At 53.2% G+C, this 56,799-nt stretch carries 58 protein-coding genes and 1 other annotated feature (2 of these 59 cut by a window edge); of the genes, 5 read left to right on the forward strand and 53 right to left on the reverse strand.

Translation table 11 applies throughout. From position 1 onward, the window contains the following. From flgG to ACKGJP_RS22255, 22 genes are all read right to left on the reverse strand, one after another. On the reverse strand, positions 1-209 hold the beginning of the coding sequence (flgG, locus tag ACKGJP_RS22150; protein WP_409340970.1) for a flagellar basal body rod protein FlgG. The gene continues 619 nt to the left of window position 1, outside the view; the window shows 209 of its 828 coding nt (coding positions 1-209); its start codon is at positions 207-209; its stop codon lies off the left edge, out of view. A gap of 96 nt (positions 210-305) precedes the next feature. Then, positions 306-686 (reverse strand): TIGR02530 family flagellar biosynthesis protein, encoded by a 381-nt coding sequence (locus tag ACKGJP_RS22155; RefSeq protein ID WP_409340971.1) that lies wholly within the window; start codon positions 684-686, stop codon positions 306-308. Next, positions 686-1,141, reverse strand: a complete 456-nt coding sequence (locus ACKGJP_RS22160) for a flagellar hook capping FlgD N-terminal domain-containing protein (protein WP_409340972.1) — start codon at positions 1,139-1,141, stop codon at positions 686-688. The genes ACKGJP_RS22155 and ACKGJP_RS22160 overlap by 1 nt, the downstream gene beginning before the upstream one ends. 47 nt (positions 1,142-1,188) lie before the next feature. Then, positions 1,189-2,646, reverse strand: a complete 1,458-nt coding sequence (locus tag ACKGJP_RS22165) for a flagellar hook-length control protein FliK (protein WP_409340973.1) — start codon at positions 2,644-2,646, stop codon at positions 1,189-1,191. Positions 2,647-2,668: 22 nt separating this feature from the next. Beyond that, positions 2,669-3,577 (reverse strand): MotE family protein, encoded by a 909-nt coding sequence (locus tag ACKGJP_RS22170; protein ID WP_409340974.1) that lies wholly within the window; start codon positions 3,575-3,577, stop codon positions 2,669-2,671. Positions 3,578-3,606: 29 nt separating this feature from the next. Next, positions 3,607-4,047, reverse strand: a complete 441-nt coding sequence (gene fliJ / locus ACKGJP_RS22175; protein WP_409340975.1) for a flagellar export protein FliJ — start codon at positions 4,045-4,047, stop codon at positions 3,607-3,609. A 7-nt stretch (positions 4,048-4,054) separates the two neighbouring features. Beyond that, the gene (fliI, locus tag ACKGJP_RS22180; protein ID WP_409340976.1) at positions 4,055-5,377 is read right to left on the reverse strand and encodes a flagellar protein export ATPase FliI; all 1,323 of its coding nucleotides are present in this window, start codon (positions 5,375-5,377) and stop codon (positions 4,055-4,057) included. Further along, a complete protein-coding gene (locus ACKGJP_RS22185) occupies positions 5,370-6,209 on the reverse strand; it encodes a FliH/SctL family protein (protein WP_409340977.1) in 840 nt (279 codons plus the stop codon). The genes fliI and ACKGJP_RS22185 overlap by 8 nt, the downstream gene beginning before the upstream one ends. Beyond that, positions 6,202-7,218 (reverse strand): flagellar motor switch protein FliG, encoded by a 1,017-nt coding sequence (gene fliG, locus ACKGJP_RS22190; protein ID WP_409340978.1) that lies wholly within the window; start codon positions 7,216-7,218, stop codon positions 6,202-6,204. Before fliG ends, ACKGJP_RS22185 begins: the two co-directional genes overlap by 8 nt. A gap of 12 nt (positions 7,219-7,230) precedes the next feature. Continuing rightward, entirely contained in the window at positions 7,231-8,814 is a 1,584-nt protein-coding gene (gene fliF, locus ACKGJP_RS22195; protein ID WP_409340979.1) for a flagellar basal-body MS-ring/collar protein FliF, read from the reverse strand. 59 nt (positions 8,815-8,873) lie between these two features. Continuing rightward, the gene (gene fliE, locus ACKGJP_RS22200; protein ID WP_409340980.1) at positions 8,874-9,179 is read right to left on the reverse strand and encodes a flagellar hook-basal body complex protein FliE; all 306 of its coding nucleotides are present in this window, start codon (positions 9,177-9,179) and stop codon (positions 8,874-8,876) included. Between the two features lie 30 nt (positions 9,180-9,209). Beyond that, complete coding sequence (gene flgC / locus ACKGJP_RS22205) at positions 9,210-9,659, reverse strand: flagellar basal body rod protein FlgC (RefSeq protein WP_409340981.1); 450 nt, start codon at positions 9,657-9,659, stop codon at positions 9,210-9,212. A 3-nt stretch (positions 9,660-9,662) separates the two neighbouring features. Beyond that, positions 9,663-10,064 (reverse strand): flagellar basal body rod protein FlgB, encoded by a 402-nt coding sequence (flgB, locus tag ACKGJP_RS22210; protein WP_409340982.1) that lies wholly within the window; start codon positions 10,062-10,064, stop codon positions 9,663-9,665. 280 nt (positions 10,065-10,344) lie between these two features. Then, positions 10,345-11,115, reverse strand: a complete 771-nt coding sequence (gene codY, locus ACKGJP_RS22215; protein ID WP_409340983.1) for a GTP-sensing pleiotropic transcriptional regulator CodY — start codon at positions 11,113-11,115, stop codon at positions 10,345-10,347. 40 nt (positions 11,116-11,155) lie between these two features. Then, positions 11,156-12,553: an ATP-dependent protease ATPase subunit HslU gene (gene hslU, locus ACKGJP_RS22220; protein WP_409340984.1), complete on the reverse strand. Its 1,398-nt coding sequence runs from the start codon at positions 12,551-12,553 to the stop codon at positions 11,156-11,158. 120 nt (positions 12,554-12,673) lie between these two features. Then, positions 12,674-13,219 (reverse strand): ATP-dependent protease subunit HslV, encoded by a 546-nt coding sequence (gene hslV, locus ACKGJP_RS22225; protein WP_409340985.1) that lies wholly within the window; start codon positions 13,217-13,219, stop codon positions 12,674-12,676. A 174-nt stretch (positions 13,220-13,393) separates the two neighbouring features. Next, the gene (gene trmFO / locus ACKGJP_RS22230) at positions 13,394-14,719 is read right to left on the reverse strand and encodes an FADH(2)-oxidizing methylenetetrahydrofolate--tRNA-(uracil(54)-C(5))-methyltransferase TrmFO (protein ID WP_409340986.1); all 1,326 of its coding nucleotides are present in this window, start codon (positions 14,717-14,719) and stop codon (positions 13,394-13,396) included. 173 nt (positions 14,720-14,892) lie between these two features. Next, positions 14,893-16,974 carry a type I DNA topoisomerase gene (gene topA, locus ACKGJP_RS22235; protein WP_409340987.1) on the reverse strand — a complete coding sequence of 694 codons (2,082 nt, stop codon included), beginning with the start codon at positions 16,972-16,974 and terminating at the stop codon, positions 14,893-14,895. A 36-nt stretch (positions 16,975-17,010) separates the two neighbouring features. Then, positions 17,011-18,111 carry a DNA-processing protein DprA gene (dprA, locus tag ACKGJP_RS22240; protein WP_409340988.1) on the reverse strand — a complete coding sequence of 367 codons (1,101 nt, stop codon included), beginning with the start codon at positions 18,109-18,111 and terminating at the stop codon, positions 17,011-17,013. Positions 18,112-18,533: 422 nt separating this feature from the next. Continuing rightward, complete coding sequence (gene sucD / locus ACKGJP_RS22245; protein ID WP_409340989.1) at positions 18,534-19,466, reverse strand: succinate--CoA ligase subunit alpha; 933 nt, start codon at positions 19,464-19,466, stop codon at positions 18,534-18,536. 38 nt (positions 19,467-19,504) lie between these two features. After that, complete coding sequence (sucC, locus tag ACKGJP_RS22250) at positions 19,505-20,665, reverse strand: ADP-forming succinate--CoA ligase subunit beta (RefSeq protein ID WP_409340990.1); 1,161 nt, start codon at positions 20,663-20,665, stop codon at positions 19,505-19,507. Positions 20,666-21,247: 582 nt separating this feature from the next. Further along, a complete protein-coding gene (locus tag ACKGJP_RS22255; RefSeq protein ID WP_409340991.1) occupies positions 21,248-21,517 on the reverse strand; it encodes a hypothetical protein in 270 nt (89 codons plus the stop codon). A 241-nt stretch (positions 21,518-21,758) separates the two neighbouring features. On the opposite strand from ACKGJP_RS22255, the gene ACKGJP_RS22260 reads away from it, so the two are divergent. After that, on the forward strand, positions 21,759-23,336 hold the full coding sequence (locus ACKGJP_RS22260; RefSeq protein ID WP_409347231.1) for a YifB family Mg chelatase-like AAA ATPase: 1,578 nt from the start codon (positions 21,759-21,761) through the stop codon (positions 23,334-23,336). 163 nt (positions 23,337-23,499) lie between these two features. Here the strand turns inward: ACKGJP_RS22260 and ACKGJP_RS22265 are convergent, their stop codons facing one another. From ACKGJP_RS22265 to rimM, 9 genes are all read right to left on the reverse strand, one after another. After that, positions 23,500-23,922: a YraN family protein gene (locus ACKGJP_RS22265; protein WP_409340992.1), complete on the reverse strand. Its 423-nt coding sequence runs from the start codon at positions 23,920-23,922 to the stop codon at positions 23,500-23,502. 42 nt (positions 23,923-23,964) lie between these two features. After that, a complete protein-coding gene (locus tag ACKGJP_RS22270) occupies positions 23,965-24,258 on the reverse strand; it encodes an EscU/YscU/HrcU family type III secretion system export apparatus switch protein (protein WP_409340993.1) in 294 nt (97 codons plus the stop codon). Next, complete coding sequence (locus tag ACKGJP_RS22275) at positions 24,255-26,099, reverse strand: hypothetical protein (RefSeq protein ID WP_409340994.1); 1,845 nt, start codon at positions 26,097-26,099, stop codon at positions 24,255-24,257. Before ACKGJP_RS22275 ends, ACKGJP_RS22270 begins: the two co-directional genes overlap by 4 nt. A 157-nt stretch (positions 26,100-26,256) precedes the next feature. Then, a complete protein-coding gene (locus ACKGJP_RS22280) occupies positions 26,257-27,018 on the reverse strand; it encodes a ribonuclease HII (RefSeq protein WP_409340995.1) in 762 nt (253 codons plus the stop codon). A gap of 204 nt (positions 27,019-27,222) precedes the next feature. Next, entirely contained in the window at positions 27,223-28,083 is an 861-nt protein-coding gene (ylqF, locus tag ACKGJP_RS22285; protein ID WP_409340996.1) for a ribosome biogenesis GTPase YlqF, read from the reverse strand. 43 nt (positions 28,084-28,126) lie between these two features. Then, on the reverse strand, positions 28,127-28,696 hold the full coding sequence (gene lepB / locus ACKGJP_RS22290) for a signal peptidase I (protein WP_409340997.1): 570 nt from the start codon (positions 28,694-28,696) through the stop codon (positions 28,127-28,129). 99 nt (positions 28,697-28,795) lie between these two features. Continuing rightward, entirely contained in the window at positions 28,796-29,137 is a 342-nt protein-coding gene (gene rplS, locus ACKGJP_RS22295; RefSeq protein ID WP_113032430.1) for a 50S ribosomal protein L19, read from the reverse strand. Positions 29,138-29,298: 161 nt separating this feature from the next. Beyond that, positions 29,299-30,246 carry a tRNA (guanosine(37)-N1)-methyltransferase TrmD gene (gene trmD / locus ACKGJP_RS22300; protein ID WP_409340998.1) on the reverse strand — a complete coding sequence of 316 codons (948 nt, stop codon included), beginning with the start codon at positions 30,244-30,246 and terminating at the stop codon, positions 29,299-29,301. Next, positions 30,243-30,767, reverse strand: coding sequence for a ribosome maturation factor RimM (rimM, locus tag ACKGJP_RS22305; RefSeq protein ID WP_409340999.1), 525 nt, complete (start codon positions 30,765-30,767; stop codon positions 30,243-30,245). The genes trmD and rimM overlap by 4 nt, the downstream gene beginning before the upstream one ends. A gap of 56 nt (positions 30,768-30,823) precedes the next feature. Here rimM and ACKGJP_RS22310 point away from each other — a divergent pair, with 56 nt between their 5' ends. Further along, entirely contained in the window at positions 30,824-30,949 is a 126-nt protein-coding gene (locus ACKGJP_RS22310) for a hypothetical protein (RefSeq protein ID WP_409341000.1), read from the forward strand. Here ACKGJP_RS22310 and ACKGJP_RS22315 read toward each other — a convergent pair. The 16 genes from ACKGJP_RS22315 to ACKGJP_RS22390 form a co-directional block, all read right to left on the reverse strand. Then, positions 30,946-31,176 carry a KH domain-containing protein gene (locus tag ACKGJP_RS22315; RefSeq protein WP_409341001.1) on the reverse strand — a complete coding sequence of 77 codons (231 nt, stop codon included), beginning with the start codon at positions 31,174-31,176 and terminating at the stop codon, positions 30,946-30,948. The two genes, ACKGJP_RS22310 and ACKGJP_RS22315, sit on opposite strands and share 4 nt — an antisense overlap. A 106-nt stretch (positions 31,177-31,282) precedes the next feature. After that, positions 31,283-31,555 (reverse strand): 30S ribosomal protein S16, encoded by a 273-nt coding sequence (rpsP, locus tag ACKGJP_RS22320; protein WP_409341002.1) that lies wholly within the window; start codon positions 31,553-31,555, stop codon positions 31,283-31,285. A gap of 51 nt (positions 31,556-31,606) precedes the next feature. Then, the gene (gene ffh, locus ACKGJP_RS22325) at positions 31,607-32,989 is read right to left on the reverse strand and encodes a signal recognition particle protein (protein ID WP_409341003.1); all 1,383 of its coding nucleotides are present in this window, start codon (positions 32,987-32,989) and stop codon (positions 31,607-31,609) included. A 28-nt stretch (positions 32,990-33,017) separates the two neighbouring features. Further along, positions 33,018-33,386 carry a YlxM family DNA-binding protein gene (ylxM, locus tag ACKGJP_RS22330; protein ID WP_409341004.1) on the reverse strand — a complete coding sequence of 123 codons (369 nt, stop codon included), beginning with the start codon at positions 33,384-33,386 and terminating at the stop codon, positions 33,018-33,020. Between the two features lie 207 nt (positions 33,387-33,593). After that, positions 33,594-34,583 carry a signal recognition particle-docking protein FtsY gene (gene ftsY, locus ACKGJP_RS22335; protein WP_409341005.1) on the reverse strand — a complete coding sequence of 330 codons (990 nt, stop codon included), beginning with the start codon at positions 34,581-34,583 and terminating at the stop codon, positions 33,594-33,596. 434 nt (positions 34,584-35,017) lie between these two features. Next, positions 35,018-38,593 carry a chromosome segregation protein SMC gene (gene smc / locus ACKGJP_RS22340; RefSeq protein ID WP_409341006.1) on the reverse strand — a complete coding sequence of 1,192 codons (3,576 nt, stop codon included), beginning with the start codon at positions 38,591-38,593 and terminating at the stop codon, positions 35,018-35,020. A gap of 281 nt (positions 38,594-38,874) precedes the next feature. Beyond that, a complete protein-coding gene (gene rnc, locus ACKGJP_RS22345; protein ID WP_409341007.1) occupies positions 38,875-39,570 on the reverse strand; it encodes a ribonuclease III in 696 nt (231 codons plus the stop codon). 5 nt (positions 39,571-39,575) lie between these two features. Beyond that, complete coding sequence (gene fabF / locus ACKGJP_RS22350) at positions 39,576-40,817, reverse strand: beta-ketoacyl-ACP synthase II (protein ID WP_409341008.1); 1,242 nt, start codon at positions 40,815-40,817, stop codon at positions 39,576-39,578. A 155-nt stretch (positions 40,818-40,972) separates the two neighbouring features. Continuing rightward, positions 40,973-41,206, reverse strand: a complete 234-nt coding sequence (acpP, locus tag ACKGJP_RS22355) for an acyl carrier protein (protein ID WP_409341009.1) — start codon at positions 41,204-41,206, stop codon at positions 40,973-40,975. A 60-nt stretch (positions 41,207-41,266) separates the two neighbouring features. Beyond that, on the reverse strand, positions 41,267-42,016 hold the full coding sequence (fabG, locus tag ACKGJP_RS22360; protein ID WP_409341010.1) for a 3-oxoacyl-[acyl-carrier-protein] reductase: 750 nt from the start codon (positions 42,014-42,016) through the stop codon (positions 41,267-41,269). 72 nt (positions 42,017-42,088) lie between these two features. Beyond that, positions 42,089-43,033: an ACP S-malonyltransferase gene (fabD, locus tag ACKGJP_RS22365; protein WP_409341011.1), complete on the reverse strand. Its 945-nt coding sequence runs from the start codon at positions 43,031-43,033 to the stop codon at positions 42,089-42,091. A 78-nt stretch (positions 43,034-43,111) separates the two neighbouring features. Then, positions 43,112-44,098 carry a beta-ketoacyl-ACP synthase III gene (locus ACKGJP_RS22370; RefSeq protein ID WP_409341012.1) on the reverse strand — a complete coding sequence of 329 codons (987 nt, stop codon included), beginning with the start codon at positions 44,096-44,098 and terminating at the stop codon, positions 43,112-43,114. Between the two features lie 10 nt (positions 44,099-44,108). Next, on the reverse strand, positions 44,109-45,098 hold the full coding sequence (gene plsX, locus ACKGJP_RS22375) for a phosphate acyltransferase PlsX (RefSeq protein WP_409341013.1): 990 nt from the start codon (positions 45,096-45,098) through the stop codon (positions 44,109-44,111). Beyond that, positions 45,082-45,690: a transcription factor FapR gene (gene fapR, locus ACKGJP_RS22380; protein WP_409341014.1), complete on the reverse strand. Its 609-nt coding sequence runs from the start codon at positions 45,688-45,690 to the stop codon at positions 45,082-45,084. The genes plsX and fapR overlap by 17 nt, the downstream gene beginning before the upstream one ends. 307 nt (positions 45,691-45,997) lie before the next feature. Then, positions 45,998-46,171 carry a 50S ribosomal protein L32 gene (rpmF, locus tag ACKGJP_RS22385; RefSeq protein ID WP_113032413.1) on the reverse strand — a complete coding sequence of 58 codons (174 nt, stop codon included), beginning with the start codon at positions 46,169-46,171 and terminating at the stop codon, positions 45,998-46,000. Positions 46,172-46,208: 37 nt separating this feature from the next. Continuing rightward, positions 46,209-46,715: a YceD family protein gene (locus ACKGJP_RS22390; RefSeq protein WP_409341015.1), complete on the reverse strand. Its 507-nt coding sequence runs from the start codon at positions 46,713-46,715 to the stop codon at positions 46,209-46,211. A 282-nt stretch (positions 46,716-46,997) separates the two neighbouring features. Between ACKGJP_RS22390 and ACKGJP_RS22395 the strand changes: the two genes are divergently transcribed. Continuing rightward, entirely contained in the window at positions 46,998-48,287 is a 1,290-nt protein-coding gene (locus ACKGJP_RS22395; RefSeq protein WP_409341016.1) for a nucleotidyltransferase, read from the forward strand. Between the two features lie 23 nt (positions 48,288-48,310). Here ACKGJP_RS22395 and ACKGJP_RS22400 read toward each other — a convergent pair whose 3' ends face one another. Continuing rightward, positions 48,311-49,474, reverse strand: coding sequence for a SepM family pheromone-processing serine protease (locus ACKGJP_RS22400; protein ID WP_409341017.1), 1,164 nt, complete (start codon positions 49,472-49,474; stop codon positions 48,311-48,313). A 155-nt stretch (positions 49,475-49,629) separates the two neighbouring features. Between ACKGJP_RS22400 and ACKGJP_RS22405 the strand changes: the two genes are divergently transcribed. Continuing rightward, positions 49,630-50,898, forward strand: coding sequence for a nucleoside recognition domain-containing protein (locus ACKGJP_RS22405; protein WP_409341018.1), 1,269 nt, complete (start codon positions 49,630-49,632; stop codon positions 50,896-50,898). A 7-nt stretch (positions 50,899-50,905) separates the two neighbouring features. Here the strand turns inward: ACKGJP_RS22405 and coaD are convergent, their stop codons facing one another. The 4 genes from coaD to ACKGJP_RS22425 form a co-directional block, all read right to left on the reverse strand. Continuing rightward, a complete protein-coding gene (coaD, locus tag ACKGJP_RS22410) occupies positions 50,906-51,418 on the reverse strand; it encodes a pantetheine-phosphate adenylyltransferase (RefSeq protein WP_409341019.1) in 513 nt (170 codons plus the stop codon). Beyond that, complete coding sequence (rsmD, locus tag ACKGJP_RS22415; protein WP_409341020.1) at positions 51,415-52,020, reverse strand: 16S rRNA (guanine(966)-N(2))-methyltransferase RsmD; 606 nt, start codon at positions 52,018-52,020, stop codon at positions 51,415-51,417. The genes coaD and rsmD overlap by 4 nt, the downstream gene beginning before the upstream one ends. A gap of 362 nt (positions 52,021-52,382) precedes the next feature. Continuing rightward, on the reverse strand, positions 52,383-52,931 hold the full coding sequence (locus ACKGJP_RS22420; RefSeq protein ID WP_409341021.1) for a hypothetical protein: 549 nt from the start codon (positions 52,929-52,931) through the stop codon (positions 52,383-52,385). Between the two features lie 701 nt (positions 52,932-53,632). After that, positions 53,633-54,427, reverse strand: a complete 795-nt coding sequence (locus tag ACKGJP_RS22425) for a hypothetical protein (RefSeq protein WP_409341022.1) — start codon at positions 54,425-54,427, stop codon at positions 53,633-53,635. Between the two features lie 270 nt (positions 54,428-54,697). Here ACKGJP_RS22425 and ACKGJP_RS22430 point away from each other — a divergent pair, with 270 nt between their 5' ends. Continuing rightward, positions 54,698-55,465, forward strand: coding sequence for an ATP-dependent DNA ligase (locus tag ACKGJP_RS22430; RefSeq protein WP_409341023.1), 768 nt, complete (start codon positions 54,698-54,700; stop codon positions 55,463-55,465). 206 nt (positions 55,466-55,671) lie between these two features. Here the strand turns inward: ACKGJP_RS22430 and ACKGJP_RS22435 are convergent, their stop codons facing one another. After that, a complete protein-coding gene (locus ACKGJP_RS22435; protein ID WP_409341024.1) occupies positions 55,672-56,673 on the reverse strand; it encodes a tryptophan--tRNA ligase in 1,002 nt (333 codons plus the stop codon). A gap of 44 nt (positions 56,674-56,717) precedes the next feature. Further along, positions 56,718-56,799, reverse strand: a binding site (T-box leader); it runs 175 nt beyond the window's last position.

Raw genomic sequence — 56,799 nt, forward strand, 5'->3', positions numbered from 1 at the left:
AGACCGATCTGTTTGGCGTTTACGCCGCCCGTTTCGTTACCGTCCGGAGCAGTCATCCCTGCGGACGTTTGGCTTAAAATATCTTTAAACATTACCCGACCGGCTTTGAACCCGGCCGTATTGACGTTGGCGATGTTGTTGCCGATGACATCAAGCTTCGTTTGAAAGCCGCGCATTCCGGAAACGCCAGAGTACAACGATCTCAACATAACTTATTATCCTCCTCGTCTGTCTAACCAAGTACTATGTACAGCAGGCTGCTTCATTCGATCGGCAGCCGTGAGGGCTTCCGTGTAGGGCCAGCCCTAGGACAATATTACAGCGCTGTCGATTTGCGTAAATACGTTCTCTTTCATGGAATCGCTGTCCATAGCCGTAACGATGGTGCGATTTTTGACGTTTACGATAAAAGCCATATTGTCGTAGACGATAAGCGATTCTCTAGAGCCTTTCATCGCGGCTTTGTCGACAGCCGTTTCGATTTTGGCCATTTGCTCGGGCTTCAGTTCGATTCCCCGCTGTTGCAGGCGTACTTCCGCATGGTGACTGAGCTTGACCATGCTCTTATGCAGCATGTCGTCGAACCTTGGAGCTTGCTTCGTCACCGGCGCCGAATGCGCTATAGGCCGTTGTACAGGCGCTTTGCTTGCATTCGGATAAAGCTGACCGATCGATAGGCGTTCCATTAGTTCTTAATCTCCGGATCCCAGATTTTCAGCAGTTTATCCAGAGAAATTTCTTCCCCTTTTACACTCGCGTACTGTATGCCCTTCTTGAACAGCAGCGCATCCACAACGCCTTCTTTCTGAACTTTGACGCCAGAAGCGTCAATCGCCTCCCAGCTTACCGATTTACCGATCAAGCCCGGCGTCAAACCTAGCGACTGGCGCAACAGCTTCATTTCGTTCGCCATATTCGAGATCTGCTCCACCGAGGTGAACTGCGCCATCTGGGCGATAAATTCCTTATCCTGCAGCGGCTGCATCGGATCCTGGTTTTTGAGCTGGGCAATTAAAATTTTCAAAAAGTCATCCTTGCCCATCGTGCTGCTGTCGGCCTTGTTCGCCGTGCCCTTTTTGTCGATATTCGTCTTGGAGTAGTTGGGCCAAACATTGCCTGTTGAAAATACCGCATCTGCCATTGTTTCACCTCCGCTAGCTTATTGCGATCCGTAGACGTATCGATCCATTAGGCGGTAACGTCGAATCCCGAAGCCGATACCGATGCATTCGTTTCATCAGTCGCTGCGGATTCTACGGAGAACGAATCATTCCCCTGCTCGTACCGTTCCGGCTGACGCTTCGATTGCTGGGTAAATTGCTGGGACGACTGTTGATGCCTTCCGTCATGGAACATGCCGGATTGCAGCGAAGGACTTTGGCTAACTTCGATTTTCTCGACCTGCAGTCCCTGGCTTACCAGCGTCGAACGCAAATGGGAAAGCTGGCTCTCGATCATTTCTTTACCGAGGAGGGTCTGGGCGGAAAATTGTGCAACCAGCTGCCCGTTTTGCAGCGAGATTTTAACATCGACTTGTCCCAAATGTTCAGGCGTTAGAGATAAGCGCGCTTCCGAAAAGCCGTTTAACGCGTTAACCTTTATGCTTTTCAGCACGAATTGGCTCATGTCTTGAACAAAGCTTTGCGCCGAAACCGGCTTAGCCATAGTCTGAACGTCGTTCACGTGCTTTGCTGTTGTTCCGTGCTGCAGGGAAAAAACCAGATTGGACTCCGGCTCATCTCCGGAAGCCGCCGGCTGTAGATCGGACTTCGTCTCCGCCGATTGAACCAGCTTTTCAAAAACAATCCCTTGCTTTGCAGAAAGCACCTGCAGCTTGCTTAACGCTTCCGTCGCTGTAAGATGTTGGGAAGCTTGCTGCGTTACAATCGGCTGCTCAAGCGGGATAGCGCCGGGCTTGACTACGCTTGCCGGTACAGCTGCCGTGTGTTGAGCAGGCTTGCCTTGAGCCGCTTCCGCCGCTTCCGTGCCCTTGGGCGCATCCATTGCCGCTGGCCTTACTTCGGCGATCAGCTTCTGCAAATCCTCGGTCAATTGCTGAACAAAGGGATTCTTGGGATCGCTTTGCAGCAAGGAAAGGAATTTTTGTATCGTCTGTGCAGCCTGTTCGGGTTTATCCTGCTGAACGGGCTCTTGGACCGGCGAATCTTTCAGCGCATGGCCTGGATCCGCAGTACCGGCAGACAGCAACGGATTCGTCGGCAGACCTTCATCGGATGTCTCAACCGCCAATACAGTAGCAGAACCTTCCTCTCCCGACAAAGCGGCTACCAGCTCATCCACCTTGGCGGACCATTGCGTAAACCCTTGAGCGGCTAGAAGCTCGCTAAACAGCTCAGGATGCTGCTCCAGCAGTTGCTGCAGCTGCTTGTCCATTTCTTCGCTGCTGCCGGCTTCTCCTTGCGGAATAAGGGCGAGCAGCAGCAGCGGCGATAAGCCTGCCAGCATCGATTCCAGCGATAACGCGGAACCGTCCGTTCCTTCGGCCTGTGACGCGCCTCCCAGAAGCTGTCCCAAAGTACCGGCGAAAAGTTCTCCGGCACCCGTACCCGCCGCACCTGCTTCGTTCCCAGCTACCGCTTTCCATAGAGGGGCCGCAGCGGCTGCATTTTGAGCGATTGCATTCATATTATTCACCTCCTTTCATCAGCTACTGTGCGAGGCGAGCCGTTATGGCCGCTGCCGTTTCCTTGGACAAATCGGCCAAAGCCGTCATAATCTTCGACCGCGCTTGATTATCCGTCGCATTCAGAATTTCGATCACCTTCGCTTGATTGACCCCGTTCATTTCCATCAGCACCGTCGCGGCGCTTTTGGGCGTCATATTGGCAAAGGTTTGACCGAGATCGTTTTTACTGAGTTTGGATGACGCGGTTGCCGACGCTTCTACCATTTGCTTCAAGCGTTCCTGCAGAGCGGCGATTTCCCGGTCCTTCACAGGTACGGAGTCCTTAAGACTGATGGAGGTTTCGGCCGCCTTCTTCGGGTCCATTTTCTCCAAAATTTTCACGCGTTCCTCCGGCTTCATTTCAGCCATGACAAGAACTCTTTCGGATAACGTCAAATTTTCAAAAATCGGACCGGCCTTGGTCGGATTCATTTTGGCGAACATGTCGGCAGTCTGCTTAATTTGAACCAGATAGTCCTCGTCGCTTTTCGCTTTCGTTTTCAGTTGGTCCTCCAAGGCCGTGTTCTTGGCCTGCAGTTCTTTGACCGACTGATCTTTTTGCTGGTTTGCGGCTTCGGCCTTCTTCAACTGCTCCGTCATATCCGTCAGCGACTTGTTCAAATCGCTTACCTTCTGCTCCTCCGGCTCCGTCGTTACCGAGGAGACCGTAACTTTATTCTCTTCCTTCTTGCTTTCCGACTTCGGTTCAGGCAGGACGCTGCTTACGAATGGTATTTTATTCGCGGTTTTCAGCACGTTATCCATCACGTCATAATCGAAAAGCTTCAGAAGTACGACTAACAAGACGCCCGTAAAAACAATCGGAATAAAAAACCAATACAAAAACCGCTCGAAAGCGCTCAATTCCGATTTTTCCAACTCGGTGTCCATTTCCGTTCACCTCTTCTCGCATTCATCGGTTAGGACATCAGCTTGTACCGGGTAATCGCGATATCGTCGAGTTCTTCCTGCTCCTTCTTCAGCTGCAAAGCCGTAAAAGCTTGTTTGGCTTTATCACGGGCTTGAAACCAAATCTTCTCTTCGATCGTCTTATGTACGAGCTGTTCTTGTTTAACCGATACGTTTTGCTTCGCTGACTGCACGTCTTTTGTTTTGCGGTGAATTTGACGGTCGATATGCTGGATATACGTTTGGTGCACCATAAGCTCGGAAACCGATGTCCGGCCGGCCGATTCGTTTACCATATCGTCGTGAAGCAGCCTTTTCCGTTCTTGGAGCTCCAGCAAAGACTGCTCTTCGACCCGCAGCGCGCCGACAGCGCTGGAAAACACCCATTCCGCTTGCGTCTTCTCGTTCGATTTCAGATCGACAATTTTTTGAAAGCCGTATTTGAATTTCACGCGCACATCATCCTCCGCCGAATTCTGCAATCAGTCTATGCTGCGATTCCGCAAAAGTCGCTTTCTCCGACGTCGTTTGCCGGGTAAAGCTCCAAATGGCCGGGATAAGCTGCATGGCCCTATCAATTTCCGGATTGGAACCTTGCTGGTACGCCCCGATATTAATTAAGTCTTCCGAATCTTTATAAACAGATAGCATTCGTTTCATATTGTTGGCTGCTTCCTGCTGCTCGTCGGGAACGATTTCCTTCATCACGCGGCTGACGCTGGCCAGCACGTCGATCGCGGGAAAATGGCCGCGGTTCGCCAAGTTGCGATGGAGCACGATATGGCCGTCCAAGATCCCCCGTACTGCGTCGGCTATCGGTTCATTCATATCGTCGCCGTCAACAAGCACCGTGTAGAATGCGGTTATAGAGCCTTTCGGCCCCGTTCCGGAACGCTCCAGGAGCTTAGGCAAGCCCGCAAACACCGAAGGCGTATAGCCTCGCGTCGCAGGCGGCTCGCCGACGGCAAGTCCGACTTCGCGCTGCGCCATCGCATAACGCGTTACGGAGTCCATCATAAGCATGACGTTCAAGCCGCGGTCGCGGAAATACTCGGCGATGCTCGTCGCGATCAGCGCCCCTTTAATCCGAATGAGCGCGGGCTGATCGGAGGTCGCTACGATGACGACGGAACGGGCAAGTCCTTCCGGACCGAGATCCCTCTCGATAAAATCGAGAACTTCGCGTCCGCGTTCGCCGATTAAGGCGATGACGTTGACATCCGCCGACGTATTCCTGGCAATCATGCCGAGCAGCGTACTCTTCCCTACGCCGGAGCCGGCAAAAATGCCGACCCGCTGTCCCTTTCCGATCGAAAGCAGTCCGTCGATACAGCGTACGCCGACGCTTATCGGTTCGAGCACGCGCGGACGGCTGAGCGGATTGCTGGGCATGTTGAAGGTTGAATATTGCGCCATGCGGGATGGCAAAAACGTACCGTCCAGCGGTTCGCCCAAGCCGTTCAACACTTTGCCGAGCAGTTCATGTCCGACCTGTACGGTCAACGGTTTCCCGGTGCCAACTACATCGCAGCCGGGCCCTATGGCATGCAGCTCGCCCAACGGCATCAGCAGCACCCGATTATCGCGAAATCCGACGACCTCGGCCTTTAGCGGGACACTGGACTTGAACGGATAAATATAACAGACGTCGCCGACGCTTGCATCAGGCCCCTCCGATTCGACCGTAAGCCCGATCACCTGCGTCACCTTGCCGTTAACGCGAACCGAATCGATCTGTTGTAAGTGCTCTATGTATTTGGCCGCATCGGGTCGGTTACTCATAGTCGGCGCTCTCCTCGCTTGTCATGGCCATATGCTGCAGAGCCGCTTTAATCTCTTTCAATTGCGTATCGATTCTTGCATCTACGCTGCCGAAAGAAGTACGGATGACACAGCCGTGATCGGCAACGGTGGCATCGGGCAAAATTTGCAGCTCCGCCTGAGAGTCGACCGATAATTGAAGCTCGTCTCTAGCATCTTGGATATAAGCAAATTGCTTCGGTGAAACGCATAACGTGACGACGCCTTTATCGCGTCTGCGGGAAAGTACCGCTTGCGTCATCTCGATGATCCACTCCGGATTCACCGTGAGCTGACGTCCGATAATTTTTTCTGCAATGGCGCTGCTTAATTCGATAAGAAATGGCTCCGCCTCTTGAATGATCCGGGTCTTCAGCAAATAGGACTGTTCAAGAACGGAACGCGCTTCGTTTAGTTGATCCGCATAATGCTGCTGAACGGAGACTTCCGCTTCCGAGCTGCCCTGTTGAAATCCTTCATGATAGCCGGATTGCCTTGCCTCTTCAACCGCTTGCTCATCCTGCTGCCGCCTGTCATGCCACCAGGAGTCGATTTCGCGTAGCGCTTGTTCCTTGAGCGATTCGATTTCGAGCTGCGATTGGATCAGCTGCTGCTCGGCAAACTGCTCGGCATCTCGTAAGATCTGCTCCTTCGAGGCTAAGATCTGTTCCATCTCCTGAATCCTTTCATCGAGCAGAGACGGATTTTCCGCATAAGGAGATACGGCTTGGTTTCGAACCATCGGCGTTGCGACTTCAATCGTTATCGAGTCCGTTACGGTTACGTAGTGATGAGATTTAATGACCTTAGACAACGATATCGTCTCCTCCGCCGCGTGCGATAATGATTTCTCCCGCATCTTCTAGACGACGAATCGTCGAAACGATTCTGGTTTGCGCCTCTTCGACATCGCGAAGTCGAACAGGGCCCATGTATTCCATTTCTTCCCGGAACGTTTCCGACATCCGCTTGGACATATTCCGAAAAATCGCTTCGCGCACTTCCTCGCTCGCCACTTTAAGCGCGAGCTGCAGATCGGCATTCTCGATGTCGCGGATAATCCGTTGAATCGAACGATTGTCGATATTGACAATGTCTTCGAAGACGAACATCCGTTTTTTGATTTCTTCCGCCAGCTCCGGATCTTGGATTTCAAGCGCATCCAGGATCGTACGCTCCGTACCGCGGTCGACGCCGTTCAGAATATGAACGATCGCCTCGATTCCTCCGGCTGAAGTGTAGTCCTGGGTAACCGTAGCAGACAGCTTCTGCTCGAGTACGCGTTCCACTTGACTAACGACATCCGGCGAAGTGCTGTCCATGAGTGCGATACGTTTGGCCACCTCGGCCTGCTTCTCTTGAGGCAAGGAAGATAAAATAATCGACGCTTGATCGGATTGCAGATAAGAGAGAACGAGCGCAATCGTCTGCGTGTTTTCGTTCTGAATAAAATTCAGTATTTGCGCCGGATCCGCTTTGCGCGCAAAATCGAAAGGCCGTACTTGCAGCGTTGCGGTCAGGCGATTGATGATGTCGATCGCTTTCTGATGGCCGAGCGCCTTCTCCAATATATCCTTGGCATAGGCAATCCCCCCTTGGGAGATATATTCCTGCGCCATGCAAATTTGATGGAACTCGGATAAAATGGACTCTTTCTCGGTTGCGTCCACTTTCCGCACATTGGCTATTTCCAGTGTCAGTTGTTCGATCTCTTCGTCCCGCAAATGTTTAAATATTTGCGCCGACACTTCCGGACCTAAACTGATCAATAGAATAGCCGCTTTTTGCCGTCCGCTTAACCCCTGTTGAACTCCCTTAGCCAACCAATCACACCTCTATTCATCAACCAGCCATGTCCGCAGCAGGTTAACAAACTCTTCCGGCTTTTTCTTAGCCAGCGATTCCAGCTGCTTGCGAACCTGACTTTCATTAGATACGTTCTCGATATCGATTGTAGGGTATTCCAACTTAGCTGGAATGTCGGCATCCGCCAGCATAGCCTCGGCCGCTTTCCTCTTCCTTCGCGAAACCATATAACCGCCAGCCGCCGCTAGTGCAAGTGCGATAGCGCCGATTCCCCCGTACAACCACCAATTCGTCGCCTTGGCATCCGTTCCTCCGACAGGAGAAGCGAAGTTATGCTCGAACACCGTTACGCGCGTCGTAAAGTCCTCTTCGGTGTAACGCTTGTCGCTGTTAGCCAGCGAAGCTTTCACGATATTGACGAGAATGCGCTGAACCGCATCTTTCGTTTGCTGCGTAAGCGAGTTAGGATCGTTTCGGTCCGGAGGTTCGATGCCGACACTAATCGACAAGTCCGACAAAACGAACGGGCTGGACTGCACCTCCGTTTTGATCCGGTTCACCTCATAATTGACCGTCTTCTGCATTTCTTCGGAGTTCGCTTTCCCCGAGCCTGCGCTAGCCGGATAATTCGGAACGTCCGTCGTACCGGTACCCGGAATGCCACCTTGGGCGTTTCCGTCGCTCGAATACGACTTTTGAATTTCCTGGACGCTGATCTCGATCCCTTTCGTATCGACGACCGGTTCGACGTTGCTTCTCTGCGTCGTCTTTTTGTCGAAATTAATGCTAGCGACCGCCATCGGCACGACTTTGCCGGCGCCAAGCACGGGACCCAGCAAACTCATGACGCTCTTTTGGACGTCCTGTTCAAGCTGTTTTTTGATTTGAAATTGCTGAAGCGCAATATCGCCCGATTCCATGCCTGTTGAGCTTGCTTTCGAGTACGGCAATAAATCGCCGTATTGATTCGTAATCGTAATATTTTCCGGCGGCAAGCTTTTGACACCCTTCGACACCAAACTGTACATCGTGTCGATTTGCTTTTGATCCAACTCAAAGCCCGGCTTCATATTGACTACGACGGCTGCCGAAGAAAGCTCTTTTTCGCCCGATCTTACGAACACCGATTTCTCTGGCAGTGTAATCAGCACCTTCGAACCGCTGACTGCCGCATTCGCATTAATGAGCTGCTGAAGCTCTCCCTGGATCGCGTCCAGGTGTTTGACTTCGAATTCCCGGTCGCTCATACCGAAGGGCTTGTCCTCCCGGAAAGCTCCATAACCTAACGAACCGTTGCGCATCAAGCCTTGCGAGGCAACGTCGACCGTCAATTCCGCCGCTTTGTTCGCGGGAACTTCAATACTTTTTCCATCCGGACTCAAATGATAAGGCACCTTCGAATTATCTAGATATTGCTTGATTGCAGATGCGTCGGTCGGCTGCAAGTCACGAAAAGCCACAACGTATTCCGTTCTCGAAAGCGAGTATGTAACAATTCCGATCGTAAAAATTATGAGTACCAGTGTAGTCGCCAACGTAATCTTTTGAGTCTTGGTAAATTTATTCCAATATTGCTTCGTCCGATTCCAATATTGGAGCATCGTTTCGTTCACTGTTTCACCTCATCCAAGTGCGATAGCGTAAAAGACGCAGGCTAAAAGCGCGGAAGCTCTTATATTTGCATTCTCATGACGTCTTGATAAGCTTCAATCACTTTATTGCGCACTTGTACGGTAAATTGCAGCCCAAGCGAGGCTTTCTCGGAGGCGATAGTCAACGAGTGAACGTCTGAGAGCTCTCCCGTAATAAATTTTTCGTTCAGCGTTTCCACAGCAGTCTGCTGATTGGAAAGCTTGGTCAAGGCATCGTTAAGATAGCTGCCGAATTGACCCGCCATCTCGGTGGCGCCTTCGCCAGCTTTTATTTTCGGTTGCACGGCATTGACTGCAGTCTGCAAACCGTTTATTGCTTGAATCATTAATAATCCCTCCAATTATCCGTAAAATGGTTATCTTCCGATTTCGAGCGCCTTCGTGACCATAGATTTCGATGCGTTCAATGCCGTGACGTTCGCTTCATAGGAACGGGTGGCGGATATCATATCGACCATCTCTTTCAAAATGTCGACATTCGGCATATCCACGTAACCGTTAACGTCAGCGTCGGGATGAGTCGGATTGTATACGCGCTTAAAAGGAGACTGGTCATTCGTAATTTTCGTTACCTTCACCCCTTCTCCGGTCGCCTTCCCCATTGCGGATGAAAGCATTTGTCCGAATGGCGTTTGGGATTGCGGTTCCATCGTCACTACTTTACGCGTGTACGGAACCCATTTGCCGTTGACCATTTGCGTACGGGTCGTATCCGCATTGGCGATATTGGAGGAAATGACGTCCATTCGCAACCGTTGCGCCGTAAGTGCGGATGAGCTGATATCGAATCCGTTTGTCAATTTCATCCGTTATTGCCTCCCGTCAAGCGCCGTTTTGAACTGTTTGAGCTCGTGATTCGCCTGCTGGATCATGACATTATAACGAAGCTGATTTTTGGCAAGCAGTGACATTTCCGTATCGATATCCACGTTGTTCTGGTTGTTGTTCATAACGGAATTACGATCTGTAATGATTTCGGCATTCACACCCGGCGATTTTCCGATCGTAAAGTGACGCGGATCCGTCCGGTACCCCTCAATCGAAGCCCCCTTCAGCTCGCTATTCAGCATCTCCTCGAACTTGACATCCGAACGCTTGTAATAAGGCGTGTCGACATTCGCGACATTGTTTGCGATAACCTGCTGACGCAAACTTGAGGCAGTAAGCGAGCGTTCAAGCAAGTTCAAGCTCGGCTGGTTGAGCAAAAACATTCACTTTCCCACCTTTGCATATTAGGTTTTTTTTCCTATGTATTTCCCGTATCTTAGACATATTCAACAAAAGTCCGACAAACTCCTTCTTGCATTCGACAAGAAAGTGATAAGAATATGACAAGGAAATGACGTACTGTTTGTCAAAAAATGTTGATACGAAACGTATTAAATATGGCATAAACTAGCAGAACAAAACAATAAGAAAAAAGCCCTATCTTTAGAAGATAGCGCTTTACAAAGGTTCCTTTACCAACTCTTCAAATATGGAGTTGCGCAATCACTGGTTCAAGCCATGCACCAGCTGTTCGTTCAAAATTTTAATGTACGTCCCTTTCATGCCGAGGGATCTCGTCTCGATGACGCCGGCGCTTTCGAGCTTGCGCAGCGCATTGACGATAACGGAACGGGTAATGCCGACCCGGTCGGCGATTTTGCTGGCGACAAGCAGCCCCTCTTTCCCCTTCAGCTCCTCGAAAATATGCTCGACCGCTTCGAGCTCGCTAAAGGATAAGGAACCCACCGCAACCTGTACGACCGCTTTGCTGCGCAGCTCCTCCTCGCTTTCCTCGGCACGCTCCCTCAAAATTTCCATCCCGACGACCGTAGCTCCATACTCGGCCAAGATAAGATCGTCGTCGACGAACGTTTGCTCCGTTCTCGTCAAAACAAGCGAACCCAGTCTGTCGCCGCCGCCTGTAATCGGAACGATTGTAATCAACCCATGCTCAAAAAGTTCATGAATTTGATCGGTAAACGTGCCGTAATGGTTGTCATGATCAACATTGGACGAGGTTTCATCGATTTTCATCAACAGGGCGTTGACATCGGACGGAAATCGCCTTTCCTCCGTCACCATACGGTGCATGTGCTCGGACGGAAATGGACCTACGCTTGCAAATCCGAGTATTTTCCCTTTGCGGCTGACGACAAACACGTTTGCGACGATGATATCGCGCAGCACCTCGGCCATTTCCATGAAACTGACCGTTTTGCCGGCCGCTTGTTGCAGCAATCGATTCAGCCTTCTCGTCTTCGATAGTAAAGTCATTACTAATGCCTCCCGAACAAATTCGTAACGATGAACAAGGTTATAAAATGTATTGGCTCAAATCGCGATTCTGCGCGATATCGGACAGCTTCTCGCGAACGTATTCCGGCGTGATCGTGAAAGTATCGAGCGTCAGGTCGGAAGCTTCGAACGACAAGTCCTCCAGAAGCTTCTCCAGAATCGTATGCAGCCTGCGCGCGCCGATGTTTTCCGTATGCTGATTGACTTGTGCCGCAATGCGAGCCATTTCCTCGATGGCGGAATCCGCGAAATCGACATGAATGCCTTCCGTTTCGAGAAGTGCCGTATATTGCTTGGTGAGCGCGTTTTTCGGCTCCTTTAAGATTCGCACGAAATCCTCATGCGTCAAGTTGCTCAGCTCGACCCGAATCGGAAAACGGCCTTGGAGTTCCGGTATCAAATCCGATGGCTTCGCAATATGGAAGGCGCCGGCCGCAATAAACAAAATATAGTCCGTTTTAACTGGCCCGTATTTCGTTATGACCGTAGACCCCTCTACAATAGGTAAAATGTCCCTTTGCACGCCTTCTCTAGAGACGTCCGGACCGCTTCCGCGTCCAGTACTGGCCACTTTATCGATCTCGTCGATGAAAATGATGCCGGACTGCTCGGCGCGCCGAACCGATTCCTGCATGACCTCATCCATATCCATCAGCTTTTGCGCTTCTTCCTGGACAAGCACTTTCCGCGCTTCCTTCACGGGAAGCTTGCGTTTCTTCGTGCGCTTCGGCATCAAATTGCCGAACATCTCCTGCATGTTGATGCCCATTTGCTCATTACCCTGGCCAGCCAGCATGTCGAGCATATTCGGCGCGTTATCTTCCACTTCGATCTCGATGATTTCATTGTCGAGCTCGCCTTTTGCCAAGCGCTCCTTGACGGAGGTGCGCTGTGCGGCAACTCCGGGATCATTGTCGGATTCCTCGTTCTGGGAGGCTTGGTTTTGACCGCCGAACAGCATTTCCAGCGGGTTGCGCTGCGTCTTCGCACGTGCCGGTCCGGGTACCAGGATCATGGCGATCCGCTCGTTGGCGAGCTTCTCGGCCTTATCCTTCAGCTTCTCGGTTTTTTCGGATTTGACCATACGGATGGCCGTTTCCACAAGATCGCGCACCATCGATTCGACGTCGCGTCCGACATAGCCTACCTCCGTAAACTTCGTCGCCTCCACTTTGACGAACGGCGCATTGACGAGCTTAGCCAGCCTGCGGGCGATTTCCGTTTTACCAACGCCTGTCGGCCCGATCATCAGAATGTTTTTCGGGACGATCTCGTCGCGCAGGGACTCGTCGAGCAAGCTGCGGCGATACCGGTTGCGCAGGGCGACGGCTACGGACTTCTTCGCTTTGTTCTGTCCGATAATATATTTATCGAGCTCCGAAACGACCTCTTTAGGCGTCAGCGCACTATTTTTCATGACAGTCCCTCCTAAGGATAAACGCCTGACGGCGCCTTCTAATCCGGTGCGTTTGCCAAGAAACCGTACAATCGGCGGAGGACATCCTTCCCGAAATATCCAACGATCCGGTTGTCGCCGCTAGGATTCGATTTCCTCCACAATAATATTGTGGTTCGTAAATACGCATATTTCGGCGGCCATCTCCAGAGCGGCTCTGGCAATTTCCTTCGCTTCCATATCCGGTGAATAACGGTGCAGCGCGCGGCCTGCGGCGAGCGCGAAGCTTCCGCCCGACCCGATCGCCAAAATCCCGTCGTCCGGCTCGATGATTTCCCCGTTCCCCGAAATAAGCAGCAGCCCGCTGGTATCCATGACGATCATCATCGCCTCCAGCCTGCGCAGCACACGGTCCTGACGCCAATCTTTGGCAAGCTCGACGGCTGCACGCTGCAAATTGCCGTGGTGTTCTTCCAGCTTCCCCTCAAATTTCTCGAAAAGCGTAATGGCATCCGCAACGGAGCCGGCGAATCCGGCAATCACCTTGCCGCGGTACAGACGACGCACCTTCTTGGCATGCCCCTTCATGACCATGCTGTTGCCGAACGTCACTTGTCCGTCACCTGCAATGGCACCCTTCCCTTTGTGGCGGATGGCAAAAATCGTCGTCGCATGAAATTGACTCATCTTTTGTTTCCCTCCTTCGTACCCGTAACAGCGAACGTGCATTTACGCGGGAAACAGCAGCGAGACGTAGCTCTCTGCTGCTGCTTCAAAACGAATCGGCAAAAACCGTTTGTAAATAAATGGGTAGGTAAGATGTTTAAACACGCAATAATGGTACCATACGGACGGTTCTCCTTACAAGCGAACTGCCGTTAAATTGTGTGAAAAATTCTGAATTGTTTGAATTGCTCGTTCTGCAAGCTTCTCGTTTTTCAGCTTTTTGTTGCGGATTTTCTCCTCCAACGCAGGCAAAAGCCCAAAATTCGCATTCATCGGCTGGAAATGCTTCGGATCCGCCGACGTGATATACGCCGCCATGCTGCCGATCACCGTCTCGCTTGGGAAAACGAGTCCCGGCTCGCCTTTTGCCAACCGGCCTGCATTAAGTCCTGCTATGAGCCCCGCCGCAGCCGACTCCACATAGCCCTCTACGCCCGTCATTTGACCGGCGAAGAATAGATTGTCACGGTCTTTGAATTGATAGGTCGGGCGCAGCCATTTCGGAGAATTGATAAACGTATTCCGGTGCATGACGCCGTACCGAACGAATTCCGCATTTTCCAAACCCGGGATGAGCGAAAACACCCGCTTCTGCTCCCCCCATTTCAAATGGGTTTGGAAGCCGACAAGATTGAAGAGGGTCCCAGCGGCGTTATCCTGCCTCAGCTGCACGACAGCATACGGAAGCTTACCCGTGTGGGGATTGATCAGTCCTACCGGCTTCATAGGACCGTACAGAGCCGTTTGCTTCCCGCGGGCGGCCATTACCTCGATCGGCATGCAGCCCTCGAAGTAGATTTCCTTCTCGAATTCTTTGACCGGGGCGACTTCCGCCGTAACGAGCGCATCGTGAAACGCGTTAAACTCCTCTTCCATCATCGGACAGTTCAAGTAAGCCGCTTCGCCTTTATCGTAACGCGACGCCAAATATACTTTATTCATATCGATCGAGTCTTTTTCGACGATCGGCGCAGCCGCATCGTAAAAATACAAATATTCCTCGCCCATCAGCTGCTTTAAATGCTCGGAAAGCTCAGGCGATGTCAGAGGACCGGAAGCGACCACCACAATGCCCTCGGGCAAAGCCGTAAGCTCTTCGTTGCGCACCTCGATAAGCGGATGCTCACGCAGGGAGGAAGTCACCATCCCGGAAAACCCGTCGCGGTCGACGGCCAGCGCTCCGCCTGCAGGCACCGCATGCTTGTCGGCACTCGATAAAATAAGCGAATCCAAAAGTCTCATTTCTTCCTTCAATACGCCGACCGCATTTGCAAGTCCGTTCGCGCGCAGCGAATTGCTGCATACGAGTTCGGCAAATTTATCCGTAATGTGAGCCGGCGTTTTACGGACCGGACGCATTTCATATAACGTAACGGGTACGCCTTGCTTCGCTATTTGCCATGCCGCTTCGCTGCCGGCCAAGCCGGCTCCGATTACGGTAACGCTCTGAAACTGTGCCATTCGTCTTTCCATCCCCTATCCTTAGTTCGTTGCTATTCCCGTTTCCGGCCGCAACCGATTGGCAGAAATAGCAAGAAAGCCGTTTTGATCCTCAAACGAGCGAAAACTAAGCCCCTGGCATTCGTATCGTCATACGAACCGCCGGGTACTTAGTTTCGCAAAACCAATCCGATTTAATCGGCCGATTCTTCCTCTTTAAAGTCGCATTGCACGCACTGGATGTGCGTACCGCTCTTGGAGTTTTTGACTATGAGCATGCCTCCGCAATTCGGGCATTTCTTCTCGACAGGACGGTCCCAGGAGACGAACTCACATCCCGGGTACTTATCGCATCCGAAGAAGACTCTACCTTTCTTGCTGCGGCGCTCGATGATTTTGCCTTCTCCGCATTTCGGACACGTCACGCCGATATCTTTGACGATAGGCTTCGTATTCCGGCAATCCGGGAATCCCGAGCAGGCGAGAAACTTGCCGAAACGTCCCATTTTGTAAACGAGGTGTTTACCGCATTTTTCGCAAATCTCGTCGGACACTTCATCCTGGATTTCGATTTCTTTCATTTCCTCTTCGGCTACGTCAAGACGCTTTTTGAAGGAAGTATAAAATTGATCGAGCACCTTCACCCAGTCCTCTTTGCCGTCCTCGACATGGTCAAGCTCTTCTTCCATATGCGCCGTGAACTCGACATCCAGGATTTCCGGAAAAAACTCTTCCATTAACTGTATGACAAGCTCACCCAGCTCCGTCGGAATGAACTTCTTCTCCTCGAGCGCCACGTAACCCCGCTTCTGAACGGTTTCCAGCGTAGGGGCGTACGTACTCGGCCGGCCGATGCCCATCTCCTCGAGCGCCCTAACGAGACGCGCTTCCGTGTAACGAGGCGGCGGCTGCGTAAAATGCTGCTTCGGATCGATGTTCTCCGTTTGCACATTGTCGCCCGCTTGCAGCGGCGGAAGGAATTTGTCCTCCTCCGTTACGCCGTCATCGTTTCCTTCTACGTATACTTTCATAAAGCCCGGAAACTTCACCTTCGAACCGGCGGCGCGGAAAATCGTTTGATTGGCTTTCAGATCGACGCTCATCGTGTCCAGCACGGCCGAAGCCATCTGGCTCGCGACAAAACGTTCCCAAACAAGCTTATACAAACGAAGCTGATCGCGGCTCAAAAACTCCTTGACCGAATCGGGATCCCGCAGTACGGAGCTCGGACGGATCGCTTCATGCGCATCCTGTGCGTTGGCCGCTTTTTTGGAGTAGTTTCGCGGCGCCTCCGGCACATAATTTGCGCCGTACCTTTCGGTTATAAACTCTTTCGCTTCTTCCTGAGCGACAGGCGAGATCCGCGTCGAGTCCGTACGCATATACGTGATCAGACCGACCGTACCTTCCTTGCCGAGGTCGATCCCTTCGTACAGCTGCTGGGCGACGGACATCGTCTTGGAGGCGCGGAAATTGAGCTTTCTTGCCGCTTCCTGCTGCAGCGTACTCGTGATGAACGGGGCGGAAGGGTTGCGTTGCCGCTCCTTCTCCTTCACCTCGTTGACAACGAAGGATGCGCCCGCTATAGCCTGCAAAATTTGCTGAACGTCCGATTCGCTCGAAAGCTCGCGCTTCTCGCCGTCGATACCGTAAAACTTGGCTTCGAACGTGGCGCTGCCCGTTTTTAAAAGAGCGGTAATCGTCCAGTATTCCTCCGGCACGAAATCCTTAATCTCGTTCTCGCGATCGTTGATCAGCTTGACGGCGACCGATTGCACGCGGCCGGCCGAAAGCCCCTTCTTCACTTTCTTCCATAAAAGCGGACTGATCTTATAACCGACAAGCCGGTCAAGAATCCTTCTGGCTTGCTGCGCATTCACAAGATCGATATTAATCGGACGCGGCGTTTTAAAAGCATCCTTGACCGCCTGCTTCGTGATCTCGTTGAAGACGACGCGGCAAGGCTCGGCTTCGTCAATCTCCAAATAATGAGCCAAATGCCATGCAATCGCTTCCCCTTCGCGGTCGGGGTCAGCCGCCAGATAGACGGTTTTCACTTTTTTCCTGGCATCCTTAAGCTCTTTCAGTACGGAGCCCTTGCCGCGGATCGTTATATATTTCGGTTCAAAGTTGTCTTCGATCTCGACGCCGATTTGGCTTTTGGGAAGATCGCGTATATGCCCCATAGAAGCTTTCACGATAAATTTACTGCCTAAATATTTACCGATCGTTTTCGCTTTTGCGGGTGATTCCACAATGACTAACGAATCTGCCATCGTGTGCCTTCCCCCCTTCAAAAATAAAAATTGCGATTAGGTTATGACATAAGCAGGTCCGGGAAGCTGCTCGATCATTTTTCTCATTTGTAAAGATAACAGAATTGCATGCAAATGTCCAAAATTTGTTTGTGTGTGCTCCATGATCTGATCAAAGGAGGTGGGCAGCGGCGATAGCAGCTCGTAAACGCGGCGTTCCTCCTCCGTCAGCGCCGCGGTGCGATTCTCATGCAGCTGGCGGCTTGGAACATGGCTTATTGTGTCTTTCAACAAAAAAGCGTATTCTTCGACAACGTCCGCTGCGCCCGTTACCACCTTGGCTCCCTGCTTAATTAGAGACAGGGCGCCTTGGCTTTTCGGAGACGTGATCGGACCGGGAACGGCAAAAACGTCACGCGAGCATTCCAGCGCCTGGTCCGCCGTAATGAGCGAGCCGCTTCGCTCCGCCGCCTCCACGACGATCGTTCCTCTTGCAATGCCGGCTATGATCCGGTTGCGCAGAGGAAACAGTCCGGGCTTAGCCGCCGTTCCCGCGGGCTGCTCCGCGACGATCAATCCCCGCTCGGCGATTTCCCGATACAAATTCGCATTCTCCGGCGGATAGACGATGTCGATGCCGCAGCCCAGTACGGCGATCGTGCTTCCTTTCCCCTTCATCGCACCCCGGTGGGCGGCGCTGTCAATACCGCGGGCTAACCCGCTGACGATGCACAGCCCCTCTGCCGAAAGCTCTTCGGAAAGCGTGTCCGCTACCCTTTTGCCATATACGGTCGGAGTCCGCGTCCCTACCATAGCGACCGAAACCTCGGTCAGCAAACGCACTTCTCCAATCGTATACAGCACCCAAGGCGGCTGAGCCGTTTCGCGAAGCAGCTGGGGGTACTCGTTGTCGAAGATGGTGACGATGCGGATGCCCGCTTTCTCGTACCGGGCTTTCCGCTCTTCAATAAAAGAAGGCGAAAGCTTGGTCGCGATCAATTCCGCGCGCTGCTTCATCAGTCCGTAGCGCTGCAAGCCCTCGCTGTCCTCCTCCAGAACATGCGACGGCTCCTCCAGCAGCCCGAACAGCTGTAAAATCGTTTTCCATCCGACTCCGGGCAGCTCGTGCAAACCAAACAGCAGAGAACGTTTATCCATTAGTATATAGCACTCCTTTCCTCTAATGCAAAAGTTAACCCGCAAAGCTATTCCCCACAAAGTGACGCGAAGCTTCGAAGCTTACTCCGAGTACTTTGCGGGGAGCCCCGAAAGATCCGTAACGCAAAGCGACCCGAAGCTTCACAGTTTGCGCTAAGTAATGCCCCTACGACGATCCCCAAAAGTAAAAGCAAAAGACACGAAGCATAGGGGCACCCTGAAAGCCGCCAAACCGAACCCCAAGGAAAAACGGCTTCGCCGTCTTTTGACGGCGCGTTTACCGAGAAGTCGAACAATCAGCGGAGGATAACTTTCTGAGACTCTAACAAAAAAACCTTCCACCTCCCGCCTAACGGCGGAAAATGGAAGGTTGCTTACCTTCTCGTTCACAACTTTTCAGTTAATCGATTGCGAGAGTCAGCTTACTTCTTTGTGGTGCATTTGTCAAGCAGTCCTTTTTCTTGGAGCACGCTGACAAGCGTAGACCCCATTTCGGAAGGCGTCGGCGCAACTTTGATGCCGCAAGCTTCCATGGTTGCGATTTTCTCGGTAGCCGTTCCTTTGCCGCCCGAAATGATGGCGCCCGCATGACCCATGCGCTTACCCTCCGGAGCGGTTTTGCCGCCGATAAAGCCGACAACCGGCTTCGTCATGTTCGCTTTGATCCATTCTGCCGCTTCTTCCTCGGCCGTTCCGCCGATTTCACCGATCATGATGACGGCATACGTGTCCGGATCTTCATTGAACAGTCTGAGGATGTCGATGAATTCCGAGCCCTTCACCGGATCGCCGCCGATACCTACTGCGGACGATTGGCCGATGCCGCGCGTCGTCAGCTGATGAACCGCTTCGTACGTCAAAGTTCCGCTGCGGGAAACGACTCCGACGTGGCCCGGCTCGTGAATGTAGCCCGGCATGATGCCGATCTTGATTTGACCCGGCGTAATAACGCCCGGACAGTTCGGTCCGATCAGACGCGTGCGTTTGCCTTCCAGATACCGTTTAACTTTAACCATATCCAGAACCGGAATTCCTTCCGTGATACAAATAACGAGGTCCAGATCGGCTTCTACCGCTTCGATGATGGAATCGGCTGCGAATGGAGCCGGTACGTAAATAACGGAAACGGTCGCGCCGGTCGCTTCTTTCGCTTCTTTAACGGTATTAAAGATCGGAAGCTTAACCGTGGTCTCGTTCTCCAGCATGATTTTCACTTCGGTTCCGCCCTTGCCCGGCGTTACGCCGCCGACCATTTGCGTGCCGTAGTCAAGTCCGCCCTTCGTATGGAACAATCCGGTTGCGCCGGTGATCCCTTGCGTAATGACTTTTGTATGTTTATCGATCAAAATACTCATCGCTACATTCACTCCTTTTCTTGGTGGCCGCGAGAGCCTTATTTCACTTGCGCGACGATTTTTTGCGCGCCGTCCGCCATCGAATCGGCCGCAATGATGTTCAAACCGGATTCATTCAAAATTTTCTTTCCGATCTCTACGTTCGTGCCTTCCAGACGTACGACAAGCGGACGATCCAGGCCGACTTGCTTCGCGGCGCCGATTACGCCGTTGGCAATAACGTCGCAGCGCATAATGCCGCCGAAGATGTTGACGAAAATACCTTTTACTTTCTCGTCGGAAAGAATGATTTTGAACGCCTCGGTAACCTTCTCTTCCGTCGCGCCGCCCCCTACGTCAAGGAAGTTGGCAGGCTCGCCGCCGTAGTGCTTGATAATGTCCATAGTAGCCATGGCCAGTCCCGCACCGTTAACCATACAGCCGATGTTGCCGTCTAGCGCGATGTAGCTGAGGTCGAATTTGGACGCTTCGATTTCCTTCGCGTCTTCTTCTTCAAGGTCGCGCAGCGCAACGATATCTTTATGGCGGAACAGAGCGTTGGAGTCGAAGTTCAGCTTCGCATCCAGCGCCATTACGTCGCCGTCGCCGGTAACGACAAGCGGATTGATTTCGGCGATCGAGCAATCTTTATCGACGAAAGCCGTATATAGAGCTGTCATGAATTTCGCAGCTTTATTGACGAGTTCTTTAGGAATATTGATGTTGAAAGCGAGTCTGCGCGCTTGGAAACCTTGCAGTCCGATCGCAGGATCGATAACTTCCTTGAAAATTTTCTCAGGGGAATGAGCAGCGACTTCCTCGATCTCCGTTCCGCCCTCTTCCGAACCCATCATGACGACGCTTCCCGTGCCGCGGTCTACAACCAGACCGATATAATATTCTTTCTTAATATCGCAGCCTTGCTCGATAAGCAGGCGTTTGACTTCTTTACCTTCCGGTCCGGTCTGATGCGTGACCAGCACCTTGCCAAGAATTTCTTTCGCGTAGGTACGCACTTCGTCCAAATTTTTGGCTACTTTCACGCCGCCGGCCTTACCGCGCCCGCCCGCATGGATTTGCGCCTTCACAACGACGACTGGAGTTCCGAGCGATTGGGCCGCTTCCACAGCTTCCTCAACGGTAAAAGCCACTTTTCCTTGAGGAACGGATACTCCATACTGTCGCAGGACTTCTTTCCCTTGATACTCATGGATGTTCATTGTTTACTTCCTCCTGTCGACTTCATTCTTTTCTTTGCAACACGACGACGACGCCGAAAAACCGCAAAAAAACAAGCTCATGAACCGCCCGAATACCGCTGCAAAACACCTTGTCCCCGGAATAAAAAAGGGCTCGCAAATGTTAAGAAACGGTATTGAAGCGACGAACTTTTTTCGGCAAGTTTTCCGCACCACTCGACAACCTCACCTATTGTATCACTTTATCATCTTTTTTCATAATGATATTTGCGATGTGAAAATGAAAGCGAATCCAACGTTGAATAATCGGTGTCCGCTGCGCTCGAACAGCCTTTCGCAGCTTCAAAGTTTGACGTACCCCCAAGGTCGCCCGGCATCCTAATAACGTTCACGGGATAACGTTTTGAGCTCCGCCCACTAAGGTTGAATCGACATGTTTCGCCAAGGAAAAATGCCTTCCGGCGTGCTTTTGGCGCCAGACGTTTGCCGAGAAATCGATCATTCAGCGGAACTAATCTTTCTAAAGATTTCAAAAAAAAACGGCACACTTTCGATTGCGAAAATGCGCCTGCTCGGATACTTGCTTCGCTATGGATAATCGTTTCACGTATAGGCGGGATTCGTAGGCGTCATAATCCGCGGCTCGCGCTCCGCCTGTTTGATAAATCTCATTTCATTGCCGACGAACTGGCAAACCATGCATTGAATGTTCGGTTCCTCCTCGGGAACCTCTGCCATTTCGAACGATTCGGTGATGGACCCGTCTGCCGCATTTTTCATAAAACGCTGCGAGTACGTCGTAACGACGCTGAATTTTACCCGGTTAGAGCGGCAGTTGGGACAAAAGTAAGGAACTTCTTTCATGGTTGTCATCGTATGCTCACCTCATTACCAGTATTTCCAGTCTGCTCCGGAATCAAACAATTTTTCCATGAATCCATCTTTCTAAAGGATTCGGCGGAAAAAGAGAGAATACTTCAATATACCGCGATTCTCTGTCAGGATTTACCGGGGATGCGGCTTGGAACATAAGGAAGCACCTTTTTCCATGATGACGACCGCCTTGCTTATCGAGCTGCGGATCACGAACTTTGGGAGGAGCGTGTTTTTTAGTATGTTCGGCATCGTATACAGCGCCTGCGTTCACGGAATCGAAGGACAACTGATCGAAGTGGAGGTCGATATCAGCAACGGCCTTCCGCAAACCGCCATCGTAGGACTGCCTGACAGCGCCGTGCGGGAATCGATGGAGCGCGTCCGGGCTGCGATCAAAAACTGCGGGCTGACGTTCCCGCTGGCCCGCGTAACCGTCAATTTGGCGCCGGCGGATGTGCGCAAGGAAGGCGCTTCCTTCGATTTGGCTATCGCAGCAGGCATTATGGCCGCCAGCAACCAGTTGTCGGGTATGGTCACCCCTCTCACGCTGCTCATCGGCGAATTATCGCTGGAAGGAAGGCTTCGTCCCGTGCCGGGCGTGCTTTCGATGGTTCACGGCGCCAAGCAAAAAGGGTTCGAACAGGTAATCGTCGCGGCGGAAAACGTCCAAGAGGCTCGGCTTATAGACGGCATTCGCGTCGTAGCCTTGTCCCGTTTGAGCGATCTCGCAATAAGCCGGACTGGCTTAGACGAGGAAGCGGCGTCTGCGGCTCCGCCTGCGAATACAAGTCTCCTTGCGGAAGAGATGCCGAGCGAAGCGGGCGAGGATGCCAATGCAGTCGATTACGCCGACGTAAGCGGCCAGCTGCATGTCAAACGCGCCTTGATGATCGCGGCGGCCGGCATGCACAACCTGATGATGATCGGTCCTCCGGGAACGGGAAAAACCATGCTCGCCCGCCGTCTCCCGACGATTTTGCCTGACATGAGCGATGCCGAGGCGCTGGAGGTAACCAAGCTTTACAGCGTAGCCGGGAAGCTGTCAGACCGGGGCAGCTTTATCCGCAAACGGCCGTTCCGCTCGCCTCATCACACGGTATCGGCTGGAGGCTTGATCGGCGGAGGATCGATTCCGAAGCCCGGCGAAGCGAGCCTTGCCCATGGCGGGGTCCTTTTTCTAGACGAGCTGCCCGAATTTACGCGAACCGTACTGGAGGTGCTGCGGCAGCCGCTTGAGGATCGGCATGTGACGATCGGCCGGGCGCGTGCCGTATACAGCTTTCCCTCCAGATTCATGCTGGTGGCTTCGATGAACCCTTGCCCATGCGGATATTACGGGGCAGAAACCGCCTCAAGCGCATGCTCCTGCTCTCCGCTCAAAATCGGCGCATACCGTTCTCGCATATCCGGGCCGCTGCTTGACCGTATCGATCTGCATATCGACGTTCCCCGCATCGATTACGGTACGATCGTTTCCCGCACGCCGCCATTGTCGAGCGCGGAGATGAAAGCAGCCGTTCTGCGCGTACACGGGCTTCAGCAGAAACGGTATAAGTCGGCCGGCATCCATTTCAACGGGGAGCTGACAGGAAGGCTGCTGCGGAAGCATTGCGCGGTTCGCCCGGATGCGGAGCAGCTGCTCAAGCAAACGTTTGACGCGCTTGGACTTAGTGCGAGGGCGCATGACCGCATACTCAAAATCGCACGAACGATCGCGGATCTGGACGAACATCACGATATCGGTGTTCCTCATATCGCCGAAGCGATTCAATACCGCCAGCTTGACCGTCAAGTGCACGATACGGCTAACCGCTGACTTCAATCAACAACCCAACAATCCAACAACCGAACATTTGTTCGATTGTTGATTTCGAGCTGAAGCAACCGCGATAATCTTGCAAAAACGCAAAAAAGACTCGCTCCTACATCGGCGGCAGCGCCTAAGGAGTTGAGTCTTTTGCCTATAGAGGGGTCCCGTCTCAAAAGGCGTTTCTCACATGTTCGATTTCCGCCTCATTCAAGCCGGCAGCCGTACGGACGCCGATAACGTCAAACCGGATGCCGCCAGATGCATGACGACGGCTATGAAGATACACGAGAGCGGTGTCACGGACCTGCTTTCGTTTTCGAAAATCGATCGATTCCAGCGGCGTTCCGAAGGAATCGCTTCTCCCGCGCGTGCGGACTTCCACGAATACGAGCGTATCCCCGTCTTGCGCGACGATGTCGATCTCTCCGGTGCGGCACCGCCAGTTGACCTCCAGAAGCTTGTACCCAAGCCCGAGCAGGTGGGCGGCAGCCTGCTTCTCTCCAAGGGCGCCCAGTGCCTTGCGGCCGTCCACACGCTTATTTCCGGGAACGCCGCCGGCGGGCGTCTCCGATTCCGTTCGCAGCTTCCTCAACCTGCCCACCCTGCCTTTCCTGAACTATCGCCACAACTGCCGTTAACGATTGCCATGCTCTTTCGCCCGCTGATCGGAACGATAAACAAACGTTAAAATTTCCGCTACCAATTGATAGAGCTCCGGCGGAATTTCCTGATCGAGATCGAGCTTGGAAAGCACCTCGACCAAAGAAGCATCCTCCTGTACAGGCACGCGATGCTCCTTGGCTTTCTGCAAGATCATGTCCGCTACATGACCCTTCCCCTTAGCTACGACGCTCGGCACCTGGCCGGATTCCGATGAGTAGCGGAGCGCTACCGCTTGCTTGACCGATTGCTTCTGCGTATGCTTCATACGCGTATATCCATGCTTTTATAAGGCCTGGCATTGTATAGCGAAGCAAGCGCAGTTCGTCCGTCCTCCGCCGTACGCGTCTGATCCTGAGCCTCAACGGCTAGCTTCTGCGGATAAGGGCTGCAGCGCAAAGAAAGAAACTGGTATCCGATACGTTCTAGTCCGGCAGCAATTTCATCGCGATTCGACTCCAGAAGCTCGTTCAGAAACGGTAAATCGTTATGTACGTTCAAGCTGACGATTCTATTGAATACCTGCACGTCCAGCATCGTGTTCCCGATGGTTTTCATATGCAGGTCGAAAATTAGCCTACAGTTGTTCGCATCGATCTCTCCGTTTCGCCCTTTGCGCGATTGGATGTGAACGGCCGCCGCTTGCTCTCCGTTTCCGTTTAACAGCGGCACCATCATCGTCACATGTGCGAACATCGAGCCGCGATCCGGCGTCAGCAACAACTGCTGTCCGGTTATTTGCTGAACAAGCTGCTGCGCAGCTTCCTTTAGGGCGGGAGGCGCTTCGTCGAGCGAGGAAAGCTGCATAAGCGCTCCCTTGAGCGTATCGGCCAGCGGCTTCGAGCCCTCATCCCCGTCCGCCGAGCCGCTCAGCACGGCTGCCAGCTCGCTCTGCGGCGGTTCCAGACCGCCGCTTGCAAGCTGCTTCGCAAACCGGCTTTCATGCTCGACGCCGAGCGCCTTCAGCAGCTTGCCGAGCCACGGCGTCTCGGCCGCCGCAGGCTCAGCCGGCTCCGCGGCATGCGCGGCAGCCGCCGGCGGCGCTGCGTCTCGCTTCGCGGCAAGCGCCGGCTCCGGCGCAGCTGCTGCCGCAGGCTGCGCTGCGCCGCCGCTCGCGGCTGCTGCCGCTGCCGGGCTGGCGCCCGCCGCCGGCGGTGCGGCAGCCTCGCCCGCGGCGCGCGGCGCAGGCGTTGCTGCGCCTGCGGCAGGCTGCGCGGCTGGCGCCTGCGGCAGCGGGGCCGCGGCAGCCGGCTGCGCCAGCCCCGGCGCAGCGGCCGTCGCCGCGCTGCCCGCCGGCACGCTGGCCGGCGGCGCGCTGGCCGCTGCCTGCGGCGCTGCGGGCGCCTGCGCAGGCGTCGCAGCGGCTTGCGGCTGCGCGCTGGCCGGCGCTTGCGCGGCTGCGCCGCCCGGGCGCTGCGCCAGCAGGCCGAGCAGCGCGTCCAGCTGCTGCTTCGCCTGCTGCAGCACGCCCGCCGCCTGGGCGGACAGCGGCGCTGCGCCCGGCTTAGGCGCGCTCTCGCGGGCAAGCAATGCGCTCAGCTCGCGGGCAAGATCCCCCGCCTGAGCCGCCGCCGGCTTGCCGAATATTGCCTGGTGAAGCGAACCGACTGTCTGCTCGGTCACCGGCAGCCCCCGCTTCACCGCAACGAACGCCGCTTGCTGCCATTCCGCTTGCGACTGCTGAGGCGCCTTCGCCATCGTCTCGCTAAGTGTGCGCGCCGCCTCCTTCGTAAGCGGAACGCTTTCCTGATGCATCTGTTGAACGAGCTGGCGGTTTGCCGGCGTATCCTTGAGCCCGACGCTCTTCAGCAAATCCCCGAGCGATTGCTCGGCAATCTGGACGCCGGACGATTGCAGCGGCTTCAGCACCACCTGCCCGCCCTCCGATTCCGGCTGTACCTGCAGCAGCGCGGAATCGCCCTGGCGAAGCGGCATCTCGAGACGTGCGCGCACGTGCACGCCGCCGATATTTACGAGTGCCTCGTTTTCGGCTAGCAGCTCCAGAACAAGCCCCTTCACGATTTGGCCAACCTTCAGTTCAAGCGACTTCGGTTCGGAAGCCTGCATTTGACTGACGATGCTTTGCATGATCTGACTAATGGTATTCACGGCGTACCTCCTTTCCCTGCGGCTTCCGGGACGATATGTTAGCCTCTTTCGGAAAATTTCCTTTGTCTGGGACAATCGGATAAGAACAAAATCCTTTGTATTCCTTATATCGGCTTACGCCGCCGATAATTTCATGCTTGTACCGCAAAGCGGAACGTCAAAACAACTCCTGCTGAACGTTCGTCAAATTGCCGAGAAAAGACCGCCGGTGCAGCGGACATGGACCATACCGCAAAATCGCTTCCCGGTGCAGCTTCGTCGCATAGCCTTTATGAAGCGCGAGTCCGTATTCGGGAAACTGCATGTCCCACTGAAAACACATGCGGTCCCTCGTTACCTTGGCGACGATCGACGCGGCCGCGATCGACTGGCTCAGTGCATCCCCATGAATGACTGCAAGCTGCGGGATTCCGCTTTCCACTTTTTCGGCATCCACCAGCAAATAGCCGGGCTGCCGTTCAAGCTGTTCCAACGCTATTTTCATCGCAAGCCGGGCGGCTTGCTTGATATTGATCCGGTCAATGGTCGTGCAATCGACTTTGCCGATTCCGATCGCAACCGCCTGATTTAGAATCTGTTCATACAGCTGTTCCCGTTTTTTCTCCGATAGCTTTTTGGAATCGTTGATTTCCTCTATGATCAGTCCTTCAGGCAAAATGACGGCTGCCGCCACCACATCCCCGAACAAACAGCCCCTGCCGACCTCGTCGATTCCCGCTATGTACGCAAATCCTTGACTCCACAAATCCTTTTCATATTCAAGCAGCGATTGCGGCTCGTTAGGCGCGCCATCCTCCCCGGATCCCTCGATGACGGAACGTTTGCGCGTTTCCCGTTTCCCTCTCGCGACCTCCGCTTCCTGCTTCTTTTGATTCCGCTTCTTGCCGGTGCTTGCCGCTTCTGCCTCGTCCAAGTGCATATCGTTTCATCCCTTCCCCTTTGCCCATTATACTGCATGCGGCTAATGCAGGCTATCGCGGAACCAAAAACGGCGCGGCAATCGCGTATGCGTCTGCAATCGATTATCCCTGTTTCCGGCAGCACAAAAAAACGGCGATCCAACTGCATGCAGTTCGAACGCCGTTCCTCTTTTTGTTTTAGGAGTTACTTCAATTTCCGTCCCTTACGGACGCTCCATGCTGATTCGGCCAAGCATGTTCGTCCGAAGCTCGCGAAGAATGAGCGTCGACGTTTTGTCCAGATCGATCCGGCCTCCGCTTACGACACAGCCGCGGCGTCTGCCGATCGCTTCCATGACCTTGACGACCTCGTCCGCCTCCGAAACGTCTTCCGGGAGCTTTTCGAGCGAATACCGTTCGCGCAGCGCGTCCGGGTAATAGTGAGCCATATAGCGGACTACATAAAATGCGACCTCGTCCACATGCAAAATCTCGTCCTTAATCGCTCCTGTCGCCGCCAAACGAAGTCCGACCATTTGGTCCTCGAACTTGGGCCATAAAATGCCGGGCGTATCCAGCAGTTCCATCTCGGTTCCGACCTTGACCCACTGCTGCGCCTTCGTCACGCCAGGCTTGTCTCCCGTCGCTGCCGCTTTCTTGCCGGCAAGCCGGTTGATCAGCGTCGACTTGCCTACGTTCGGAATGCCGACGATTAACGCTCGAATCGCCCGCGGATTAATGCCTTTGCGGATTTGCGATTCGATCTTGGCCGACATGAGCTTCTTGCAGCGCGGAATGATTTCCTTCACCTGATAGCCCGAGCTTGCGTCGATCGGAAGCGCTTCAAGCCCCTTCTCGGCAAAATAAGCGACCCATTCCGCCGTCGTTTGCGGATCGGCCATGTCCGATTTATTTAGCACGACCAGCCGCGGCTTGTTTCGCAATATTTCGTCTATCATCGGATTGCGGCTGGATAACGGAACGCGCGCGTCGAGCAGCTCGATCACGACATCGATCAGCTTCAATTTTTCTTCGATTTGCCTTCTTGCTTTGGTCATATGGCCGGGAAACCATTGTATTGTCATTCTACCACCCCATCCGGCCCGATTTCACTTAGCTGTCTGTCTTTTAATGCTTAACGAACCCCATTTTGCCTACCGGCCAGAACAGTACGTCGGCTCTGCCGACAACTTCCTTATATTCGATGGAGCCGATCGCTCTGCTGTCTTGGCTGTTTAGACGGTTATCGCCCATCACGAAAACAGCCCCGTCCGGAACGGTCGTCTCCGGAAAGTCTTTATTGTACTTCTCCCCGTTTTTCTCGCGCTGCTCGATTTCCTCTTTGATGTACCACTCGTCCAGCAATTGGTCGTTGACGTACACCTTATTGTTGGAAATCTTCACCTTTTCGCCAGGGAGGGCAATGACTCTTTTTATGTAGTCTTTTCCTTGCGGCGCATGAAAGACGACCACCTCGCCGCGATCCGGCTTGCGGAACGTATAGATGATTTTGTTGACGATCAGCCGTTCTCCGGTATGGAAGTTGGGCTGCATCGAGGGCCCTTCGACGACATAAGTGGCAAAGATGAACCAGCGAATGAGAAACACTAGTCCAGCCGCAATCAAAATCGCTTTTATCCATTCCCACGCTTCGCTTTTCAACTCGTTCTTCGGACTGACCGCTTGTTCCTCTTCCATCGCAGCACCTTCCTTCCTCTTGTATGATAGCCAGCATTCGGTATCCAAATACGTCTCAACATAACGAAAAGAGGCTTGTTGTGCAAGCCTCCCCTCATCTTAACGGATCTCTTGAATTCTTGCTGCTTTACCGCGCAGACCGCGCAGGTAGTAAAGTTTCGCACGACGGACTTTACCGCGGCGAGCCACTTCGATCTTATCGATTTTCGGCGAGTTAAGCGGGAACGTTCTTTCCACGCCAACGCCGTAGGAGATTTTACGAACGGTAAACGTTTCGCTGATCCCGCCGCCGCGACGTTTGATAACAACGCCTTCGAACAGCTGGATCCGTTCGCGGGAACCCTCGATAACCTTAACGTGAACTTTCAGCGTGTCGCCGGGACGAAAATTAGGAAGGTCTTGGCGAAGCTGTTCTTTCGTAATTTCTTGAATCAAGTTCATGTGATTTCCTCCTTCCACTCAGGTGTTCGTGCGCTCTATCCTTATTTTACCAATAAGACAGCGTAGCGGACCACCAGATTCAGCACAACATCGTTCATCTTACCATACTGGGCCTAGAAATACAACACCGGTACGCATACTTTTTGTACAAACCGGCCACGTCAAGTTTGCTTGCCGTTGCCCGCCTCAGCGGAATTCCCTTCGGTAGCAGCCGCTTTGCTCGCTTGGGACTCTTGTTTAAGCTGCTCCAGCCAGAGTCGGTCCTGTTTAGTAAGCTCTTGCTTCATTTGCGCAAGCAGCTCCGGACGGCGGCGCCACGTTCGTTCCAGAGACTGGCGGCGGCGCCATTTATCGATGTTCTCATGATGACCCGAAATCAGCACGTCCGGCACGTCCCATCCGCGAAAGCTGGCAGGCCGCGTATAGTGCGGGTATTCCAGCAGACCGGTGCTGAAGGAATCGGTCACGGCCGAATTTTCGTTGCCAAGCACGCCGGGAAGCAAGCGCACGACGCTATCGATGACAACCATGGCCGGCAGTTCGCCGCCCGTCAGGACGTAATCGCCGATCGACAGCTCGTCGGTGACGAGGTACTGCCGAATCCGCTCGTCATAGCCTTCGTAATGGCCGCAAACGAAAATGAGACGATCTTCCTTGGACAACTCTTCGGCTTTTTTCTGCGTGAACGTCTCTCCCTGCGGGCACATCAGGATGACCCGCGGAGGCTTTCCTGCGCCCGTCGAGGATCCATGTCCGCTCATCGTATCGGCCAGTTCCGCATCGGTTTGGGTTACGGACGCTTCCTTGGCTGTACGCTCGGCCGATGTACCCGTATGTATGTCTGACCCGTTTCCGAATTCCGGCGCGCTGCTGCCATCCTCTGCCGCAAGATGCTCGACCGCCGCGAAAATCGGCTCCGGCTTGAGCACCATGCCGCCCCCGCCGCCGTAAGGATAATCATCCACCGTATTGTGCTTATTGTTCGCGAAGAGCCGGAAATTGACCGCATTCAGCGATACGATTCCTTTATCCCTCGCCTTGCCCAGGATGCTCGCCTGAAAGACGCCCTCGAACATTTCGGGAAACAACGTGAGAACATCGATCTTCATTCGTCCATCATGCCTTCCAGAAGCCGGATCGTAATCAGCTTTTGCTCCACATCGACATGCAGCAGCACGTCATCGATTACGGGTACGAGCACGGGCTTACCCTTTTCCCGTCCGACTACCCATACATCGTTAGCGCCGGTCGTCAATATTTCCGTAACCGTGCCGATTTCCCGGCCTTCCTCCGACACCACGCGGCATCCGACGATCTCGTGATAATAGTACTCGTCTTCTTCAAGCTCGACCAGATGCTCGTCCGTCACCTTGATGTCCCAGCCTTTGAATTTTTCCACTTCATTAATATGTTGATAGCCGGAAAGCTTCAGAATGTACACGTTTTTATGCTGGCGTCCGGATTCCACGACGACCTCCTGAGTGCCGCGCGTAGCCGAATCGACCAGCAGCAGCTGACTGCCTTTGGCAAAACGGACATCGGGAAAATCGGTAGACGAGATGACTTTAAGCTCGCCCCGGATTCCATGAGTGTTGACGACTTTCCCTACATTGTAAAGCTTTTCGCTCATACTAGCCCCCCATTATGCTTGTTGTTGGTACATCGCCCAGAGCGGAAGTCCTGCGCATGGAAGCCGAATCCGGCAAACACCGCAGCCCTCGTTTCTATGGCAAAAAGGGCGGGAATCCCCCACCCCAGCTGCAACTGTATGAACTCAAAGAGATCGTTCAAAAACGTTTGAACCTTGATTAAGAGACGATTTCTACGGAAACGCGTTTCGTCTCCTTTACGGCCGCCGACGTGACGACCGTACGCAGCGCCTTGGCGATTCTGCCTTGCTTCCCGATGACCTTGCCTACATCCGAAGGATGCACGGACAGTTCAAACGTGATTTCGTGCTCTTTCTCCACGGCTTTGACGGATACGCTTTCCGGATAATCGACCAACGCCTTCGCGATAACGGTTATCAAATCTCTCATAATGACCTCCCATGCAGAAACGGTTTGTCCGAACGCTCGGCAGCCGTTACCCGTTGAAATACCGAAAAAACGGCTTTACAGCCGCTTTCGGTATCTAACATGCAGATTACTTCTGCTGTTTGAGCTCATGCAGTTTTGTCATGATGCCGGCTTTGCTGAACAGACTGCGTACAGTATCCGATGCTTGCGCGCCGGTTTGCAGCCATTTGAGTGCAGCTTCTTCATCAATCTTAACCGTCGCAGGTTGCGTCAGCGGATTGTAATAGCCGATCTCTTCGATAAAACGTCCGTCACGCGGAGAGCGGGAATCGGAAACGACCAAGCGGTAAAATGGAGCTTTGTGAGCGCCCATACGCTTCAAACGAATGCGAGTTGCCATTAGTTTTCACCTCCTTACAAGAATTCATCCTTCACATTACGAAACGTCCAATCAGCGGAACGGGAATTTCATGCCTTTGCCGAACTTGCCCTTCAGGCCTTTCATCGCCTTGGCGCCGCCCGGCCCTCCCGGACCCATCATGCCGGAAAACTGCTTCATCATCTTGCGCATATCTTCGAACTGCTTGATCAGACGGTTTACGTCCTGCAGCGTCGTTCCGCTTCCGGCAGCGATCCGGTTGCGCCGCTTCAGGTTGATGATCTCCGGCTTGCGTTTCTCTTCCGTAGTCATCGAATGAATGATCGCCGTCACGCGTCCCATCTGCTTGTCGTCGACCTTGAGATCGCCCATTCCCTTCATCTTGTTCATGCCGGGAATCATTTCAAGCAGCTGGTCAAGCGGTCCGAGCTTCTTCATCTGCTCCATTTGATCGAGAAAATCCTCGAAGGTGAATTCGGCGTTGCGCATTTTGCGCTCCATCTCTTTCGCCTTGTCCGCATCGATATTGGTTTGCGCCTTCTCGATCAGGGACAGCATGTCGCCCATACCGAGAATCCGCGAAGCCATCCGATCCGGATAAAAGGGCTCGAGCGCATCCGTCTTCTCGCCGACGCCGACAAATTTGATCGGACAGCCGGTAACCGCCCTGACCGACAATGCCGCGCCGCCCCGGGTATCGTTATCCAGCTTCGTCAGCACGACGCCCGTGATCGTCAATTGCTTGTGGAAGCTGTCCGCAACGTTAACCGCTTCTTGCCCCGTCATGGCATCGACGACCAGCAAAATCTCGTGAGGACTGAGCGTCTCGTTGATTTGCTTCAGCTCATCCATCAGCTGTTCATCGATATGTAACCGTCCCGCCGTATCGACAAGCACGTAATCATTGCCGTTATCCTTCGCGTGCTGAAGGCCCGCTTTGGCGATTTCGACGGGATTCACTTGATCCCCGAGCGTAAATACGGGAGCTTGAATCTGCTCGCCAAGCACCTGCAGCTGTTTGATGGCCGCCGGACGATAAATGTCGCAGGCTACGAGCAGCGGGCGATGGTTCTGCTTCTGAAGCAGCTTCGCCAGCTTCGCGGTCAGCGTCGTTTTACCGGCGCCTTGGAGACCGACCATCAGCACCACGGTTGGGGGCTTGTTCGCTTTTGCAAGCTTGCTTTGCGTGCCGCCCATCAGTTCCGTCAATTCTTTGTTAACGATATCCACGACGACCATGCCGGGCGTAAAGCTTTTGAGCACTTCCTGGCCGATCGCGCGCTCTTTGATTTTGGCGATAAAGTCTTTGACGACTTTGAAGTTGACGTCCGCCTCAAGCAGCGCAAGCCGTACTTCGCGCAGCGCCTCGTTCACATCGTCTTCGCTTAGCTTGCCTTTGCCGCGCAGCTTGCCGAACACGTTCTGCAGCCTGCTGGCCAACCCTTCGAATGCCATTCGCACTCACCTCCAACGTCATTCATTCCTAATCGATCTGCCGCAGCGTCGCAAGCAGCCGTTTCATCTGCGTTAACGCTTGCTCGTTCCGGTTTTGGCCGTCCCCTGCCATTTGAAGCAAGGCTTCCATCTCGGCCGCACACTGTAATCTGCGCTCGTGCTTAGCCAGAAGCTGCAGCTTGCTTTCGTAATCCTCGAGCGCCTGAGCGGCGCGTTTAATATGCTCGTAAACCGCTTGTCTGCTTATATCGTATTCCGCCGCAATTTCCCCGAGCGAGAAGTCGTCGTGAAAGTGGCAGGACAAAAACGTCTTCTGCTTGTCCGTGAGCAGCTGCTCATAGAAATCAAATAGCAGGTTAATCCGATTCGTCTTCGCCAGCACGTTCGATTCCTGCATGGCGCTCCACCTCCCCCTACGGCATTTGCCCGTCAAGGAAAAAACCTTTACATCAACAGTCCTTATCATACTCGAGCTGCATTTGGTTGTCAAGTATTTTACCTTGTCAGAAAAACGCACCGTTTTTCGCGGCGTTTCGCTTGTGCGGGACTTCCCGGTCTAGGGCTTTGATATAGGGAAAGCGGCCCATTGCGGACCGCCGTTTCTTTACTCTTGTTCTTTTTCCTCGGAGATCAGTCCCGCGAAAAGCGCATGCACGAACTGCTCGGAATCGAATTGCTGCAGATCGTCCATCTTCTCCCCAAGGCCGACGAACTTGACCGGTATGTTCAGCTCCTGCCGGATCGCAATGACGATGCCGCCCTTCGCCGTGCTGTCGAGCTTCGTCAGAACGATTCCCGTCAGTCCGGTTTTCTCATCAAAAAGCTTCGCCTGCTGCAGCGCGTTCTGGCCTGTCGTCGCATCAAGCACCAGCAGCACCTCATGCGGCGCATCCGGCACCTCGCGGCGGATTACGCGGTATATTTTGTTCAGCTCTTCCATCAAGTTCACTTTATTCTGCAAACGTCCCGCCGTATCGCAAAGCAGCACATCGACGCCGCGCTGTTTGGCGGCATGAACCGCATCGAACATGACAGCCGCCGGGTCGGAGCCCGCCTGCTGGCGGATGACGTCGACGCCCACTCGCTGCCCCCATACTTCCAGCTGCTCGATTGCTCCTGCACGGAACGTATCGCCTGCGGCAAGCAGCACCTTTTTGCCCTGCTGCTTGAAGCGGTGCGCCATTTTGCCGATCGTCGTTGTCTTGCCTACGCCGTTGACGCCCACGAACAGCAAAATCGCAAGCCCCGATTCCGGCAGTTTAAGCGAAGTGTCTTCCTCGCTCTTGAGCAGGCCGACAAGCTTTTCCGACAAAATCGGCTGAAGCTCGGACGCTTCTTCGATTTTGCGTTTGCGCACTTCCACGCGCAGCTCCTCGATCAGCTTCATTACCGTCCCCACGCCCACATCGGCGCCGATCAAAATCTCCTCGAGCTCCTCGTAGAACTCCTCGTCGATTTTTTTGCGGCGCATGATCAGGTCGCCGACCTTCTCGACGAACGCATCCCGCGTTTTGCTGAGACCGTCTTTAAATATATTCGTGACCGCCTCCGTCTTGGTGGCGATGCTCTCCTTTAACCGTTTAAAAAAACTCATCGTATCCTCCTAAACCAGTTCAAATGTGACGTCATGCTTTGGATCTTATAAGTCTTTAAGGTCTTCTATTTTGACAAAAACGCCGTTTATCTCCAGATTAAGAGCCTCTAGAGGCTCTTAATGGCATCAATCAAGGAGAAATATCGGATAACTGCTCATATAGCAGTCGTTTGAGGCTTTTATTTTATCAAAGTATTTCATTTTCATCAAAATAGGAGACCTTAGGGACTCTTATTGACCGCTTGTTACTCTTTTCCTAACCCGTACTGCCGTGTCACATGCTGTTGCTCTAAGTCTGCAGCCAAACCTTACTGCTTTCGCATGCCGAGCTTAAGAGGTCTTCATCGCCAAGCACTTGGCGCAGCAACCGAGCCTAACCTCATATAGCCGGCATCAGAAAAGCTAGCCGCTTCTCCATCACGACGCAACTGCAGCTAGGCAGAAACAGCCGCTTCCGCTTCTTCAAGCCTGACGGAAACGAGTTTGGACACGCCGCCTTCCTGCATCGTCACCCCGTACAGCACATCGGCTTCCTCCATCGTGCCCTTGCGGTGGGTAACGACGATAAACTGCGTCACGCCCGAAAACTCTCGCAAATATTCGGCAAACCGCGCGACGTTCGCCTCGTCGAGCGCAGCTTCGACTTCGTCGAGCACGCAGAACGGCACCGGCTTTACGCGCAGAATGGCAAACAGCAGCGCGATCGCCGTAAGCGCCCGCTCACCGCCGGACAGCAGCTGCAGGTTTTGCAGCTTTTTGCCGGGAGGTTGCGCCACGATCTCAATGCCCGTGTCCAGCGGGCTGAGCGGATCGGCAAGAATCAGATCGGCCCGGCCGCCGCCGAACAGCTTCGCGAAGACGATGACAAAATGAGAACGTATCGCATCGAACGTCGTTTTGAACCGTTTCGACATTTCTTCGTCCATTTCGCGAATAACTTGATACAAGGACGCTTTCGCTTCAAGCAGATCGTTCTTCTGCGTCGATAGAAACTCGTACCGTTCGCTGATCCGGGCAAACTCATCGATCGCGCCGAGATTGACCTCGCCAAGCGACGAAATTTCCCTTTTCAGATCGCGAACCTTATTTTGCGTCCCGAGCACGTCCTCCGGTATCGGAAAACGCTCCTTGGCTAGCTCGTAGCTAAGCTCGTACTCATCGGACAGCTTTTTCAGCAGATTGTCGAGCTCGACATCCAACCGGTTCACACGCACCTCGGTTTGATGAAGCTGCTCTTCGACCTGCTTCAGCTGCGTCCGCTGCTCGCGCGTTTCGTTTTCGGCCAGCTCCAGCTTGCGAATCCATTCCGCCCGCTCCGAACGTTTGAATTCGGTCTGCTCCGTGCACTGCTGCTTACGGATTTTGAGTTCATTGAGCAGTTCGATCTGACGGATGCTCTCCCGCTCGTTTTCCATCGTATCTTCGTCCAGCTGAACCTGCATCCGCCGGTTGTGCGATAGCTCCTGCTTCAGCGTGGCGTAGTCCGATTGAAACCGTTTCTCCTGCTCCGCAAGCGATTGCTTCTCCTGGGAGACGCCCGCTACCTTCACCTTCAAGTCGGTAAGCAGCGTTTGCAGCTCCTCCTTGGCGAATTCGCTCGCTTTCCGGGCCAGCTCCGCTTCGCGGATCGCCTGCTGCAGCTCCGTTTCCTTCGCTTGCAGGCGCACAAGCGCTTCGGATGCCGCATTCTTCTTGGAGCCGTAGTCGGCAACCTCCTGCTGCAGCGAACCTCGGTCCTCGCCGACAAGCTCCAGCTGGGCTTCGATATTTTTGTACTCGTTCTCGAGCGGATTCAGCTCGGCTGCATATTGCTGCTCCTCGACCCGTTTCTGCTCGCCGTCGACGCGCAGCTGCTCCAGCTGGCCATTTTTCTCGGCAATATCGGCCTTGAGCTGACCGAGCTTAATCCTTAGGTCGGCCAGCTGCCCTTCGGAGGTCCGAACGTCCAAATCCATTTCTTCGATCTGGCGCTGGCGTCCGAGCAGGCTCGTCGTTTTCTTGTGCTGGCTGCCGCCGGACATCGATCCGCCCGGGTTGACGACATCGCCTTCCAACGTAACGACGCGGTACCGGTACTGGCATTTCGCCGCGATGCGGTTGGCGTCCTCCAGCGTTTTGGCGATAATGACGTTGCCGAGAAGGCTTCCGACGATCTGCCGGTATTGCGAATCGAACCTGACCAGATCGACGGCGATCCCGACGAAGCCGCTTGCTCCCTCGAACCCTCGCACTTCGGAGTCGGAGATCGAGCGCCCGCGAATGACGTCAAGCGGCAAAAATGTCGCCCGTCCAAGCTGGCGTCTTTTGAGAAACGCGATCGCTTCGCGTCCGTTCGCCTCGTTGTCGACGACGATATGCTGCAGCGCGCCTCCGAGCGCCGTCTCCACGGCTATTTCCACCTCAGCCGGCACTTTTACAAGCTCCGCAACCGCGCCGTGAATGCCGCGCAGCCCGTCGGGCCGCTGTTTCGCCTTCAGTACTTCCTTGACACCCTGCATAAAGCCGTCGTAGTCGTTCTGCATCTCGCGCATCGTGTCGCGGCGCGAAACAAGCGCATCAATCTTTTGCTCCCAGCGCCGAACCATCCCTTGCAGGTCTTCGAGCTGCCCCTGCAGCGACTTCAACTGCTGGCTAATGGCTATGTAAGCGTCGCGGATACGGGCTATTTCCGCCGTGGCGCTCTCCCGCAGCCCGGTAAGCTCCGCCCGGCGCTTCGTGATGCGATCCTTCTGCTCCGTCCATTTGGATCTTTCCTCATCGAGCCGGTCCGAACGCCTGCCGACGGTTTCAATCTGCTGATCCGCATGCCGGATTTCGTTCCGGCTCTGCGCCATCTCGCTGACCGTGTCGAGCAGCTCGGCTTTCAGCCGCTCCTCGGCTTCGCTGCTAATGCCGCCGCTGACCCCAAGCAGACGCTCTTCCTCCGCGCGAAGCTGTGAGGCATATCCGTCCAGTAGTGCGCTGACTTCGGCCATTTTGGCTTGGCATGCCGCCAGCTCCGCCTGACGTTCGCCTCCCCGCTGCTCTTGCGATGCGATCATTTGCTCGAGCTGCGAACGGTTGGCCGCCAGGTGGCGTTTCCTTTCCTTGAGAACCTCGCCTTGCCCTTCGCATTTTTCGAATTCTTCGCTGATCACCAGCAGCGTTTCGTTCAACTTCTCGAGCTCGCTGTCAAGCCGGCGCGTCTCCCAGCGATGCTTCTCCAGCTGCGCGTCATGCTTGCCGACAACCGTAGATAGCTCCAGTTGCTCGGCCCGCAGCTTAGTGAGCCGGTCGTTGGTCTCCGCCCAAGTCTTGTGCACCTGTTCGATTTGAACGACATACATGGCGATTTCGAGGCTTTTGAGTTCTTCCTTGAGCGCCTTGAAGCGATGCGCCTTCTCCGCCTGTTTCGACAGCGGAGCGATCTGATCCTCAAGCTCGGAAACAAGATCGTGAATGCGAAGCAAATTCCCTTCGGTTTCCGCCATTTTTTTCTCGGCTTCGCGTTTGCGCGACTTGTATTTGACGATGCCCGAGGCTTCCTCAAAGATGCCGCGGCGATCCTCCGACTTCGTGCTCAATATTTCTTCGATACGGCCTTGTCCGATAATCGAATACGCTTCCTTGCCGATCCCCGTATCCATAAACAGCTCGGTTATATCCCTCAGCCGGCATGGCTGTTTGTTAATAAAATATTCGCTGTCTCCGCTCCGGTGCACGCGCCTCGTTACGGTCACTTCGCTGAAATCGAGCGGCAGCGCATGGTCCCCGTTGTCCAGCGTTAAAGACACCTCGCCGAAGTTGACCGCCTTGCGGGCGTCGCTTCCGGCGAAAATAACGTCTTCCATTTTACCGCCGCGCAAAGAACGGGCGCTCTGCTCCCCGAGAACCCAGCGGATGCCGTCGGAAATGTTGCTCTTTCCGCTGCCGTTCGGACCGACAACCGCCGTGATGCCTTGCACGAATTCCAATTCGGTTCTATCTGCGAACGATTTGAAGCCCGAAAGCTCAATCCGTCTTAAAAACAATCCACTCACCTGTCTTTATCAAAATACATGAAATTCGTGTTTATAAAGCCCAATTCAACGCTATTGTACCATATTCGCGCAAAATATGCTTTCTTTCCTATCCTGGCGTGCATTCGCGTTAGATGCTCGCTCCCCTTGCACGCTTCCTAAAGATCATTTCGAGCAAGCACAACTCTCCAGTCTCCCAACTGCAAAGCCCGCTGCCGGGAATTAACCCGAGACAGCAAAGAGCAGAACAACCTAACGGTCGTTCTGCTCTTTCGGCTGGCAAATCCTTCTCGTTACTTCACGGTTACATTCAGCTTCTCGAGGGCCATTGCGGCGGCATGCTGCTCCGCTTCCTTCTTGGACCTGCCCATACCTTGACCTAGCAGCGTTTGATCCATGTACACTTCCGCAACGAAAAGCTTCTCGTGCGCGGGACCGCGTTCGTCGACTATCCGGTACTCGGGAGCGCCAAGCAGATTCTGCTGCGTATACTCCTGAAGCTGCGTTTTATAATCGACCACCTGCGGCTTGCCGTCGCCGGTAATCTTCGGAAACATGTGCTTGTACAGAAACGATTTGACCGCGTCGAGCCCTTGATCGAGATAAAGCGCGCCTACGAATGATTCGAACACGTCGGCCAGCAGCGCCGGCCGGGTTCTTCCGCCCGTAAGTTCCTCTCCCCGCCCAAGCAGCACGAAGCTTCCGAAATCAAGCTGCTCCGCAAACGTGACGAGCGAAGGCTCGCACACGATCGATGCGCGCAGCTTGGTCATTTCGCCTTCGGAACGACCCGGGAACGTATGGAAAAAATAATCCGATACCGAAAGCTCCAACACCGCGTCGCCTAGAAACTCCAGACGCTCGTTGTCGCTCATCGATGTCCGGTTCTCATTCACGAAGGAGGAATGCGTAAACGCCTGCCGCAAAAGCTGCTCATTCCGGAACCGGATGCCGAGCTTTGCCTGCAGTTCCTTCAAATCTTTATTCATCGGTGTCACGCCTCGAATTTCTTCAATACGATTGTCGCATTGTGGCCGCCGAATCCGAACGAATTGGACATGGCCACCTTCACGTCGGCTTTACGCGGCGTATTCGGAACATAATCGAGATCGCATTCCGGATCCTGGTTGTCCAAATTAACGGTCGGCGGAATAATGCCGTTCGTAATCGTCAAGCCGCAAATAACCGCTTCTACGCCGCCGGCCGCGCCGAGCAAATGGCCGGTCATCGATTTGGTTGAGCTGACCGCCACTTTATAAGCGTGGTCGCCCAGCGCCATTTTGATCGCCTTCGTTTCGGATCTGTCTCCGACCGGCGTCGACGTGCCGTGCGCGTTGATATAATCGATCTCCTCGGCGGCGATTCCCGCGTCTTTAATCGCTTTGATCATGCAGCGCTTGGCGCCTTCCGGATCCGGATCGGTCATATGGTGAGCGTCTCCGCTCATGCCGTAGCCGATCACCTCGGCATAAATGCGCGCGCCGCGCTTCTGCGCGTGCTCAAGCGACTCCAGAATGAGGATGCCGGAGCCTTCGCCCATAACGAAGCCGTCACGGTCGGTATCGAAAGGCCGGCTCGCTTTCTCCGGTTCCTCGTTACGTGTCGACATCGCTCGCAGCGCACAGAAGCCGGCCATGCCCGTAGGGCTGATCGTCGCTTCCGCGCCGCCGCAAATCATGACGTCGGCATCGCCGCGTTGAATCATTTTATACGAATCTCCGATGGAGTGCGTTCCCGTTGCGCATGCGGTAACCGCCGTGCTGTTTGGCCCTTTTGCTCCGGTGATCATCGAGATTTGGCCGGAAGCCATATTCGCGATCATCATCGGAATAAAAAACGGACTGACACGTTTCGGTCCCTTTTCAAGCAATATTTTATGCTGCTCTTCCCAAGTCGACAGCCCGCCGATGCCGGAGCCGACATATACGCCGACGCGTTCCGGATCCGTATCTTCGTTTACGTTCAGGTTCGCGTCCTTCAGCGCCGACATACTGGCGACAACCGCAAACTGTACGAATCGGTCCATGCGGCGCGCTTCTTTCTTGTCGATGCCGAAGTCTTCCGGGTTAAAATCCTTGATGGAGGACGCAATTCGCGTTGGATACTCGCTGACGTCAAAACTTTCAACGAGCGACACGCCCGACTTGCCTTCCATCAAACTGCCCCAGAACGTTTCAAGATCGTGACCTATGGCGGTCATGACGCCCATTCCCGTTACTACAACCCGCTGTGCCATTCGTTTCACCTCTATACTAAAAGCGTATTTACGCAAGATTAGACGCCGATGTAGCCGCTTTCGCAGCTTGAGCCACCGTCGTCTTGAGCTTTCACTTTCCGTCAGTTCAGCTAAAAGAGGAGAAGTCCCGTTGTCTAACGGGACTTGCACTTCGTTTACGTATGAGATTTTATGTATTCAACAACTTCTCCCACAGTCGTAATCTTTTCTGCATCCTCATCGGAAATTTCCATATCGAATTCGTCTTCGAGTTCCATGACCAATTCGACAACATCCAAAGAATCAGCACCCAAATCTTCTTTGAACGATGCTTCGAGGGTCACTTTCGACTCATCAGCCCCGAGACGATCAACGACAATTCGTGTTACGCGATTCAAAACGTCGGACATCCGGCTCACCTCCTCTACCGTATTATACGAGAATCATTACAAAAATGCCATAGCCAACCTTTACCCGCCCATGTACATGCCGCCATCGATATGAATCGTCTGTCCGGTCATGTAAGAAGCGTCGTCGGAAGCGAGGTAGACAACCGCTTTCGCGATATCGTCCGGCTCGCCTAGACGGGCAAGCGGGATTTGAGCGAGAAGCTGCGCCTTCATGTCGTCCGACAGCTTGTCGGTCATATCGGTCGTAATGAAGCCGGGAGCGACTGCGTTAACGGTAATCCCGCGCGACGCAAGCTCCTTTGCCGCTGACTTCGTAAGCCCGATAACGCCCGCCTTGGCAGCGACGTAATTGGCTTGTCCGGCATTGCCAAGCGCTCCTACGACGGACGAGATGTTGATAATCCTGCCCGAGCGCTGCTTCATCATGGGACGGGTCACCGCTTTGAGACAGTTAAATACGCCCTTCAGGTTCGTATGGATGACCTGATCGAACTCTTCTTCCTTCATGCGCATGATTAAATTATCCCTCGTAATGCCCGCGTTATTCACAAGAATATCGACACGGCCGTATGCCTCAAGCGTCTGCTTGACCAATTCTTCGGCCGCAGCCGACGATCCGACGTCACCCTGCACCTTCATGGCTCTCCGGCCAAGGGCTTCGATCTGCGCGACGACATCTGCCGCCGCTTGTTCGCTGCCTGCATAATTCACGACTACGTCCGCGCCCGCTTCCGCGAGCCGCAGCGCAATCGCCCGGCCAATGCCGCGCGATGCGCCCGTTACGAGCGCTACTTTACCCGCTAGCTGCATGAAAATCCCTCCAACAAGTAAAAGAATACCGATAACTGAAATGCCTGCGCCGCCAAGTAACCTTGCCGCCTTCTAGTTCGATGCCGAACTTGCGGAAACGAATTGCTCGATCGCTTCGATGCTGTTGATCGATACGACCTTAACGTTCTTGTCGATTTTCTTGATCAGACCGGCCAGAACGGTACCGGATCCGATTTCGAAGAACGTATCGACGCCTTCCGCGATCAGCCAGTTGACGCTGTCTTCCCACAGCACAGGCGAATACACTTGTTCCACGAGCAAGCCGCGAATTTGCGCCGGATCGGTTACCGGACGCGCATTCACGTTAGCCACGACAGGAACCTGCGCTACGCTCACCTCTGCCTTGCCTAGCGCTTCGGCCAGCTTCTCCGAGGCCGGCTTCATCAAAGACGAGTGGAACGGTCCGCTTACTTCCAGCGGAATAACGCGTTTGGCGCCCGCTTCCTTGCCTCGCTCGACGACGGCCTGTACGCCTTCTTTGCTGCCGGAAATGACGATTTGTCCCGGACAGTTCATATTCGCCAGTTCGACGACTCCCGTCGTTAGGCTAATCTCCTTGCAGAGCTGCGACAACGCATCGCGTTCTGCGCCGAGCGTCGCCGCCATAGCGCCTTGACCGTTCGGCACGGCCTGCTCCATAAACTCGCCCCGCGCCCTAACCGTGCGGACCGCATCTTCAAAGCCGAGCGCTCCGGCGACGACAAGCGCGCTGTATTCGCCCAGACTGTGACCTGCGACAAAGTCCGGCGAGACGCCGGAAGAACGAAACGCCTCGTAAAGCGCGACGCTTGCCGTCAGCAAAGCCGGCTGTGTGTTGTACGTTTTTTTCAGTTCCTCGTCCGGTCCGTCGAAAATAATGTCGGACAGTTTGAAGCCAAGTGCGGAATCGGCTTTCTCGAAAACCGATTTGGACGATTCGCACGTATCGTAAGCGTCGCGTCCCATGCCTACTGCTTGCGCTCCCTGACCGGGAAACACGAATGCGATTTTACCCACCGCTCACTACCTCCAGTGCGTTTTATTCAAGTATTGGAAAATTCAAAATAAAAATGATGGCAGATTGCTTGGCGGGTCTTACCACACCAGCACGGACGCTCCCCAAGTCAAGCCTCCGCCGAAGCCGACCATTACCAAGCAATCGCCTTCTTTGATCCGGCCTTCCTCGACCGCTTCAGCCAGCGCGATCGGAATCGAACCCGCCGAGACGTTGCCGTATTTATGCAGGTTGACCATGCACTTCTCCTCCGGCAAGCCAAGCCGGTCGAGAGCGGACTGAATAATGCGAATGTTCGCCTGATGCGGGACGAGCAAGTCGATGTCGGCCTTCGTCATCTCCGCTTTGCGGAGCGCTTCCTCCGCCGCATTTCCCATGATGCGCACCGCGAACTTGAACACTTCCGCGCCGGCCATATAAATAAAATGCTGCTTCTGTTCGACGCTGGCTGCGCTGGAAGGGCAGCGCGATCCGCCTCCTGCAACCTTCAGAAGCTCGCCGCCCGATCCGTCCGCGCCAAGCTCGAACGAACGGAAGCCGCGGCCCTCGGGAACCTCTCCGAGTACGACGGCGCCGGCACCGTCTCCAAACAATATGCACGTGTTGCGGTCCGTATAATCGGTAATTCTGGATAAGCATTCCGCCCCGATGACAAGCGCATACTTGTATGCTCCGGTAGCGATGAAATTAGCTGCATTGGCGAGTCCGTATATAAATCCGGAGCATGCAGCCGACAGATCGAATGCAGCTGCTTTCTTCGCGCCCAGCTTCGCCTGAACCAAGCAAGCCGTGGAAGGGAAGGACATATCCGGCGTCACCGTCGCCACAACGATCAAATCAAGCTGCTCCGCCGTGATCCCGGCATTGTTCAGCGCTTCTTGAGCAGCGGCAAAAGCAAGGTCGGAAGTCGCTTGCTCTTCGGAAGCGATACGCCGTTCGCGCATGCCTGTTCGCGAAACGATCCACTCGTCGTTCGTCTCGACCATTTTCTCCAAATCCTGGTTTGTCAGTACGCGCTCCGGCACGTATTTGCCTGTTCCGAGAATGCCCACCGGTATCAATTTCATTGTGCGCCACTCACTTCCTCGTGTTAATTTCAGCTGCAATTGCTTGAACAAGACCGCTCTGCAGCGCGATTTTCGCTTGACGCACGGCGTTCTTCACAGCCAGGGCGTCCGATGAGCCATGACATTTAAGCACGAGGCCGGAAAGGCCGAGCATCGGCGCGCCGCCGTGTTCCTTATAGTCCAGCTTCTTCTTAAACTGCCGCAGGCCGGGCATCAGAACCGCAGCTGCAAGCTTAGTCACCCAAGTGCGGGTAAATTCCGTTTTTAGCGTGCTGAATACGGCGTCGGCCGTCCCTTCCATCGCTTTCAGCATGACATTGCCCGAGAAACCGTCGCACACGAGCACGTCGCAGCCTCCGCGCATGACCTGGCTCGCTTCGATATTGCCGACAAAATGAACGGGCGCTTGCTCCAACAAGCCGTAAGCCGTCTTCGTAAGCGTATTGCCCTTCATGGCTTCGGTTCCGATATTGAGCAGTCCTACTCTCGGCTTGGCGATCCCTTGCACTTTGCTGCGATATATGCTTCCCATGATCGCATACTGCAATAACTCCTCCGGAGACGCGTCCATGTTCGCCCCCAGGTCGAGCGCGAGTACGCCCGTTCCGTCCATGGTGGGCAGCATCGGCGCCAGCGCCGGTCTTTCGACGCCGTCCATCCGGCCAACCACGAGCAAGCCGGTAACCATCAGGGCGCCGGTATTGCCGCCCGATATCATCGCGTCGGCCTCGCCTTCTCGCACGAGCCTTCCGGCGACGACCATCGAAGCGTCTTTTTTGCGTCGAACCGCTTTGCCGGGCTCGTCATCCGCCGAAATCACGTCGCCCGCATGATGAATTCTGACATTATCAGGCTTCTCGTTGACCAGCGGCTCGATCCTCGCCGAATCGCCCACAAGAATCAATTCGACTTCGCGCCATTCCTTGGCGGCTTGTAAAGCCCCTGCAACGATTTCGTGGGGAGCGTGGTCGCCGCCCATCGCGTCAATCGCGATCCGCATGCAAGTTTCCTCCCTCATTGCGTTGTTCTTTTTTGGAGTGATAGATCAGGAAGTTCCCTTGAAACACCATTTCATCGTTCACATATGTAAACACCTCGACCTTAGCCTTGCCCTTGGAAATCGAGCGTACGTAAGCTTTGGCGATACATTTCTCCTCCAGCCGGACCGACCGGATAAAACGGATGTCGGCGGAGGCCGTAAGAGCGACAGGATCGTTGATCACGGCGACTGCGAGCGAGTTGGCTTGCGAGAAGACATGGTGGCCCCGGGCGATTTTCGTCCGCGAGAACACATGCTCTTCTTTTATCTCAAACATGGAAATTCCGCTCTTATCGAGCTGAAGATCGATGATCTCCCCGATGACTTCATGCAAAGGCAAAGAGCGCACCTGATCGTACGTTCGTTCAGCCATCAGCTTAAGCCGCTCGCGCAGCTCGGGAATGCCGAGCTCCAATCGGTCCAAGCGAATCGTCTGAATGCTGACCTGAAACTGCTTCGTCAGCTCTTCGTCCGTCATGAACGGATTTTGTTCGATTAATTTGGACAGCTGCTGTTGGCGCAGCCGTTTCGGTTGGCGTTCGATGGCGCACACCGCCTTTACCAGTGGTTTGAAGCAAATTTTTAAAGGTTATATTCAAGCCCCGGCTAAGCGCTGTTACGGCTTCGCATTGTGGGGAGCTTATATTACCAGGTGCTAACGTGTAGTATATAGAATTCTCGTTCAAAAAGAAAGAGTATCCACAAAAACCGGCCCTGAGTATCAATAGCCGTTCTTAGCCTGCATGGACCGCCGACTCGCGCGTAGGTTTGTGCCCGATGCGCAGCCCGTACTCTGCCGGCATCCTCCTATGTGCAAAAAAAATAGCACCTCACCAAAGATGAAGTACTACTTTCTTCGATTATTGCTTGATGATCTCTCTTGTTTTGTAAGTTCCGCAAACTTTGCAAACGCGGTGCGCCAATTTCAGCTCTCCGCAGTTATCGCATTTTACCATGCCCGGAACTACTAATTTAAAGTGAGTACGGCGCTTATCGCGACGAGTTTTGGATGTCCTTCTTTGTGGTACTGCCATATTCCCACCTCCTTACGTTAATTCACGCCTGACTGCCTTACTTCTCTTTGAAAAAATCGGCTAAGCCAGCCAAGCGAGGGTCGATCTTGTCCTTCTTGCAGCTGCATGCCTGCTCGTTGCGATCAGCCCCGCAGTCGGGGCATAATCCCTTGCAGTCTTCGCTGCAAAGCGTGACGAGAGGGATGGATAGCGCAGCTGTTTCTTCTACTAACGGCGTTAAATCTATCGTGTCGTCGGTAACGAGATGAACGTCTTCCTCAAGCTCCTTCGGGACACTGGACGCTTGCCCTGCGAACCATTCCTGAAACGGCGCGTCGATCAGCTCTTCTACGGGCTTCAGGCAGCGCGAGCAAGCCATATGTAGCTCCACATGCACATTACCGGTTACTTCCGCCAGGCCTTCCGACATATTCGCTTGCAAATCCGCTTCCGCATTCCCGAACGAAACAACATCCTGCCGTGCTTTCAGCAAGCCGGTCAAATCCACTTCTCCCTTAATGGGAATGCTGCCTTTGGCAGCCAGTTCTTTTATACGAAGCAACATGGATATCACCCCAAACAAACAAAGATAATTATAGCTATAATCAATCCGTTTTGTCAAATAGTTTATTGCCAAATTACGGCGTGATATAGTAAAAGGAACGTGGAGCATACGTTGCGATTTACTTAGGATCATGAAGAACTTTACGGCATAACGGACCGATCCGTCAATGGAAACAACAAATTCTTTTTACAGTTTGGCCGTCGCCGTAACGTTTCATACGAAGCAAGCGCGCAGGCTAGCGGGGAATACGCCGCCATTTCGCCCCTTTTGGAGGATCAGCTATTGAAAACAGTGGGTATCGTCGTCGAATATAATCCGCTTCACTACGGGCATGTTCACCATTTTGAACAATCGAAGCAAGCTGCAGGCGCCGATGCAGCGGTAGCCGTCATGAGCGGCCATTTTCTCCAACGGGGGGAGCCTGCGCTTGCGAACAAATGGGCGCGCGCCGAAATGGCGCTCCGAATGGGTGCCGACGTCGTGCTCGAGCTTCCCGTCGCCTACAGCTCGCAAGCTGCCGAATGGTTCGCTTATGGGGCCGTTTCCGCCCTTCATGCGACAGGTGTGGTTGACAGCCTCTGCTTCGGCAGTGAGACCGGCGATATCGGCTGGCTGGAAAGGCTGGCCGATCGGCTGACCCGCGAGCCGGAGACGTTCAAGCGCATGCTGCAAGAGAGCTTGAACAAAGGCAGCAGCTACCCTGCCGCCTACAGCGCAGCCGTCGCAGCCTTCATCGGGAGCAGCGGTCAACCGGATTCGGAGACGGGCGGTCCCACTGCGGATGATGAAGCGGACGAATCGCTATCGGACCGTCTGAACCAGCCGAACAATACGCTAGGCCTTCACTACGTGCTTGCGCTCAGAAGGCTCCAAAGCACGATTGAACCGCTCACGATCGCCCGGACGAAAGCCGGGTACCATCAGCAGATTGCGACCGATTCGCATATTGCGAGCGCTACGGCGATACGGCGCATCCTGTTCGAAGAAAAGCGATTGGACGGTATCGCCCCATACGTGCCTCCGTATACGCTCGATATAATGCGCCGCGAGATGGAGGCCGGCCGCGCACCTATGGAATGGAACCGTTATGCGAAGCCCCTGCTGCATGTGCTGGCAAGCCGCTCGGCGGACGAGCTCTCCACGTTCTATGAGGTCAACGAAGGCTTGGAGAACAGGCTCAAGCAGTCTCTGCGGCTGCTCCCCCCAGGAGCCGAGCATCCCGTCGATGCGCTGATCGCTTCGCTCAAGACGAAACGCTATACGCGAACCAAGCTGCAGCGTACGCTCCTGCGCATCCTGCTCGGGCATAGCAAAGCCGAGCTGACCAGGGACAAGCTCCTCGCCGGCCCCTCCTATCTTCGCGTGCTGGGCTTTACCGTCAAGGGCCGCGCTTTGCTTGCCGAGATGCGCAAAAAGGCGTCGGTGCCGGTACTAGTCAAAGTAGCCGGCCACCAAACGCCTTTTCTCGAGCTCGATATACGCGCAACCGCGGCTTATGCGCTCGGATACGATGCCGTATCCGCGGACGAGCTGCACCGCGACTATTATCAGGCGCCGCTTCAGGCGGAATGATTTCCTTCCGCGGTATCGCACGTTTATTTGGTCGAAGCAGGCGACGCCGCCTGCTTGACGGGCAGCTTCGCCAAATAATCGAGCGCGTCGTCGATCGTATCCACGGAAACCACCTTCATCTTCGACTTTATTTTTTTGGCCTGATCGCTAGCATCCGATGCATTAGGGATGACGGGACCGCCGTTCGGATATTGATAATCCTTCGGCGCGAAGAAGATTTCCGCCCCTTCCCTGTCGGCCGCCACAACTTTATGCCGGATGCCGCCGATAACGCCTACTTTGCCCTTTTCCGGTTCGATCGTGCCGGTTCCAGCGATTCTGTATCCCTTCGTGAGATCCTCCGCACTCAGCCGATCCATGATTTCCAGCGAAAACATGAGCCCCGCCGACGGCCCCCCGATATCGGACGTATGAACCGTCACCTGCTGTCCCTCCTGCTCCGCCTTTATCGACCGCAGCTCTCCCGTTTCGACGCCGATCCCGACCCGCTTTTTACCGCCATCGTTCGACAATACGGCCAAGGGCAGCTCCGCCGAAGCCGATACATCCCCTCTTTTATACGTTAGCTTGACGGTATCGCCTTCCTTTTTGGTTTGCAAATATTCGCTCAAATCGGTCAGCTTCTTAACCGGCTTGCCGTCGACGGCTTCGATCGCATCTCCCGCTTCCAGCATACTGGCCGCAGGCATTCCCGGAATTGTCCGCATGATGACGACGCCGTCGCTTTGAATGCGGTAGGGAACGCCGGCTTTCTTATAGGCGGCTTGTATGGCGTCGCTCTGCGAAGTCAGCATGACGATTTCCTGGCGCTGCGAGTAATCGTGCATGGATTCGCCCTTTTGCAGCACTTCCGTCTTCTTGCGGATTTCCATGTTTCCATTGAACTGGGCGAACAGCAAACTGATGACGTTCGCTTCGAACGCTCCGACGGTTGTCAGCAGAAACTGTCCTTTCTCCGGCGGATCCTCCTGCTTGACCGATACCATCGGACCGACATCTTCCGCGCTGCCCGGCTGGTAAATATAGAACGGCACCGGAATCATGAATAGCGCGTAAAAAACGATTATCCCCACCAAAAACGCAATGGCGAACCGCGAAACGGTTCTCGGGCTTAGCCGGATCCGGTTGGCATCGCCGGACTGCCGTTCATACGGCTCCCTGATCTGATGGTCGTGCTGCTTCCCCATGGGATAGTTCCCCTTCCGTGACCGCCGGTCGGCAGGCTTGGTCTATTCGCCCCGTTCCCCGCGTAAACTTGTACCGAACCGGCAAAGCCTGTTCGGCGCTTCGAACAACTCCTTCTCAGCCAACGGTTTACTATATGCGAAAAAGAGGTGACGGCATGTCTGCTCCCGCTATATCGTCAAACGATCGTCATACGACCGTTATTCTCGGTCTGTTTGCGGCCATATTGGTCATCCTGATTATTGTTTATCCAGATCAGGCATTTCAATCGTCCCTCCAGGGTTTAACGCTCTGGTGGACCTATGTTTTCCCTGCGCTGATGCCCTTCCTGATCGTGACCGAGCTTCTGCTCGGACTCGGCTTCGTACATGGTCTCGGCACGCTGCTGGACCCGCTTATGCGGCTTGTATTCCGCATTCCGGGTATCGGCGGCTGGTCGCTTGCCGCCGGCATGTTCGCCGGCTATCCGGCCGGCGCCGATATGGCGGCGAAGCTTCGCCGGCAAGGCGTCGTCAGCCGCGACGAAGCAGAGCGCCTGCTCGCGCTGACGCACCTGTGCAGCCCCGTCACGATGATCACGATCATCGGTGCGGGGTTTCTGCAGCAGGCGGAAGCCGGCGTGAGGCTGGCACTCGTGCATTACGCGGCGGCGCTGCTGGCCGGCCTCGCCGTGAGGCTGTTCGCGCCGCGCGGCGGCGAACCCGGCGCTTCGGCGAGCCCGGAGCCCCATGCTTCGGGCAATGTCGCAAAGCGCGGAGCTAACCGGCACGGGCGCGGCCTTGCGGCGAGAGCATTAGCCGCGACGCAAGCCGCTCGCAGCAGCGACGGACGCGCATTCGGCAAGCTGCTCGGCGACGCCGTATACGCGTCCACACAAACGCTGCTCGTTATCGGCGGGTTCGTCATGGTATTCTCCGTGCTGAACCGCATGCTCTCGCAGCTGTGGCCCGCACTCGCGGCTCTTCCCCCTGTACGGGCGCTGCTGCCCGGGCTGCTGGAGCCCCACATCGGCGCCTTTGCCATCAGCCAGCTTCCAGCTTCCGCCTTGCTCACTGCAGCTTGTATCAGCGCAGCTTTAGGCTGGAGCGGCTTATCCCTTCATGCGCAGGTCAAGAGCCTGATTGGCGGAACCGATATCCGGTACCGAAGCTTTGTAACGGCCCGCCTCCTGCATGCGGCGTTCGCTTTCGTGCTGACGTTCCTCCTATGGCAGCCGCTTGGGTGGCTGACCGCCCGGTCGGCTCCCGTGCTCGCCGCTTTCGATTCGGCGTCCGCCGCTTTGCCCGGGAATGCGGTCCCGAACGCAAGTTCCCTTGTCTGGCGGTCCGTGCTGCAGTCCGGCATGATTGCCGCCATCATGCTTGCGGCATTCATCCTGTTATCCGTCATGATCGGATGGTTCTGGCGGAGCAGCCGACTCCCGTAGCATTCGGTTAAATTCCTTGCAGCTTCGTATATTTCGTGCGCATCGCCTTCTCGACGACCTCGGGTACGAGATCGTTGATCGGCCCGTCGAATCTTGCAATTTGCTTTACGATGCTTGAGCTTAAGTAGGAGTATTGCGTACTCGACATCATGAAGAACGTCTCGATGCTGTCGCTCATCTTCCGGTTGAGCGCCGCCATTTGCAGCTCGTATTCGAAGTCCGAAACGGCCCGCAGTCCTTTAACGATGACGTGGGCTTTTTTGGCGTTCATATAATTGATAAGCAGGTCGTCAAAACTGTCGACTTCGACGTTAGGCATGTCCTTCGTCACTTCGAGCAGCAGCTCTCGCCTCTCCTCGACGCTGAACAGCGGATTTTTGCTTACATTATGTAGGACTGCAACGATGACCTTGTCAAATACTTTCGAAGCACGCTGAATAATATCAAGATGCCCGAACGTCACGGGGTCGAAGCTCCCCGGACATACCGCCACGGTAGGCGTGCGCGTGTTGCCGTTCATGGTTGATCCAGCTCCTGTCCTTGTGTTGATGAAAGATCGTTATCCGCCTTCGGCTCGTAACGGTAAATCGAAATCACGGTTTCCCCGTACTCGGCGCGCCGGATGCATACGCAGTCGCCGACTTCCTCCTCGTAGCGGTGCTCCGCGTCATGCTCGACGACGATCGTTGCCCGGTCATCAAGCAGGGCTAATTCTTGTAGCGATCGCATCAGATCCTCCGCGATTTTCAGCCGGTAGGGCGGATCGAGGAATACAAGCTCGAAGCGCGCCTTCCGCTTCGCCAGCGCTTTCACGGCCCGGCCGGCTTCGTTGCGGAACACTTCGGCCCGCTCCTGCAGATTTGTCGCGCGCAAATTGTCGTTAACCACTTCAACGCTTTTTTTCTCCATGTCGATAAAAATGGCGCGATCCATCCCGCGGCTCAGCGCTTCAATCCCCAGACCGCCTGTTCCGGCGAACAGATCGAGCACCCATCCGCCGCTGAAATACGGCCCGATCATGCTAAAAATCGCCTCCTTGACCTTGTCGGTCGTCGGACGCGTACCGGTGCCGGGAACCGCCTTTAACGGCCTTCCCTTGGCCGTTCCTGATATGACCCTCACTTCTGCTCCACCTTTATCCTATCGGTTGTATGCTCTATGGTACCACAACCGGAAACTTTTTCACAAAAAAATCGCAGGCCATGTATAAATCATCCATAAACGGCAATGCTTATATCATCGGCATCGAAGGATGTCGTAGACAACCGCGGAGAAGACTTACGTTTCCCCATAAGCTCTTCGTCCGGTTTCTCCTCTCCCATGAAAGGGTCTCGTCGAAAGACGGGGCCCGATTTTTTTACATATCCCTTTATACATAAGGATTCCGTCTTCTTCGACAATCCACTTCACACCTCAAGTTTTTAAAGTTGGGTACCGATTGGGCACCATTTTTCGTCAAAGAAAAAGCACCGTAGAGGCGGAGGCTAGAAACCTTCTAGTTTAATCATAAGCTCACGGTATTCCTTTTTCATTGCTTCGATCATTTCAGATGCGCCAAGATTAGCGTTTAATATGTCTTTATACTTTTCTCCAAAAAGTTCTTTTAAAAATTCGATGGAGTTTCTTCCTAATGAATTAAATGCACTGTTCGAATCATAATTGTAAAAATCAAGCTTCAACCTTTCAATATGACCATATATTTTGTAAAGTAAAGCTAAATCGTCTGCTGACAAAAGTTCAATCAGATTTTTGAAATGTTCCGTGTATGCACTTCCTATTGCAAGCCCCCTTGCTCCGCCGCTAGATGCACGAATGCTCTCAATAACTGAGGCCATTATTTCCGATCGCACTACTTTTGAGCTAACCCGAAGTGCCTCAATTTTTATTTTCTTTCGTTCTTCATCTTGTTTAGTAAGAGCAATATTTTGCGCTTTTATGTTCATCTTTGCAGCCCATATACCACCTAAAATGCTTGCGGCTGCACCGATAGAAGCGCCAATAAAGCCGCTCAATAAATTATCCAATGTCCCCATTAGACACCCCCCGTCATCATATTTCGACAATAGGTATCTTTTTCCTGCCGTTAAAAAAAGCCCTAGCTCGAGGATAGGGCTTAATCTGATGATAGCAAAACGGAGACATCATGTTTTCACAAGAATAATGATTTGATCCAGTTATTGGCTCACAGGGACAGGACAGGCCCCGCAGTCATGTTAGCGGTCATATTCCCGATGACATCGAAAAACGCCGACCACATCAATCTCATATTAGATGCTTTCTTTTCCATAGGCATCCCCTCCTTGTTTTTTGGTGTAGCTAACTTCATACTGAAGAATTTCAGCAGAGTCAATATTCCAATTATCAAGGGGATTAAGAGCGCTGCGCACAAGGTGGAAATCTGTCCTGATACAAGCCCCAAGGCCATAAGCCCTGTCAACCAATAACATGGAAAATATTATATCATGATCAAAAAGACATAGCTACATGTCATACATGGTTTTGTACGTCCTCCTTTCAAATATAAAGAGCACCTGTTTCGTTAAGGAAACAAGGCGCTCTTTCCTGAAAATATCTGATACGGTAAGTGCCTGAGGTTGGTCTTATAGCCGGGATGGTCGCGGATATCCGCTACGAGTTGGCTGTGCATAGCTGGCCTTAAAATAGAAATCATTGAACTATCGTTCCTCGTTAGCTCAATGATTTCTCAAAATGTAATTTTCACTTTTCAAGCCATTCAAGTGTATTCTCTCTCAAATTTTCTCCTACTAATAGCTTCAAAAGTTGGGTCTAAATCAATATATATGTCAGTTGGGTCATATTCTATTTGTAAAGGATGTTCATTAACTAACTCTTTAAGGACAGTTAAACTTCTGTTTAGTTGTAAACTTACTCCTTCACTATTTTTTAAAGCTACTGTTGATTTTCTAAAGGCTGAATTATTAGGAATAATTAAAGAATTATTTATTATATTTCTTAGTTCTTGAATATTTGAATGGGGTCCTATTTGAGCGTTTAATTCATCCAAACAAAATTGTGCCAAATGATTAACGGACGAGTTAAACTTAAGTTCTGCAGTAATTTCATGTTTACTGTTATCATCTGCATTGATTCTAATGTACGCCATATCAATTAACTGTCGTAAATGACTTGCTGATAGCCAGAAAAGTCCAAGTACGTTATACTCAATATCATTTTTCTCATAAAAGAGACAAACTAAGAAGCCATTTTCACTATTTGTTATCAATTCTAAATCCTGTGTTTTAATTAAGAATTTTTTTATTGTTTTTTTTCTAATTGCGCCATTAAATTCTTCGTTTTCTAAATAATCATCCTCTCCTACATTCCTTGTCTTAACCTGTATTGCTTGAGTCTTCAATCGGTCATCAGTTCCAATAGTAAAACGATATTGATTACTAAGTAAAACGTCGAACCCAAAATCTACTGATAATTTTGAAGCTTCATAGCATTCAGCGAATAATCGTGAAATTACATAATGTTCTCCACCAAATCCTAAATAATGGTGTTCCATTTTTCATCAACCCCTGACTATTGTTTTTTCATACAAGGAGTTCGACAATAGAATTATGACTCCTTCATGATAACTAATTGAAAATTGGGATCTACAGATGTTTGCTTTAACTGAACAGATTTTTCTATGTTCATCTGCCCGATAGCCCCCGTACCGCGCTTCGCGAAACCACAGATGATTTAAATTAAAGGCTAAGAACTTTGATGTTCCCAACACTTACCGCCTCTGTGCCGGATAGCCTAGCTCTATAATTGACGTAGAGGTGTTTTCATGTTCATTTCTCCAATGCTTCTTGAGACGGCGCCGGCAGCATTCAATGATGAGCGATACGTTTTCGAACCAAAAATTGACGGACACCGCCTGCAGATCGTCCGAGCTGCCGGCACAACACGAATATTCACGCGCCACGGTAACGAGGTAACACGCCTCTATCCTGAGCTATGGGACGTACCGATGGACGACGACGGAATACTGGACGGCGAAGGCGCCGTGGTCGATCTAGCGACCGGCCAAGTGGATTTCGAATTGATGCAGGAACGTTCCAAGATTACAAGGGCCGACAGAATTCAGGCAGCCATGCTGCGGCTACCGGTTACTTTCTTTTGCTTCGACATTCTGCAACATGACGACCGAGATTTGCGTCGGCTCCCACTGACCAAACGTAAGTCTGTACTTACTTCAGATCTCGGTCAAAATGATCACTATTCCCAAGTGATGTCAGTTCCGGGACGCGGCGTGGACTTATTTGCCGTTATACGCGACCGTAAGATGGAGGGCATTGTTGCCAAACTCCAAAATAGCACCTACGTAAGCAGGCGCTCGGAGGCGTGGCTTAAAATAATCAATTGGCAATACGAGGACGTTTATATAACCGGTTATCGCAAAAGTGAATTCGGTTGGTTGGCGTCTATGACCGGTAAGGACGGCCGTTTGCGGCCCGCTGGCATAATCGAGCTGGGTGTCACGCCGCGGCATAAGATGGCCTTTTACGGTGTCTGTAAGTCGCTTGTGACTCAAGAGGAAAAGGATTTGGTGTAACTGGATCCCAGAATAAAAGCTCGCGTTAAAATACGGAATTGGACACGTAATGGTATGCTCCGATCGCCGGCGTTTGTTGAATTTGTGATTTAAACAATAACGAAAAAACCGCCTTGATATGAGGCGGTTAATTTAACTATCGTGCCCGTTAGTTGAACAGACTTAGCCATTCAATAATCAGTTGACTTCTATATCAAAAGGTCTAACTATTTATAGCGTCCTATCTTCGTTTTTACATTCTCAAGCAGAGGCGCAGCTAAAGCTCTTGCTTTCTTTGCTCCTTCAAACAGGATGCTGTCAATTATTTCTGGTGATGCCATTAACTCATTGTATCTTTTTCGCGGTTCTTCTAAATAATCATTCATGACCTGGAATAGTTCTTGCTTTGCTTCTCCCCAACTAATACCTTTTTGATATTTATCCCTCAATACTTGAATTTGGCTTGGGTTAGCAAATTCTTTGTACAATAAAAACACATTAGATGTCTCCGGATCTTTTGGCTCGTTAGGAGGTATAGAATCTGTTTTAATTTTGTTTATTAGCTTTTTTAGGTCATCAGCTGTTTCAAAAAGAGGTATCGTATTACTATAGCTCTTACTCATTTTTCTACCATCAAGCCCAGGAATTACATACGTGTTTTCATCCACAATATAATTAGGCAATTTGAATGTGTCTCCATAGTTCCTGTTGAAGCCATCAGCGATATCTCTTGCTATTTCAACATGTTGAATCTGGTCCTTACCAACTGGAACTTTGTCAGATTGAAATAATAATATATCCGCTGTCATTAAAATCGGGTATGTGAACAAGCCCATATTAACTCCCGTGTCCGTGTCCAATCCCAGGTGCTGATTATTATCAATAATTGCTTTATACGCATGAGCACGATTCATTAATCCCTTGGATGTCAGACAAGAAAGTATCCAATTAAGTTCAAATATCTCTGGAACATCAGATTGTCTATAAAAAATTACTCTATCTGGATCTAGCCCTAATGCCAACCATGTTGCTGCAATACCATAAGACAGATCATTGAACTCGTCTCTGTTCTGAATAAATGTTAATGCGTGATAGTCAGCAATAAAGTAAAGTGCGATGCAATCACTATCTTTTGCGATTTGAAGTGCAGGTTTTATTGCAGCGATGTAGTTCCCTAAATGGACTTTACCAGTGGGCTTAATACCTGTTAGAACAATTTCAGTTGTCATGTTATCCCTCCTCAGAATATAACAAAAAGGGGTATTCTCATCCTTGAAAGGACGAGAATACCCCGTGATACCACCTTAATTAGCCCAAATATAAATTCGGACTCACTCTAACGCATCGAAACATGC

It is taken from the genome of Paenibacillus litoralis (genome assembly GCF_046244365.1).
Lineage (GTDB): Bacteria > Bacillota > Bacilli > Paenibacillales > NBRC-103111 > Paenibacillus_V.

What these genes read in the sequence shown, in the direction of transcription:
- ACKGJP_RS22270 (WP_409340993.1), bottom strand. Translation starts at nt 24,258, where the DNA reads ATGAAGCATACGCAGAAGCAATCGGTCAAGCAAGCGGTAGCGCTCCGC.
- trmD (WP_409340998.1), bottom strand. Translation starts at nt 30,246, where the DNA reads ATGAAGATCGATGTTCTCACGTTGTTTCCCGAAATGTTCGAGGGCGTC.
- ACKGJP_RS22310 (WP_409341000.1), top strand. Translation starts at nt 30,824, where the DNA reads ATGGAAGCCGAATCCGGCAAACACCGCAGCCCTCGTTTCTATGGCAAA.
- sucC (WP_409340990.1), bottom strand. Translation starts at nt 20,665, where the DNA reads ATGAACATCCATGAGTATCAAGGGAAAGAAGTCCTGCGACAGTATGGA.
- ACKGJP_RS22400 (WP_409341017.1), bottom strand. Translation starts at nt 49,474, where the DNA reads ATGGGGAAGCAGCACGACCATCAGATCAGGGAGCCGTATGAACGGCAG.
- lepB (WP_409340997.1), bottom strand. Translation starts at nt 28,696, where the DNA reads ATGGAAGAGGAACAAGCGGTCAGTCCGAAGAACGAGTTGAAAAGCGAA.
- ylxM (WP_409341004.1), bottom strand. Translation starts at nt 33,386, where the DNA reads ATGCAGGAATCGAACGTGCTGGCGAAGACGAATCGGATTAACCTGCTA.
- rplS (WP_113032430.1), bottom strand. Translation starts at nt 29,137, where the DNA reads ATGAACTTGATTCAAGAAATTACGAAAGAACAGCTTCGCCAAGACCTT.
- rpmF (WP_113032413.1), bottom strand. Translation starts at nt 46,171, where the DNA reads ATGGCAGTACCACAAAGAAGGACATCCAAAACTCGTCGCGATAAGCGC.
- fabF (WP_409341008.1), bottom strand. Translation starts at nt 40,817, where the DNA reads ATGGCACAGCGGGTTGTAGTAACGGGAATGGGCGTCATGACCGCCATA.
- rpsP (WP_409341002.1), bottom strand. Translation starts at nt 31,555, where the DNA reads ATGGCAACTCGCATTCGTTTGAAGCGTATGGGCGCTCACAAAGCTCCA.
- acpP (WP_409341009.1), bottom strand. Translation starts at nt 41,206, where the DNA reads ATGTCCGACGTTTTGAATCGCGTAACACGAATTGTCGTTGATCGTCTC.
- ACKGJP_RS22160 (WP_409340972.1), bottom strand. Translation starts at nt 1,141, where the DNA reads ATGGCAGATGCGGTATTTTCAACAGGCAATGTTTGGCCCAACTACTCC.
- ftsY (WP_409341005.1), bottom strand. Translation starts at nt 34,583, where the DNA reads ATGAGTTTTTTTAAACGGTTAAAGGAGAGCATCGCCACCAAGACGGAG.
- hslV (WP_409340985.1), bottom strand. Translation starts at nt 13,219, where the DNA reads ATGAGTCAATTTCATGCGACGACGATTTTTGCCATCCGCCACAAAGGG.
- flgB (WP_409340982.1), bottom strand. Translation starts at nt 10,064, where the DNA reads ATGTTTTTGCTCAACCAGCCGAGCTTGAACTTGCTTGAACGCTCGCTT.
- dprA (WP_409340988.1), bottom strand. Translation starts at nt 18,111, where the DNA reads ATGGATAAACGTTCTCTGCTGTTTGGTTTGCACGAGCTGCCCGGAGTC.
- fabG (WP_409341010.1), bottom strand. Translation starts at nt 42,016, where the DNA reads ATGCAGCTAGCGGGTAAAGTAGCGCTCGTAACGGGCGCATCGCGCGGC.
- sucD (WP_409340989.1), bottom strand. Translation starts at nt 19,466, where the DNA reads ATGAGTATTTTGATCGATAAACATACAAAAGTCATTACGCAAGGGATC.
- fliE (WP_409340980.1), bottom strand. Translation starts at nt 9,179, where the DNA reads ATGATTCAAGCAATAAACGGTTTGCAGACTGCAGTCAATGCCGTGCAA.
- ACKGJP_RS22430 (WP_409341023.1), top strand. Translation starts at nt 54,698, where the DNA reads ATGTTCATTTCTCCAATGCTTCTTGAGACGGCGCCGGCAGCATTCAAT.
- codY (WP_409340983.1), bottom strand. Translation starts at nt 11,115, where the DNA reads ATGACTTTACTATCGAAGACGAGAAGGCTGAATCGATTGCTGCAACAA.
- ACKGJP_RS22435 (WP_409341024.1), bottom strand. Translation starts at nt 56,673, where the DNA reads ATGACAACTGAAATTGTTCTAACAGGTATTAAGCCCACTGGTAAAGTC.
- ACKGJP_RS22420 (WP_409341021.1), bottom strand. Translation starts at nt 52,931, where the DNA reads ATGGGGACATTGGATAATTTATTGAGCGGCTTTATTGGCGCTTCTATC.
- flgC (WP_409340981.1), bottom strand. Translation starts at nt 9,659, where the DNA reads ATGAAATTGACAAACGGATTCGATATCAGCTCATCCGCACTTACGGCG.
- ACKGJP_RS22165 (WP_409340973.1), bottom strand. Translation starts at nt 2,646, where the DNA reads ATGAATGCAATCGCTCAAAATGCAGCCGCTGCGGCCCCTCTATGGAAA.
- hslU (WP_409340984.1), bottom strand. Translation starts at nt 12,553, where the DNA reads ATGAAAAATAGTGCGCTGACGCCTAAAGAGGTCGTTTCGGAGCTCGAT.
- ACKGJP_RS22280 (WP_409340995.1), bottom strand. Translation starts at nt 27,018, where the DNA reads ATGCACTTGGACGAGGCAGAAGCGGCAAGCACCGGCAAGAAGCGGAAT.
- ACKGJP_RS22370 (WP_409341012.1), bottom strand. Translation starts at nt 44,098, where the DNA reads ATGAAATTGATACCGGTGGGCATTCTCGGAACAGGCAAATACGTGCCG.
- topA (WP_409340987.1), bottom strand. Translation starts at nt 16,974, where the DNA reads ATGGCAGATTCGTTAGTCATTGTGGAATCACCCGCAAAAGCGAAAACG.
- ACKGJP_RS22155 (WP_409340971.1), bottom strand. Translation starts at nt 686, where the DNA reads ATGGAACGCCTATCGATCGGTCAGCTTTATCCGAATGCAAGCAAAGCG.
- ACKGJP_RS22405 (WP_409341018.1), top strand. Translation starts at nt 49,630, where the DNA reads ATGTCTGCTCCCGCTATATCGTCAAACGATCGTCATACGACCGTTATT.
- ACKGJP_RS22255 (WP_409340991.1), bottom strand. Translation starts at nt 21,517, where the DNA reads ATGACAACCATGAAAGAAGTTCCTTACTTTTGTCCCAACTGCCGCTCT.
- ACKGJP_RS22315 (WP_409341001.1), bottom strand. Translation starts at nt 31,176, where the DNA reads ATGAGAGATTTGATAACCGTTATCGCGAAGGCGTTGGTCGATTATCCG.
- ACKGJP_RS22425 (WP_409341022.1), bottom strand. Translation starts at nt 54,427, where the DNA reads ATGGAACACCATTATTTAGGATTTGGTGGAGAACATTATGTAATTTCA.
- fliI (WP_409340976.1), bottom strand. Translation starts at nt 5,377, where the DNA reads ATGAGTAACCGACCCGATGCGGCCAAATACATAGAGCACTTACAACAG.
- ACKGJP_RS22260 (WP_409347231.1), top strand. Translation starts at nt 21,759, where the DNA reads ATGTTCGGCATCGTATACAGCGCCTGCGTTCACGGAATCGAAGGACAA.
- ylqF (WP_409340996.1), bottom strand. Translation starts at nt 28,083, where the DNA reads ATGACAATACAATGGTTTCCCGGCCATATGACCAAAGCAAGAAGGCAA.
- plsX (WP_409341013.1), bottom strand. Translation starts at nt 45,098, where the DNA reads ATGCGGATCGCGATTGACGCGATGGGCGGCGACCACGCTCCCCACGAA.
- trmFO (WP_409340986.1), bottom strand. Translation starts at nt 14,719, where the DNA reads ATGGCACAGTTTCAGAGCGTTACCGTAATCGGAGCCGGCTTGGCCGGC.
- coaD (WP_409341019.1), bottom strand. Translation starts at nt 51,418, where the DNA reads ATGAACGGCAACACGCGCACGCCTACCGTGGCGGTATGTCCGGGGAGC.
- ACKGJP_RS22390 (WP_409341015.1), bottom strand. Translation starts at nt 46,715, where the DNA reads ATGTTGCTTCGTATAAAAGAACTGGCTGCCAAAGGCAGCATTCCCATT.
- rimM (WP_409340999.1), bottom strand. Translation starts at nt 30,767, where the DNA reads ATGAGCGAAAAGCTTTACAATGTAGGGAAAGTCGTCAACACTCATGGA.
- rnc (WP_409341007.1), bottom strand. Translation starts at nt 39,570, where the DNA reads ATGAATAAAGATTTGAAGGAACTGCAGGCAAAGCTCGGCATCCGGTTC.
- ACKGJP_RS22170 (WP_409340974.1), bottom strand. Translation starts at nt 3,577, where the DNA reads ATGGACACCGAGTTGGAAAAATCGGAATTGAGCGCTTTCGAGCGGTTT.
- ffh (WP_409341003.1), bottom strand. Translation starts at nt 32,989, where the DNA reads ATGGCATTCGAAGGGTTGGCCAGCAGGCTGCAGAACGTGTTCGGCAAG.